The sequence below is a fragment of the Marinobacterium sp. MBR-109 genome, assembly GCF_040547565.1.
Taxonomy (GTDB): domain Bacteria; phylum Pseudomonadota; class Gammaproteobacteria; order Pseudomonadales; family Balneatricaceae; genus Marinobacterium.
The window spans coordinates 1-57,498 of the sequence record NZ_JBEPPZ010000009.1 but is presented as its reverse complement, the minus strand read 5'-3'; the positions used below and the strand labels follow the sequence as shown (position 1 = coordinate 57,498).

Below are 57,498 nucleotides of genomic sequence, written 5' to 3'. Positions count from 1 at the left end.
CTGGCTGCTGGGGATTCGCCGCGTTGCCATTATTCTGATTCTGATTCTGGGCTATCTCTACCATGCCCTGATTGGTGAGGCGTACAGCCTGGTCACCATCGGGCTGGTTTCGTTTGCCGCCGCTGCGCAGTTCGCCCCGGCGTTACTGCTGGGGCTTTACTGGCGCGGCGCCAGTCGCAACGGTGCCGCAATCGGCATGATCGCCGGTACGCTGGTGTGGGCCTGGACCCTGCTGATCCCCGGCTTTGCCCTGTCGGGCTGGCTTGATGTCAGCTTTATTGAACAGGGGCCACTGGGTATTGAACTGCTTCGCCCCTATGCCCTGTTCGGGCTTGAGGGCTGGGATATCTACACCCATTCGCTGTTCTGGAGCATGCTGGCGAATGTGGGACTGCTGGTAGGCATCTCGCTGTTCAGTCGTCAGAGTCATATGGAACAGACCCAGGCCGCCCTGTTTACCAACGCCCTGCGCCCAGAAGCGGAGCAGGCCCCGATCTGGCAGGGGCAGGCCAGCCGCTATGAGCTGTTCATGCTGCTCAGCCGCTATCTGGGCCAGCCCGCCACTAGACGTCTGCTGGGTGGGCAGCAGCCTGAACCGGGCGATGATACCGCTGCCACACCGGCCATGATCGCCGCTGCCGAACAGGGCCTGACCGGTGCGCTGGGCAGCGCCACCGCACGCATCCTGATCAACTCTGTGGTACGGGGCGAAGCGCTGGATATGCCCTCGATCCTCAGCATTCTGGACACCACGTCACAAACACTGGAGTACAACCGACGGCTGGAGCAGAAATCGTCTGAGCTGGCCCAGATCGGGGAAGAACTGCGCAGCGCCAACGAGCGCCTGCGCGAGCTGGATCGGCTCAAGGATGAGTTTGTGGCCATGGTGAGCCATGAACTGCGTACGCCACTGACCTCCATCCGCGCCTTTGCCGAGATACTGCGCGATGCCGAAGCGATGCCGATCGAGAAGCAGCAGCACTTTCTGGAAATTATCGTGCGCGAGAGCGAGCGCCTGTCACGCCTGATCGAAGAGATTCTTGATCTGGCGCGGCTGGAGTCCGGCCGTATGACACTCAACCCCAAACGCTGTGACCTGGTTGAACTGGTGCAACAGTCGGTGGATGCGGTCACCCGGCTGTATGAAGATCGCGGGGTGGAGCTGGCATTGAAACTGCCTGATACCCCCTGCACGGTTATTGCCGACCCTGACCGGCTGCAGCAGGTATTGATCAACCTGCTCGATAACGCCAGCAAGTTTGCCAGTGATGCAGACTCAAAAGTGTTGCTGATGCTGGCTCCGCACAAGCGGCACTACCGCATCCGAGTGGAAGACAACGGTCCCGGCATTGCCGAAGCGGAGCGAGAGAAAGTGTTCGAGAAGTTTCATCAGATCGAACAGGCACGCAAAGAAGAAGGCCAGCCAGCCGGCGCACGTCCGCGCGGCACCGGCCTTGGGTTGCCGATCAGCCGTGGCATCATCAGCCATCTGGGGGGCCGCCTGTGGGTTGATGACCCGCAGCAGCTGGGCGGTGCCTGCCTGATAATAGAACTGCCGCAGGCACCGGAAGAGGATCAGCCTTCTGAAGGCTCCATCTGAGACTGCTGGTAGTTCTGGATACCGACGCGACGGATAAGCTCCAACTCGGTTTCCAGATGGTCGATGTGCTCTTCTTCACTGTCGATAATTTTCAGAAGCAGATCGCGCGAAACGTAATCCTGCACATGCTCGCAATACTTTATCGCCACCTTAAGGTCGGCATGGGCCGCATGCTCCAGTGCCAGATCGCACTCCAGCATCTCCTGCACATCTTCACCGATGCGCAGCTTGCCCAGATCCTGAAGATTGGGCAGGCCCTCAAGAAACAGAATACGCTCAACCAGCCAATCGGCGTGTTTCATCTCATCGATTGATTCGTGATACTCCCAGTCGGCCAGTTTTTTCAGGCCCCAGTCCTTGAGCATGCGGGCGTGAAGGAAATACTGGTTGATTGCGACCAGTTCGTTTCCCAGCACTGTATTCAGGTGTTCAATGACCTTGGCATCGCCTTTCATATCCATTCCTCATGACTACGGCTAAACATGTAAATACCTTAGCCGCAGCACAGGCCGGGCGCAAACCGAGTCCACCCGTCAGGCGGTCGCGGATGAGGGCAGTTCGTAAGCAAGAGCGGCCAGTTCACGCAACGGATTCGGTGCATGGCCACACAGATCTCGCACCATCAGACGGGTTTCGCAGGCACATTTGCCACACTGGGTCCCCAGTCCGGTTGCATTGCGAATATCGCGCAGAGACGTTGCACCTTCGTCAACCAGCTGGCGGATCTCACGATCACTGACTCTTTTACATACACATACGATCATCAGCCATTCACCACTCAAGCATGAGAATAGATATCATTTATAGGCTCAATATAAATAACAAATATTCTCATTACAAGCCATGAATGCAAATTATTCCTATCTTTATCAGAGGCTGACAGCCTTTTGCTGAAGTGTGCGTATCTGCTTCAGATCCCACTGCAATTGGCGTTGAGCAAAATCATCGAGTTGTGACTGATCGATCCAGTTATCCGGCAGCCCCTCACCTTCCGCCCGCTCCATTTGTGTCAGCAGCAGGCTGTCCAGCAGACGCTCAAATACCTGGGTCAGTACCCTTGCCTGCCCCGCTTGCAGCACCCCGGCCTGATCGAGCCAGGCAAGACGTGCACGACAGGACACTTCGGGACAGCCCTTTTTCAGCGCCAGCAGACGCAGCGCTGCGGTCAGTGGCAACAGCCCCTGCCGCTTGAGGTTAAGTGCATTTGGGTGCGGGGCATCCTTGCCATCGCCCTGCAGGCGCTCGAAGCGATCCAGTGCCACCGGCGACTCATCAAACAGCTCGGCCATTTCGTGCAGAAACAACCCCGCCGTTGGTATCTGCGTCTGAATCGCATCGCGCAGCTGCTGTGCCAGGGTTGCATCACCGTACACCGGTGCGAAATCAAACAGAATGTTGCACAGCTGCACCAGCTTGACCCGCCGAGTCGCCATCCAGAGCCGCATCTGCTCCTTCCACTCGCTGATCGGCTTGCGCCAAAGCGGACGCGAGGCCATCACATCGCCCTTGCAGTAGGGAATACCGGCCTGATCCAGGCGGGCGGTAAAGCGCTCGGCCAATGTACAGAACCAGGTATCGATCTCGTTGTGACGTTCGAGGGGGTAATCTTCCAGAATAAGCGCGTTGTCCTGATCCGGGTGCAGCAGGCTTTCATGGCGCCCGCCTGACCCCATCACCAGTACACAAAAACGCACAGGCGGCGGCCCCCAGCCTTCGGCGTCCATCTCGCCCATGGCTTCGTCTATGGCAACCCGATACAGCAGGTCGTTGTGGTCACTCAACAGCTGCGCGATCAGCCAGCCGGGCAGTGCCAGTTGCTGTAGCGTGCGCACCAGCTGGGGTTGCCAGCTGCGGGCCTGTGCCCAGCCCGCTGGCGCCTGCTGCAACAGTTGCTGCAGCGGCTCAAGCAGTGCCGCCGGTAACTGTGGCTGTAAGCTGCTCTGTTGACGAAAAAGTTCACGCCAGACCAAATCCATGCCGCTTTCCTCCCGTGATTCCTTTCAGCATAGAGGTCAGGGTGGCAAAGTCCAGCCGATTCAGCCGCTTAGCGCCACACATCCCGGCCCGCTGATGCGGCTGCGACCACCACTGAGCGGCTGTACCTCGATGCGCGTGGCGATGCGGTCTTTCAGCGCCTGCACATGGGAAATGACGCTGATCAGCTTGCCTTCCTGCTGCAGGCCGGACAGGGTGTCCAGTGCCGTTTCCAGCGCCTCTTCGTCCAGGGTGCCAAAGCCCTCATCGAGAAACAGCGAATCGACCCGCACATTGCGGCTGGCCATGCCGGACAGCCCCAGCGCCAGTGCCAGGCTGATGAGGAAGCTTTCACCACCTGACAGGTTTTTGGTAGAGCGGATTTCGCCCGCCTGATAGTTGTCGATCACGTTCAGCTCCAGCGGCTGTTCGGCGTCACGTACCAGCAGATAGCGGTCGGACATTTTCTGCAGCTGGCGGTTGGCGTGACCGATCATCAGTTCAAAAGTCAGCCCCTGAGCGAAGTTGCGGAATTTTTTGCCATCCGCCGAGCCGATCAGGGCATGCAGGGTATCCCACTGCTCCAGTTCACGCTGCTGAGCATCGATCGCCTGTTGCTGGGCACCGAACTGCGCCTTGCGCTCGGCGTTACTGTTCAGCGTCTGCTGCAGGCTGCCGCGTTTCTCCAACAACAGCGCATGCTCTGACGTGAGCTGCTCAAGCGCCACTTTCAGCTCGGCGCTGCTCTGCTCAGTCAAGGCCTGCTGTTGCAGCAGCTGCAGTCTGTTGTGGCACTGCTCCTGCAATGCCTGCAGTCGTGCCGCGTCAGCCTTCAATTTTTCAGCGTCCTGCTGCAAGGTTTTGAGCTGTTCCTCCGGCAACAGTGCCGCCTGTAATGTCTGCTCATCGGCAAACTGGCTGTGCGCCAGTGCTGCATCGAAGGCTTGCTGCATCCGAGCCGTTTCGGTGTTCAAGTCCGCTATATGGCGCTTGAGGTCGCTGATCTGCTGCTGGCGGCGGTTGAGGCTGTTCTGCTGTTCAGTGGCAGCAGCCTGCGCCTGCTCCAGTGCGTGACGCGCCTGACGTATCGCCTGCTGCAGGCGCTGTTCAAACGCGGCGGTATCCGGCTCTGGCGAAAGTGCCTGTCGCTGCTGTTGCAGTTGAGTCAAATCAGCCCGTGCCGCATCCAGTGCCAGCCGCTGCTGCACGCGCTCCTGCTCGGCTCGCTGCTGCTTGAGGGCCTGCTCCAGCCGGTCAATGTCGGCCAACCGGTCGCGCAACTCCCCCCACTGCTGACGGGCGGCCTGATGTGCCTGCTCGATCTCATCCTGCGATGGACACCTGTCCAACGCCAGCAGTTGCAGACAGTGTTGAATGGGGGCCTGTAGCGCTTCCAGGCGCTGGCTGTTGTCAGCTTCCTGCTGGCGCAGCCCCTTCTCGTCCTGCTCCAGTCGCGCCTGCTGTACTGCCAGCGCCTGCAGTTCACTGCGCAAGGCGGTCAGTTGCTGTTCGAGCCGCTGCAACCGGGCTTTTTCTTCAGTCAGTTGCGGTGGCTGCTCGCTGCGCCAGGGATGCTGCTCCGAACCACACAACGGACAGGGTTTGCCCGGCTCCAGCTCATGGCGTTGCTGCTCCAGATCAGCAATCCGCTCGGCCAGCCGCTGCAGCTTCTGCAGGTCCAGTTGCTCCTGCTGCAGTCGGCTTTCTTCAGCACGCTGTTGTTCAAGTGAGTGTTGTATCCGATCCTGTTCCGGCTTAAGTGCCGCGCGCTTATGAGCGGCCTCCTGCTGTGCCTGTTTCAGTTCATCGGCCTGTTGCACTCGGGTACGCAGTTCGCCCAACTGCTCGCCACGGCTGCGAATCTGATCCTGTTGCTGCTGTATCTGTGCGCGGGTACTGCCGGCCAGAGACGCCTGCAGCGCCTGTTCGTCACGCTCGATGGCGGCCTCCAGCGCTGCCGGGTCAGGTGCGGGCCCTTCAAGCAGCTCGGTCGGCAGGCGGGCGCTGAACTCTGCCACCTGCGCCTGCTGCTCACGCAGTTTCCAGTCCTGTTCCTGCAATTGACGCAGCAGGGGTTGTTGGCGTTCCAGCTCAGCTTCCGCCTGCTGCAGATGCGCCTGTGCCTGTTTTTGCCTGGCCATCGCCGCATCGGCAGCGTCCTGCAGGGCCGGAAGTCCTGCCTGAAGCGGGTCAAGCTGCTTCTGCGCGCGCTGCAGGTCGCCCCGGCGCTGACGCAGCGGCTCATAGGCAGGCCTGAGCGCTTCCGCTCGCATCGCCTGCTCCAGTTGCTGCCGCTGCGGCGCAAACGCCTGCTGTGCCTGCTCCAGTTCATGCCACTGCTGTTTCAGCTGCTCGGCCTGCCGGGATTCGCGGTCCAGCTGCTGTCGCCAGTTGAGCAGGGTTTGCTGCTGCCCGATCACGTTTGACTGCTGCTGTACCTGCTCTGACAGTTCGGCCAATTGCCGTGACAGGGTGGTCTCTTCCTCTTCGTCCAGCAACTGCAGGCCGGACTGAGCGGCTTTCAAGTGATCGAGTCGCTGCCGCTCTTCGCCTCTGCGACGATGCACTGCAACGGAGATATCGGAATAGATCGAGGTACCGGTGATCTGTTCCAGTATGGGCGCGCGCTCGTCGGCATCGGCCTGTAAAAAGGCCGCAAAGCCGCCCTGAGCGAGCAGCATGGAGCGGGTGAAGCGGTCGAAATCCATCCCGGTGAGACGCTCAATGGTGTCGGCCACATCCTTGAGTTTGGTATGCAGCACCTTGTCGGCATCGGCGTCTACAATCTCGTGTTTGGGCTGTTGCAGCGCGCCATCGGCCTGTTTGCGACTGCGGTGCTGGCTCCAGTGACAGCGCCAGCGCCCCTGCGGGGTTTCAAACAGCACCTCGGCAAAGCACTCGCCGGTCTGGCGTGACATCACCTCATTCTGGCTGGCATTGACCCGGCTTTGGCGCGGTGTGCGCCCGTACAGCGCCAGACAGATCGCATCCAGCAGGGTCGATTTTCCCGCTCCCGTAGGGCCGGTAATCGCGAAGATGCCATCGCTGATATAGGCGGGATCGGTCAGGTCGATCTGCCATTCACCGGCCAGGGAGTTGAGGTTTTTGAAACGGATCTGAAGAATACGCATTGTGTGTCTCTCTGACGCAGGCGCCTATTCGGCACGATGGTCCTGCTCGGCCATGGATTGCAGCACGCTGCCAAACAGACGCTTCAGTTCATCCTGTTGCGTCTCGGGTACCTGATGCAGTTCAAGCGCACGCTCGAATACTTGCATCGGCTCCAGATCATCCAGCGTTTCCTCTTCACCGCTGCGCGCCAGAATGCGCTCCACCACTCGGTTGTTGCGCACCCTCAGCACGGTCAGTTGGGTACCGTCGGTATGCTGTTCCAGCCAGTCGCGCAGGTCGGCGGCCACCTGCTCGCCTTCGTACAGCACTTCCAGCCAGATCGAGGTTTGCTCCTGCGCCAGTTTGTACAGTGCGGCACTCAGTTGAGCCTGATCGCCCTTGATCCGCTCCAGCCTTTGAAAACGCGGAATATTGATCAACTCAAGCTGTGGGTGATGCCCTTCAAACTCAATCAGGCACAGGCTTTTCTGCTGTTTGGCTTCACCGAAGCCCATGGCCAGCGGCGAGCCGCTGTAACGGATCTGCTCGCAGCCCGACACCGCCTGAGGTACATGCAGGTGCCCCAGTGCCACATAGTCGAGACAGGCAGGGAAAGCATCGACACCCACCTGCGCCAACGAACCGACATAGAGATCACGCACCCCATCGCCATCCAGTGTTTTGCCACCGGCGGCGAACAGATGACCCATGCCGATCAACGGAACATCCACCTGCAGTGACTCACGCAACTGTTCGGCAGCGGCACAGACCTGCGCATAGTGCTCACGAATGCCCTGCACCAGTTTACGGTCCTTGTCTTCCAGACTTTCGCCCGCTTCGCTCTGGCGAATATCACGATCACGCAGATAGGGCACGGCACAGATAATCGCTTCGGGTTCGCCGTTTTCGGCTCTGAGCAACACCACCTCGTCCGCCGGGTTGTCACAGGCGGCGCCGACCACATGCACATCCAGCGCCTTGAGCAGGCCCGCCGGTGCGTTGAGAAAGCTGGGGGAGTCATGGTTGCCGCCAATGATCACCACATGGCGACAGCGCGAGCGCGCCACCTGATGCAGAAAGCGGTAATAGAGCGCCTGCGCTCTGTTGCTCGGGGTGGTTGTATCGAACAGGTCGCCGGCGATCAGCAGCACCTCGACGTTCAAATGCTCGATCTGTGCCAGCATCCAGTCGAGAAAAGCGGCAAACTCATCGTAACGCTTCTGACCGTACAGCAAACGGCCCAGATGCCAGTCGGAGCTGTGCAGGACTCTGAGCGTTTTACGTTGAGCGGTTGGATCTTTCGGCTTCAGCGCCGCTGCAGGCTTATCAGGCAACTGTTCCGGCTGCAGCGGATCATCAAACAGTGAGGGTTGTTGTGACAAGCCAATACTCCCTGCTGGCGGGCGGTGGGTTCAAAGAGGTCGAAAAGTATAACATCCGTGCGACAGCCTTCGGGCTATCCCGCTTGCCTGTAACGTCGGTGCAATATCCCAATCCGCCTGACATAGGCTTGGGTTTCGGCAAAAGGCGGAATACCGCTGTAGCGTTCAACAGCACCCGGGCCTGCATTATAAGCGGCTGTAGCCAGCGTAATATCTCCTTCATAGCGCTGCAGCAGCATGGCCAGATAGCGCACACCACCATCAATGTTCTGTTCCGGGTTGAACGGGCTGGCAACACCGAGTTCTTCTGCCGTGGCAGGCATCAGCTGCATCAGCCCTTGAGCACCCACACGGGAGCGCGCCTGAGGATTGAAGGCCGATTCGGCATGAATGACGGCTCTGACCAGCGCCGGGTCAACCGAATGGATCTCCGCTATGCGCTCAATTTCCTGCTGGTAGCGATCGGTAAACAACGGTGTGGTTTCCCAATTGATGCGTGAGCCGGGTTTGCAGGCGTAGCAGTCAAACCGCATCACTTCGTATGTGGCATTGAGCGGTTTTTCGTCGCTGAATGACAGTACGCCGTTGGCATTGCGGTATTTGTAGTAGGTCGTGGAAACTGCGGCCGGACTGCTTTGCTGGATGTTGGTATACTCCACCCGCCCATCCGGGTGCACAATGCGGCGTACCTCGGCGTGTGTGAGGTTACCCAGCAGACAGACTGCCACTATCAGACTGGTCAGCGAGAATTTCATCGGTTGTACACGCATAGCCGTAATCTTTGTCCCTTTTCTTGACCGCATCAGTTTAATCCCTGTTGGCCGCTTTTGCTGCCTTCCTGCTGCAGGATCATGCCCGGCGACTGAACTGGATCAAGGCTTCGGCCACCTGCAGCAATTGCTCCCGCTCATGCAACTGTTCAAGCCAGGGTTGCGGAATGCCGCTCAGCCCATAGTAGGCGCCTGCCAACTGGCCGTAAATGGCTCCAACCGTGTCCGCATCTTCGCCCAGATTAACCGCAAGCAACATCCCTTCTGCAAAGTCCCGGCCCTTGGCAAACGCCCAGAGTGCCGCTTCAAGTGAGTCGATCACATAGCCCGTTGCCCTGATACCCGGTGGTTGTTGGCGCAAAAAGCTGCCCAAACAGATCTCGATCACCTCCGAATCCAGTTCAGGCAACAGCTCAGTTACACTTGAGGATTGCCAGACCTGCTCCGGTGCATCAGCTGTAAGCGCCTCCTTCAACATCAGGGCAAACACCCGGTTGGCATCAAGACAACGCGGATCTGCATGGGTCAGACGAGCATGTTCAGCTGCCAGATCTGCCAGATTATCCCGCTCGAATGCATGCATCACGACCGGTGCAAGGCGCATCAGGGCACCATTGCCCGCCTGGTCCATCGATTCATCACCTGCAAAGGGTTCGCCGCTGTCTGCATAGCGCATCAACGCACTGCGAGTCCGGTTGCCGATATCAAAACAGCGTCCGGTCGATGAACAGTAACCATCATGGAACCAGCGCAGAAAGCGGTCCATCTGATCCCAGGCATCAAAACCACGTCTCTCAATCAGGCTGTAGGCACTGCACAACGCCATGGAGGTGTCATCGGTCCAGTACCCCGCCGGCAGCTGGTGCGGCCCACCACTGCGGTAGCCCGTTACCGGCGGGAAGCTGCCTGGCGACATGAATTCAACCGCTGCCCCCATGGCATCACCGACCGCAAGACCAACCAACATTCCCTTGAGTCTGTTTTCCATGCACTGACCTCCTGAGTGTGTCGTACCGGTTCATTGCACCGTTACAGTACCGCCATATACATACAGACAAAAATGTATGATGTTTTTTAAACCGGCAATACGGTAAAATAATCCACACTTTCCGTAGTTGTTACAAGCGAGACCAACCCGATGGCACGACGCACCAAAGCAGAAGCCGCCGCCACCCGTGAGACACTCATCGATGCAGCCGAAGAGATGTTCATGGAGTACGGCGTTGCGCGCACCTCTCTGGAGCAGGTAGCCCGTCATGCCGGCATGACACGCGGAGCTGTCTACTGGCATTTCAAGAACAAGGCTGACCTGTTCCGGGCCATGCTGGAACGGGTGCGGATGCCGTTTGACGACCTGGTACGCGAAATTGATGATCCGATTCTGACCGAATCTCCGCTCAACGCCATTCGCCTGGCCTGTCTCAAGGGACTGGCACGACTGGAGCAGCCCCGCTACACGCGGGTCCACTCCATTTTGCTGTACCGTTGCGAGTTTTTCAGCGATATAGACCCGATTGCAATGCAGGAAGAGATTGCCTGTGACATTCACGATGCCCTGCTGCGTTACTTTGCCCTCGCGGCTGAAAAGCGGGAGCTGTCGGTAGCGCCGGAAGTGGCCGCCGATTTGATGAACACATGCCTTTCAGGCCTGTTCCATGACTGGCTTCGCAAGCCGGACGCATATTCCATTCTTGACCGTGGCGAGACACTGATTTCCCACCTGATGGGGCTGATGACCCGCCACTGAAGCGCATGGTTTGCCCCCAGCCCCCCATAATCGGGCAAGAAAAAGGCGCTGTCCCGAGGGAGAGCGCCTTTTTCGTTTTGGCCAGAGGTTCAGTGGGCCGTATCAGACTGCGCCACACCCCGTTTGCGACTGATCCAGTCGGATACATGCGCAATCATGGCGTAGAAACTCGGCACGAAGCAGCTGGAGATGATCGCCACGGACGCCATACCGACTGAGACCGCTGTGCCGATATGATGGCTGCTCACATCACTGGCACCACTTGCCAGTGCCAGCGGCAGGGTGCCGAGAATAAAGGCAAAAGAGGTCATCACGATTGGGCGGAAACGCAATTCGGCTGCCGTGACAGCCGCTTCATGGATCGACTTGCCCAGCTCCCTGCGCTGCAGTTCGGCAAACTCCACGATCAGGATCGCGTTCTTGGCGGCAAGCCCCACCACCACCAACAGGCCGATCTCGACATAGACTGACACCTCCAGCCCGCGCAGCACAATCCCGCCGATGGCACCAAAGAAGGCGAACGGGGTAGCGGTCATGACCGCCAACGGCAGTGACCAGCTTTCGTACTGGGCAGCGAGTATCAGGAACATCATGATGATGCCGAAAATAATCGCCATGGACGCCGTGTTGCCCAGGGTTGTTTCCTGATAGGCCGTACCGGTCCAGCCCATGCCCCAGTTGTCACCCAGCTCCTGCTGTACAATCTCGTTCATGGCCGCAATGGCCTGAGCCGAGCTATACCCCGGTGCCGGTCCGCCCTGGAACTGGGCACCCAGATAGACGCCGAAACGGGATACCACCGCCGGACCAACCTGACGCTCCAGCGTCACAAACTCGGACAGCGGAATCCGTTCACCATTGCCGGCACGCACGAAGATGTTATTGATATCTTCGGGTTCGTCACGGTACTCGTCCTCATTCTGCAGATACACCTGGAAGTTGCGGTTTTGATAGCTGAAATAGTTGACGAAACCGTTACCCAGCGTATTCGACAGGGTTGAGTTCAGATCGGTCAACGGCACACCGTAGCTCAGGGCTTTCTGCTGATCGATGTTGGCGCGGAACGAGGGCACATTCACGTTGAAGGTGGTGAACACCCGCTGCAGTGCAGGGTTCTGAGCGGCCGCCTGCATCACTTTCACCGATGCCATGTACAGCTCTTCTGAGCTGGCACCGCCAAAGGACTGCAGATAGCCGGTAAAACCGCCCGTCGTTGAGAGCCCCATAATCGGCGGCATATTGAAGGCGATGGCACTGCCGCCATCAATCTGCGCACCCAGCTGCATCACCTGACCGACCAACTGGTCGACTGTCAACTCACGCTCTTCCCAGGGCACCAGGCTGATGAACATGATACCCCGCGCGGTATTAACCGCACTGGAGAGGATGTCATAGCCCGCAATCGACACGACATGATTAACGCCGGGGATCTGCTCGATCGCCTCACTCAGCTTGCCCATGTACTTGCTGGTTCGATCCAGTGAAGCGGCATCCGGCAGCTGAACACTGACCAGCGCAATCCCCTGATCTGTTTCCGGTACCAACGAAGTGGGCGTGGTGCTGAACATCCACCAGGAACCGGCACTGAACGCAGCGGTCAGCGCCAGTGCAAGCACCCAGCGCTGCACCAGCAGTTTAACGATCCAGACATAGACGGTTGTAACGACCGCAAACACGCGATCAAACAGGCGCAACGGCGCATGCAGTACGTGCAACACCCCCGAACCTTCAAAGCGCGGCTTGTGTTTGATGAAAATGGCCGACAGTGCCGGTGTAAAGGTCAGCGCCATCAGGGCCGAGAAGCCCACCGAGATCGCAACCGTCAGCGCAAACTGCTGGTAGATCTGGCCGGTAAAGCCGCCCAGGAACGCCACCGGCACAAACACCGCCGCCATGATAAGCGAGGTCGCAATAACCGGGCCGCCTACCTCTTTCATCGCTCGGATGGTGGCATCACGCACGCTGATGTCATCATCTTCACTCAGCACACGCTCAACGTTTTCAACCACCAGAATGGCGTCGTCCACGACGATACCGATTGACAGTACCAGCGCAAACAGCGTCAGCAGGTTGATCGAGAAACCGAACAGATAGAAACCGGCAAAGGTCGCGATAACCGATACCGGTACCACCGACATGGCGATCACGGTAAAGCGCCAGTTCTGCAGGAATACAAACAGAATCACGCCAACGATCAGGAACGCCTCGATAAAGGTCGTCACCACGGTTTCAACGGATGAGCTGATAAACAGCGTGGTGTCGTAGGGTACGACGTAATTCAGACCCGGCGGAAAGCGTGCGGCCAGCTCTTCCATCTTGGCCTTGACCGCCAGTGATGTCTCCAGCGCGTTGGCGCCCGGCTGCTGGTTGATGATAATGGGCGTCATGCCTGCGCCATCAAGGCGGGCATCAATACCGTAGAAGGACGCACCCAGCTCGATGCGTGCCACATCTTTCAACAATAGCGCCGAACCGTCAGCATTGGTGCGCAGGAAAATATTGCGGAAATCATCCGCACTGGACAGGCGTCCACCCGCCGTCACCGTATAGGTGTAGGCACGCGGATTCGCATTGGGTGTTGCCGCCAGACTGCCTGCCGGCACTTCGGTATTCTGCGACCGAATCGCGGCTGCCACCTCGGTGGGTGTCAGGTCATATTGCGCCAGCTTGTCCGGGTCCATCCAGATGCGCATGGCGAACTTGCCACCACCGAGCACATCCGCTTCACCCACCCCCGGTATCTGGCGAAGCTCATCCAGCACATTGAGGGTGGCGTAGTTCTGCATGTAGATGTTGTCGTAGTCACCCTGGGGCGAAATCATCGCCACCACCATCAGGATGGAGCTTGAGCGCAGTTTGACCGTTACCCCCTGCGCCTGCACCTGCTCGGGCAGTTGTGACAGTGCACCCTGCACACGGTTGTTGACGTTGATAGTGTTGGTATCGCCGTCGGTGCCGATATCAAACGCCACGTTCAGGCTCATGATGCCATTGTCGGCGCTGGTCGAGGTCATGTAGAGCATGTTCTCGACCCCGTTGATCGCCTCGGCCAGAGGGGCCGCCACAGTCTGGGCCACGGTCTCGGCATTGGCACCAGGGAAACGCGCCTGCACCGAAACGGTGGGCGGTACCACGCTGGGGTACTGCTCAATCGGCAGCACCCGCATGCTGACCACCCCGACCAGCGTCAGGATAATCGCCAGCACCGTGGCAAAAATCGGCCGACCGATAAAGAAGTTGGAGAAATTCATTCGGCACTCGCCTCCTCTGCCGCGTCATCGTCAGCGGCTGCAGGCTGAATCGGAGTACCCGGTTTGATGCCGGAAGGATCACCGGATACAACCTGCCCCCCCTCCTCAAGCCCTTCAAGAATGATCTGCCATTCACCGGCAATCTCACCCAGCTGAACCGCCTGAGCACGGGCCTTGCCCTCTTCATCAACCACAAATACCTGAGGCCCCATCAGCCCCTGAGTGACCGCAATTTCAGGCACGGCAATCACGTTAAAGCGCTTCAGTCCTTCAATGCTGACGCGTACAAACTGCCCTGGCAGCACCTGTGCTTCAGGGTTTTCAAAGCGGGCAGAGGCCTGCACCGTACTGGTTCGTTCATCTACTCGAGACCCCAGAAAGTCCATCTGCCCCTGCAGGGTCAGGGACTGGGCACCGTTGTTGCCGGCCAGCTGAAGCGAGGCACTAATCTTTCGAATGTCAGTCTCGCCGCCAGCCAGCTGCTTGCGCAGCTCAAAAGCATCCCGTTGAGGCAGCTGGAAGCGTACTTCAAGCGGGTCCAGCGGGGTGATGGTCACCAGCTCCGAACCGGCATTGACCAGATTGCCCAGATTGATCTGGCTGAGTCCAACCATGCCGGCAACCGGCGCCTTCACCTGCGTGTAATTCAGATCAATGCGTGCACTGGCCAGTGCCGCCTCTGCCTGTGCCACTCGGGCCTGAGCAACGCTCAATTCAGCCTGGGCCTGATCAACCTGCTGGCGGCTGACCGAGTTGCGGCTGAGCAACTGCTGATAACGCTCTGCATCACGGCGGGCGCGGTCCAGCTCTGCCTGGGCACTTTTCAGGTCGGCAGACCGTTCGTTGACGCGAGCCTGATACAGCTCCGGCTCGATGGTATAGAGCAGGTCACCCTGCTCAACCCAGTCGCCCTGCTCGAACTGACGTGTTTCCAGTACCCCGGTCACCCGCGCCACCAGCGTGACTTCGTCATCGCTGCGCAGCAGTGAAGAGTATGATTTTTGTAGCGGAATATCCTGTCGCTTGACGGTTAACACCTCGGTCGTCACCGGCGGCAGCGCCTGCCCACCGGGGGCTGCCGCACCCTGGGGCGAATCGTCGCTGCCACAGGCGACCAGCAGCGACGCTGCCAGTGCCAGCAGAACTGCACGGCCGGTATGAAAAGCTGTTTTCATGACGTTTATCCCGTTTCCAAAAGCAGAGTGAAGAGATCGGGCATTTTACATTCATCCATGTATGGATGTAAATCAGACTATGCTGACTGAACACTTTCACCACAGACCACGTACAGGCTTGGTTCAATCAAACCTTTTAGCCGAACAGTGATCTCTGTTGTCCGCTGCAGCATGAAACTCTTTTAACCAGTTGCAGGTCCTAAGCAGTAGAACATAACGGGAGATACTCATGATTATCCGAACCGGATACCTTGCTGGCGGCATGCTTGCGCTGGCGTTGTCTGTATTTGCATCGACACGGCTGACCGCAGCTGACGCCCCAGCCACACCCGACCTGTCGCAGTATCAAGTCGCTACCTTTGCCGGTGGCTGTTTCTGGTGCGTCGAGCAGGGCTTTGAAAAAATCCCCGGTGTTATTGAAGCCATCTCAGGCTACAGCGGCGGCACCGAGCCAAACCCAACCTACGAACAAGTGTCTTCCGGCAAAACCGGTCACACCGAAGCTGTACAGGTCTACTATGATCCGGCCATCATCACCTACAAGGGGCTGGTCGAAGGCTTCTGGCGCTTCATGGACCCCACCGACGCCAAGGGCCAGTTTGTCGACCGTGGACAACAATATCGTCCTGCCATTTTCTACCATGATGATCAACAGCGACAGGTTGCTGAATCCTCTCGTGATGCACTGATCGCATCCGGGCGATATGACAAGCCGGTGGTGATCGAGATCACCTCATTCGGTACGTTCTACGAAGCGGAAGGCTACCATCAGGACTATTACAAAAAGAACCCGGTGCGGTATCGTTTTTATACCCACAACTCGGGGCGTTACCAGTTTATCGAACAGGTCTGGGGGGATGATCAAACACTCGACTTCAGTCAGTTTCGTCCCGCTGAAACCCAGTCCGACAGTGAAGGCATGGGGCTACCCGGAAAGGGCTATCAGCGCCCGTCGGATGAGGTTCTGCGTCAGCGCCTGACACCGGAACAGTTCAAGGTAACACGCGAGGATGGCACTGAACGCGCCTTTGAAAATGAATACTGGGATGAAAAACGTCCCGGCATTTACGTCGATGTCATTTCCGGCGAGCCACTGTTTTCCTCCCGAGACAAGTACAAATCCGGCACTGGCTGGCCCAGCTTCACCCGTCCCATTGCAGAGGGTGTGGTAACCGAGCATGAGGACCGATCATGGTTCATGACCCGCACGGAGATTCGCAGCCAGCTGGCGGATTCACACCTGGGACATGTGTTCAATGATGGCCCAGAACCCACCGGACTGCGCTATTGCATGAATTCGGCAGCCATGCGCTTCATCCCGCTTGAGGAGATGGAAGCCCAGGGTTACGGCGACTGGATCGACGCGATTCGCTGAGGCCCGTGACAGGCGCTGCGGTCAGCCCGCCTCAGCGCCTGCGTTCGTACACGCTCAGACTGACAGCCGTTGCCAGATTGAGCGATTCGATCTGGCCAGCACCGGCTATGGTGAACGGGCGTGCCGACAGGCTATCGAGCTGTTCACGCGGCACACCGCGTGCCTCGTTGCCAAACAGATAACAGTCACAGTCACTGAATGCGGGCGCACTGAGCGGCTCACCCTGCATATCGAGACAACCGATCCGACTGTAACGACCCGCCAGGCTCTCCAGCGGCACATCCAGCTCCAGTGGCACATGGAAAATAGCTCCCATGCTGGCGCGAATCACCTTGGGGTTGAACGGGTCAACGCTGTTGGGACTGAGCAGGCAGCGAAAGCCACCAAACCAGGCCAGAGTACGCAGAATCGTGCCCAGATTACCCGGGTCCTGCACTTCGTGCAGATAGATGGCGATATCCGTTTGATCCGCTTCCGGCTGGATCGCCGCAATGGGCACCACCGCCAGAATTCCCTGTGGCGACTTGGTGGCGCTGAGGGCGCGCATCTGCCGACTGCTGATTTCATGCGTCACCAGCGTCGTTGGCCAATCTCGATACTCTTCGGTCAGATACAGTTCAGCCGTCTGTAACTCAGGACGCGTTTTCAGTGCCTGCTGCAGTTCCAGCACCAGATGCTCACCTTCGACCAGACAGGTACCCAGTTCGCTACGGTATTTTTTCTGCTGCAGCTTCTTGATATCGTCCAGTTTCATGCCGTTTCGGTTTCCCGCTGTTTCAGGATATCCAGCGCCACCGCTTCAGCCACCTTGATACCATCGATCCCGGCCGACAGAATGCCACCGGCATATCCGGCCCCTTCACCGGCAGGATACAGGCCACGCACATTCAGACTCTGCAGGGTTTCAGTGTCGCGGGTGATGCGAATCGGCGATGAGGTGCGCGACTCGATCCCGGTCAGCACCGCATCTTCACGGTCAAAGCCACGGATCTTGCGACCAAAGGCCGGCAACGCCTCACGGATCGCCTCAATCACATAGTCCGGCAGTGCCTCGGCCAGGTCACACAGCTTTACCCCCGGCTGGTAGGAAGGCTCAACCTCACCCAGTTTTTCGGATGGCTGCCCCCGCAGGAAGTCGCCCACCAGCTGTGCCGGGGCACGGTAGTCACAACCGCCAAGCTGATAGGCGATCGACTCCAGTTTTTCCTGCAGTTCGATCCCGGCCAGCGGGCCACCGGGGAAATCCTGCTCCGGGTTGATGCCCACCACAATGCCCGCATTGGCATTACGCTCCTTGCGCGAGTACTGACTCATGCCGTTGGTCACCACACGCCCCTCTTCCGAGGTTGCTGCCACTACCTGACCACCGGGGCACATGCAGAAACTGTAAACGGCACGGCCGTTTTTGGCATGGTGGATCAGCTTGTAATCAGCCGCACCCAGCTCCTCATGGCCGGCATACTTGCCCAAGCGCGCCCGGTCAATCATCGACTGCGGATGCTCAATACGGAAACCGACGGCAAAGGGCTTGGGCTCGATATGGACCTGACGCTGATGCAACATGCGGAAGGTATCACGGGCACTGTGACCCAGCGCCAGTACCACATGACGGCTGAACAATTGGGTGCCATCGGCCAGCGTAACACCTCTGACTTCACCGTTTTCCAGCAGCAGATCGGTGACTTTCGACTCGAACCGAATCTCCCCCCCCATCTCAATAATGCTCTGGCGCATCCTCGATACCACCGTTGTCAGACGGAAGGTGCCGATATGCGGCTTGTTCACATACAGGATATTGTCCGGCGCGCCGTGATCCACAAATTCCTGCATCACCTTGCGGCCATAGAATTTGGGGTCCTTGACCTGGGAATAAAGCTTGCCGTCGGAAAACAGCCCGGCCCCACCCTCACCAAACTGTACGTTGGATTCGGTGCTCAACCTGTTTTGACGCCAGAGCGCCCAGGTGTCCTGGGTGCGCTTGCGTACATCACGCCCCCGCTCAAGCACAATGGGCTTGAACCCCATCTGTGCCAAAAGCGTGGCTGCAAACAGGCCACAGGGGCCAAAACCGATCACCAGCGGCCGCTCATCCAGATCGTCAGGCGCCACGGCAACCGGGTGATAATCCGTATCAGGCGCGAGGGCCACATGCTGATCATCGGCAAAACGGGTCAGTACAGCGGCCTCATCTTTCACCTCCAGATGAATGATGTAGACGAAGGTGATCTCGGTGTTCTTCTTGCGTGCATCATAGCTGCGCTTGAAGACAGTGAAACCGAACAGTTCGTTATCCGACAGTTTCAGCCGTTTCAGAATGGCTTCACGCAGGGCGGTTTCGGGGTGGTCGAGTGGAAGAGAGAGTTCGCTGAGACGGATCATGGCAAGGGTTCCGGCCGGTATATCCGGCAAAGGGACAATAAACGGCAAATTATAGCGGCCAACCGGGTTAAAGTCAGTCTGATACGCCCGATAACATGGCACCAACAGGCTTCGGGACGTACAATCGGGTTTTAATTTTCAGATGGTTTGCAACCCGTATGGCCCGTTCCAAAAGCAGTGCACGCTGGCTCGATGAGCACGTCAACGACCCCTTCGTCAAACAGGCACAGAAAGACGGCTACCGCTCTCGTGCCAGTTACAAATTGCTGGCGATCAACGAAAAGGACAAGTTGATCCGCCCCGGCATGCTGGTGATCGATCTGGGCTCGGCGCCCGGTGGCTGGTCTCAGGTGGCATCCAAATTGGTGGGCGCCAGTGGCAAGGTGATCGCATCCGACATTTTGCCAATGGACAGCCTGCCCGATGTGGAGTTTATTCAGGGCGACTTCACCGAAGACAGCGTGTTCGAACAGATTCTGCAGGCAATCGGCGATGACCCGGTCGATGTGGTGATCTCGGACATGGCACCTAACCTGAGCGGCATTGCCACGGCAGACCAGGCGGCTTCCATCTACCTGATCGAGCTGGCGCTGGACATGGCACAGCAGGTACTCAAACCCAAGGGCTGCTTTATCGCCAAGGCGTTTCAGGGTGAGGGCTATGAAGCCTTCGTGAAGGAGGTCCGCAACCACTTTGACAATGTGGTCATCCGCAAACCGGAAGCGTCACGCTCACGTTCGCGCGAAGTTTATGTGGTGGGCAAAGGCTTCCGGGGCTGAAAACAGGCAAACATTACCAAAAGCATTGAAGTTACCGGTTTTGTCAGCTAAACCTGTATCCAAACAATAAAAAGCGTATCCATATGCATACACAAGACAGCGACTGTCTTCCAAAGCACCTCGGCCAGCGGCCGACAGCAGAATGATCCACCGACGGATCGGTCTTGGCCTCACCGCCAGGACGCTGGGCATGACCCTGCTGATCCTTGCCCTGATTATCGGCGTCACGGCCATCATGAGCCGGGCTTTCGAGCGCCTGCACGATCAGGTCGACACGCTCACCAGCACCGAAATGGAAAACCTGATGACATCGGTGCGCCTGGTACAGCAGGCGGAATCACTGATCAATCTCGGGCTTGGCCTGTCTGTCGCCAACAGTCACGCCGAGCGACGCCAGGCGCTGATAAACCTGACCGACCGAACGCTCTGGGTAAACCAGCTGACCGCCCGACTTGCCCAGCAGGGCGGCAATCCCGACCTGATCAATCAGGTGCGTGTGACACAGGCACAACTGCGAGACAACATTACCGAACTGAACGAACTGGTCAGCCTGCGCATCGATGCCGGGCAGCAGGCTGGACTTGAGCGTCAAATCAACTCCCTGTCACACAACAATCGCGAGCTGGCGGGACAGCTGGCTGTACTGATGGGTTACTTCTCAGCCACCATGCGTCAGCAAATGGTGGCTCAAAGCGAACAGCTCGCAACCGATATCCATGTACAGCAGCGCAACCTGATCGCACTTGCCCTGTTGCTGCTGGTATTTGCTCTGCTCGCCGGGGTCTATTTCGAGGTTGTGGTGGTAAGACGCATCCTGCAGATGCAGCGGAACGTGAGCGCACCGGTAGTTGATGTAAACGCCTTCGATACTCGCGGTGGTGATGAAATTTCCAGCCTGGCCAAAACCGTACGCAGTTACGTCCAGCGCATTCAGTATCAGGAAGCACGCATGCGCGAAGCCCACCAGGAATTGACCTTTCTGGCCGAACACGATGCCTTGACCGGGCTGGCCAACCGTCGTCACTTCCAGGCAGCCGCCCGACGTCTGTTACGCCAGAGCCGCCAGCCTTTGTGTGTTGCCATTGGTGATATCGACCACTTCAAACAGGTCAATGACCGTTTCGGCCATGCCGCCGGGGATCAGGTTCTGGTCGAAGTGTCCCGCCAGCTGTCCGAAGGGCTGAGGGAAAGCGACATCCTGGCCCGTTTCGGTGGCGAAGAGTTTGCCATCATTCTGCCGGCAGGTTCTCTGGAGGCCGGCCATCAGGTACTCGACAAGCTGCGCAGCCAGATTGCGACCAAGCCGTTCTCATCCAGTCATAAACACGAGATTCACCTGAGCATGAGTTTTGGCCTCGTACTGATTGATGCAACACCCCTGCTGAGCGAGACGGACGAGCAGCAGATCGAAAGTCTGCTGGATGCCGCACTGCGCGCGGCTGACAAGGCACTCTATGCTGCCAAGCGACAGGGCCGCAACCAGGTCGCAGTAGCTCCGGAGACCGTCTATGCACAGGCTGTTTGATCTGTTTCAGCGCACCGGCTCTGGAATCAATCGCTGGCTGATGCTGTCCCTGCTGCTGTTGTGCAGCCTGCCGCTGCAGGCCAGTGAGCACATTCGCCTCGGTATTCAACTGGAACCCCCCACGCTCGACCCTACCATTACAGCCGCCGCCTCGGCTGGCGAGATCACCTGGTGCAATGTCTTTGAAGGCCTGACACTGGTCGATGGCGATGGCATGCTCAAGCCGCGACTGGCGCGCGAATGGCACCTGTCAGAGGATGGTCTGACCTACACCTTCGCGCTGCACAAGGGCGTGACTTTCCATGACGGCAGCCGCTTCGATGCACATGCGGCCGCGTTCTCGCTCAATCGCCTGCTGGATGAAAACAGCGGCAATCCCCAGCGCATGTGGTTTGAGCAGGTCGACAGTGTCACCGCTCAGGGGGATGAACAACTGACCATCACCCTCAAACAGCCCGATGCCATGTTGCCCTTCGCGCTGTCACTGCCCGCGGCGGTCATGGTTCACCCGGATACCGCTGACAGCAACAGCCAGCACCCGATCGGCACCGGCCCCTACCGGTTCGACCGCTGGGAAAAAGGACACTCCGTCACCCTGAAGCGAAACATCGATTACTGGGGCAAGCCACCTTACCTGCATCAGGCACAGTTTCTGTTCATGCAGACCACGGTAGGTACCGAGAACATTCTGGCCGAAGGGCTGGTCGATGGACTGCTGAGTGTCACGCGTGTCGGCAACCGCTTCATGATTCGGCCCGATTACCGCATGAGCGCACGCAAGCTGCAAAGCAAGATGATTCTGGCAATCAACAATGCACGCCCGCCCTTCAATGATCTGCGTGTACGCCGCGCCCTGTCCCACGCCATTGATCGCAACCGCGTCAGCAAACTGTATGGCCCCCAGTTTGAGCCAGAGCTGATCGGCAGCCACTTCCCGCCTTCACACCCCGCCTATGTGGACCTGGTTGATCGCTATCCCTTCGACCCGATGCTGGCGCGCCAATTGCTGGACTCGGCCAATGTGACCGAAGGCAAAACAATTACGCTGACAATCCCCCCGACCGACTATGGTCGTTATGGTGGACTGATGGTGGCGGACGATCTTGAGGCGGTGGGTTTCAGAGTCGAGCTGGAGCAGGTGGACTGGACTACATGGATGGAGCGGGTATTCCGTCAGAAGGACTATGAACTGACGCTCATCATGCACGTGGAGCCGATGGACCTGAACATCTATGCCCGCGATGACTACTACTTCAATTATGAGAACACCGCGTTCAAAACGATCTGGAATCAGGTATTGAACGCTCGCACCGAGAAGGAGCTGAACCGACTGCTGGGCGAAGCCCAGCGTCGCATTACGGAAGATGCCGTTAATGTATTTCTGTTCATGCGCCCGGAGCAAAACCTGATGCACCGGGATCTGGAGGGGATGTGGGAACAAAGCCCCATCCCCTCCTTCGTGCTGGAAGATATCCGCTGGGTCAATCAGAAGCGGTAGGACCAGGCCAGCCCCAGAATATCCTGACCCATGCTCAGATCCGCTTCGCCGCCACCGAACGCAGCAAGAGAGCCGTTGCCTTTGACGGTCTCATCCAGTGCCCGTGTATAGGCCAGGGTCAGCTCCTGCTGCGGGTCTGGGCGCCAGCTTGCGCCCAGACTGATATGCTCCTGCACCACACCCGGCGCCAGAATATTGAAGAAGGTTTCACTGCCCGGTACCGGCTGATCCGCGTAGCTGTAACCGGCCCTCAACATCAGCCGGTTCGACCAGTCATAGCTGACGCCCAGCTTGTAGACGTTGATATCCTGCCAGCCAAAACCCGAGCCGTTATCCTGCCCCAGCTGAGTAATCGGAATCAGCGGGTTGCCCACCGAAGCCACATCACTGTAGTTGATGCGCTGCCAATCCCCGGCCAGAGTCCACTGCGGATTCAGCTGCCAGGCAAAACCGAGACCATAGGTTTCCGGCACATCAAAGCCGCCCTGTTCGGCAAACAGACCACGGTAATCATTGAAGCTGTCAGTCTTGATTTTGGATGACCAGCTGGCGGCCAGTGTCAGAGTGTCGGTCACCTGCCCCTGCCAGCCGAGCTTAACACCGAAACCATCTGAGCTGTCGTGGCCATTGTCGCTCAAGGCAGCAGGATTTGAAGACATGCTTTCGAAGGCTGGACCATTAACGCCTCGGGCTTCAAACATCTGATACACATAGGTCAGACCGACACCCACACTGTGCCGCTCAGTCAGTCGATAGCCCACGGATGAGGTGACAAACAGCTGGGACAGATCCACCCCTGCATCGCCTGTTGCACCGGCGCCTGCATAGGGGTTGTTGGCATAGGAGGTATTCATGCCACCATTGGCATACATGGCCACACCGTAGGCCAGGCGCTCCGAGTGCTGACGGCTGAAGCCCAGTTCCGGTATCCAGAAGCTTTTATCACCGTTGCCGTCATACTGACCATTGAATGCCGGGTTGCCACTGATACGAGCATCGCGTTCCGGCTTGAACCAGGTCACGCCCAGATCCAGCTGATCCCCCAGTGCCGTCAATGCTGCCGGGTTGCTGGCGGCCGAGATGCTGTCGTGTGCCATTGCATAGCTGACACCGGCCATCCCCTGGGCCTTGATGCTGTTACCGTGGGTGAAGTAACCATTGGTTGCTTCGGCAGCCAGCGGCAGGGTTGCCAGCGCAATGGCCGCGGCGAGGGGATGCAGTTTGTTCACGACGCTCTCCGTTAAAACAGTATCTAATTAAGAACGTCATCATATTATTAAAAGTTATATAAGAAAAATAACTTTGATGATTAAGATATATATAAAATGGTTATAAGCGAACGCCTGCCCGTTCAATAGAACCGAATCAGCACCACACCCACCAGCAAAAACACCACGCCCAGCATCCGTCCCAGCGTTATATCGAGTTGGGGGAAGGTCGCCCAGCCCAGATGATCGAGAATCACCGATGTGATCAGCTGACCGGCTACAAACAGCGCGATCATGGTGGCTGCACCGATACGCGGTGCCAGAAAGACACCGGTCGTGACAAACAGCGCGCCCATGAAGCCACCAGTCCAGGCCCACCAGGGCGCCTGTTTAAGATCAGACAGCAAGGGCCAGTCAAAGCGCATGCCCACGACGACCGCAAACAGCACCAGCGTGCCGATCAGAAACGAGATGAAAGACGCCCAGATCGCCCCCTGACTGTGCAGCGCCAGGGTGCTGTTCACACCCGCCTGCAGCGGCATCATCATGCCGGCCACAAAGGCCAGCGACAGCCAGAAAAACAGCATGGAGCCTCCTTTCATCATCAGGTTCTCGACATCAGGTCATCAGCGGCGGGTCAGGTAGACACCGCATTCCAGATGGTCGGTATAAGGGAACTGGTCGAAGATGGCGAACCGTTCCAGCTTGTGGGTCTGGCTGATCTGCTTCAGATTCTCGTGCAGCGTCTCTGGGTTGCAGGATATATACAGGATATGCGGATATTCGCAGATCTGCTCTACCGTATGTTCATCCAGACCGGCACGCGGCGGGTCCACCAGCACGGTGGTAAATTCGCACTCGTCCAGCGCCAGCCCCTGTACCCTGCGGCTGGTTTTTTCGCCCTTGAGGATCAGTGACAGGTCTTCAGACGGCATGCGCAGCACATCAATATTGTCGATGCCGTTTTCCTTGATGTTCCATTCGGCTGAACGTACCGACACCTTGGAAATTTCGGTGGCTACCACTCGGCGGAAGTTCTGCGCCAGCGGCAGGGTAAAGTTGCCGTTGCCGCAGTAGAATTCCACCAGATCACCGCCAGCGTGGGCACTGGCATCGATCGCCCATTCGATCATCTTCTCGCACACATGGCCGTTGGGCTGGGTAAAGCCGTTTTCGGTCTGCTGATAACGGTAGGCACGGCCGTTGATGTTCAGGGTTTCGACCACGAAGTCGTTGTCCAGCACGATCTTCTGCTTGCGTGAGCGTCCGATAATGCCGATGTTGAACTGTTCACGCAGCGGCTTGACCCGCTCGACCCACTCGTCATCCAGCTTGCGATGGTAGATCAGGCTCACCAGCAGTTCACCGGACAGGGTGCTGAGAAAATCCACCTGAAACATTTTGAAACGCAGTACCGGGTCGAGGCGAATCACCTCGATCAGCTCAAACATCATGTCATGGATGCGCTCAGCTACCATCGGGCAGCTGTCCAAACGCACCGGCGTACGCTTGTCGCCATCAAACATCACATAATAGAGGTCATCGCCCTCATGCCAGGTGCGAAACTCGGCGCGCAGGCGGTAGTGTTGCGGCTGCGACGTAAAGACTTCGATTGGCGGCAGATCAAAATCGGCAAACTGGGCTTCGATGCGGGCCTGCTTCTGTGCCAGCAGGGCGTCGTACTGTTCAGGCTCCACGCGGGGAAGGGCCATCGGCTAACCTCTGTGTTCTGTTGCTCGGGACGGGCGGCGGATTTTAGCACAGCCACCCCCAGCCTTCATTCAGAGATCAATCCAGCGTAGAATGCAGGGCTTCATTTGTCTTCAACCGACTCAGAGCCAACGATGTCCGACAGCAAGCGCAAGATTCTCGTCACCAGTGCCCTGCCCTACGCCAACGGTCCCATCCATCTGGGCCATCTGGTGGAGTATATCCAGACCGATATCTGGGTTCGTTTCCAGAAGCAGCGTGGCCATCAGTGTACCTACGTCTGTGCCGATGACGCCCACGGTACGCCAATCATGCTCAAGGCCGACCAGATGGGCAAAAGCCCGCAGGAGCTGATTGATCAGGTCAGTGCCGAGCATCAGCGCGACTTCGCCGGCTTTATGGTCAGCTTTGACAACTACTACTCCACCCATTCGGAAGAGAACCGCCACTTCTCGGCGCTGATCTACGAGCGTTTGCGCGATGCCGGTCATATCACCCGCCGCACCATCACCCAGGCCTATGACCCGGTGAAAAACATGTTCCTGCCGGACCGCTTCATCAAGGGCGACTGCCCGAAATGCGGCGCTCAGGATCAGTACGGCGACTCCTGCGAAGCCTGTGGTGCCACCTATCAGCCCACCGAGCTGAAAAACGCCTACTCCGCCATCTCCGGCGCGACACCGGTCGAGAAGGAGTCCGAGCACTTCTTCTTCAAGCTGGGAGACTTTGAAGACTTCCTGCGCACCTGGGTCAACGAACACGTACAGAGCCAGATGATCCACAAGCTCAACGAGTGGTTCGAGTCTGGCCTGCAGGAGTGGGACATCTCCCGCGATGCACCCTACTGGGGCTTCGAGATCCCCGACGCGCCGGGCAAGTACTTCTATGTCTGGATGGATGCGCCGATCGGTTACATGGCCAGCTTCAAGAACTGGTGCGACCGGAACGGGGCCGATTTTGACGAGTACTGGAAGGAAGACTCTGCTGCCGAGCTGTACCACTTCATCGGCAAGGATATCGCCTACTTCCACACCCTGTTCTGGCCAGCCGAACTCAAGGGCGCGGGCTTCCGCACCCCCACCGGCGTGTTCTGCCACGGCTTCCTGACCGTCAACGGCCAGAAGATGTCCAAGTCTCGCGGCACCTTCATCATGGCCGAGACCTATCTGAAGCACCTGCGCCCGGAATACCTGCGCTACTACTTCGCCGCCAAGCTGGGCTCAGGTATCGACGATATTGACCTGAGCCTTGAAGACTTCCGTTATCGCGTCAACGCCGACCTGGTCAACAAGGTGGTCAACATCGCCAGCCGCTGCGCCGGCTTCATCCAGAAGAAGTTTGACGGCATGCTCGACTCCGAGCTCACCTACGCGTCGCTTTACCATGAAGCCGTCGCTGCCGGTCACGGCATCGCTGAAGCCTACGAGAAGCGTGAATACGCCCGCGCCATGCGCGAAATCATGCACATCGCCGACAAGGCCAATCAGTACATCGACAACGCCGAACCCTGGGTTCTGGCAAAGCAGGAAGGCCGTGAAGCCGAGGTACAGGCCAGTTGCACTCTGGGCATCAACCTGTTCCGCGTGATTATCAGCTATCTGGCCCCGGTACTGCCGGAAGTGGCCAGAGAAGCCTGCGAGTTCCTCAATATCGACACCCTGGCCTGGGATGCGATCGAGCAGCCGCTGCTGAGTCACAAGATCAACAAGTTCAAGCCGCTGATGCAGCGCGTGGATGAAGCCACCATCGAGAAGCTGATCGAAGATTCCCGCCAAAGCCTGGAAGCTCAGCCACAAGTTCAGGCGGCACAGCCGAAGGCCGAAGTCATGCAGAACATGGAACCGATCGCCGACACCATCGAGTTTCCGGACTTCGCCAAGATCGACCTGCGCGTGGCCAGGATCGCCAAGGCCGAGCACGTCGAAGGCGCCGACAAACTGCTGCGTCTGACACTGGACTTGGGCGGCGAAACCCGCAACGTCTTCGCCGGCATCAAGTCCGCCTACAAACCGGGAGACCTGGAAGGCAAACTGACCGTGATGGTCGCCAACCTGGCACCGCGCAAGATGAAGTTCGGCATGTCGGAAGGCATGGTACTCGCGGCCGGACCGGGTGGTGAGGATTTGTGGATTCTGGAGCCGCACGAAGGGGCTCAGCCGGGGATGAGAATAAAATAAAACGGCCTTGCATAACTGACTTGCTACAGCGTGGCGCTTGAAAGCCCCCTTGTGAGCAGTCGAGCATCGCAGCGGCAACAGGGAAAAATGTTTGGATTGTCTGAGCCACGCAGTGGCGAGTTTTCCAAACATCCCTGTTGACGCGAGACGCGCAGAGTAGCCGAAGGCCTGCTCTTAGGGGTGCCCTTTCTTTTGGTTACTTCGGCGTGCCCCTTGGGTATTCTTTGGGCACGCAAAGAAAAGTAACAATCTCATGAGTAGTCATCATCCGGATTCGCCAGCTTCACCTGCAGCGGTTCAATCTTCCCTCCCGGCATGCCGATCATTTCGTTGTATGGGCTTTCATGCACCAGCACGGTGTCGGTAATACCCAGCCCCTTGAACTGAAACTTGGCGTCCAGCTGGCTGTTGAAGCGCAGTATGGTGCCCTTGTCATCACAGACGTTGAGCAGTTCTTCGCCCTGCTTCAGCTTGACCTGAACCAGGTACATGCTGCTTTCGAACGCCCTGAGCACCAACTGCTCAATCTGCCCAATCTGCTTTTTAACCTCTTCGAGTGAAATCTTCATCGGCGCCTCTCCTGTTGCATTTCTGCATTTACGTGCGCCCGCCGGATACGGTTTAACTGTGGCTGCATTTAGGGTAAAACAGGTGCCTGCTTGTGGGAGGAACAGGATGAAGTGTCTGATTATCGGGGCCGGCGGGATCGGCTGTTACTACGGGGCTCGGCTACTTGAGGCCGGGCATGCGGTCACCTTTGTGGCGCGGGGCGCACATCTGCAGGCGATGCAGCAACAGGGGTTGCGCGTTGAACATGAAGCGCTGCATTTTCAGGGCAGTGTGGATGCGTTGTCGATGGAGGCGCTGGTAACCGAACGTGCCTGCGCCGATTACGATCTGATCATACTGGCACTGAAGGCCGGGGCGACTTCCGACTGGCTGGCGCAAAGCGGTGACTGGCTGGCCGGTGCCGACACGCCGGTGCTGTCACTGCAGAACGGGGTCGATAATGAACCCCTGATCGCGGACCAGATCGGTGCCGAGCGCACTCTTGGCGGGCTTGCGGTGCGGATCGGCGGTCACATCATCGCGCCGGGACATGTTGAGGCCAAGGGACCGGCTCAAGTGGTGATGGGCTGCTGGCCTGCTACCACGGACGACGACACGCGACTGGATACTCTGGCCCAAAGCCTGAATGCCGCCGGTATTCCCACCCGTGTCACGGCCAATATCCGCTATGAATTATGGAAAAAACTGCTGATCAACAATGGCGTCAACCCACTCAGCGCGCTGACCGGACTGGATACGCGCAGCCTGACCGCCGATCCGGTACTCGGCAAGACGGTGTACCGCATGATGCAGGAAGTGGCCGTTGCGGCACGGGCGGATGAGGTTGAGCTGAGCGCCGCTGATGTGGATGAGATGTTTGAACTGATCAGCAACTTTGACGCCATCAAGACCTCCATGCTGGTTGATCGCGAGAAGGGACGCCCGCTGGAACTGGACGAAATCAGCGGTGCCGTGATTCGTCGCTGCAAGGCGCTGGGCGAAGATGCCCCCTGGACCGAGATGACCGAGCGTCTGCTGCGCCTTGAGATCCGCCCCTTGCAATGGCGCCCGCAGCCCGCATAATGCCGCCTTTTGAATCGTCAATCGAGGATACGCCGATGACACCTGAAGCCTTTGTCGCCCGATTGGGCACCGATGACAGCATCGATTTTGAAGATACCATGGCGGTGATCAGTGAACATTTTGATTATGCCCCCTGTGCCTTCAATAACGGCAGCGGTGATATGGCCGTGTTTAACGAGGCCGGCCAGAACGAAGGCTCCTGCAAGATTTTCGGCTTCGGCAAGCTGATGGGGCTTGATGAAGCACAGACACTGGCCTGTTTTGGCCGTTTCTACCGTGATGTGCTGAACACCCCCGATGGCACTGACCACGGTAACATTCGCAACTTCATGCGCAGCGGCTGGGCCGGTGTTCAGTTTGAAGGCGAGCCACTGCGCCGCAAAGGCTGATTACGCATCAGAGTCAAACAGCGGAAGCTGTACCGCTTCCGCACCCTCCTCCGCCGACTCCAGCCGATACCCCACCCCAACCAGCCGTACCGGCTTCTGGCCCCGCTGCCATGCCTCTTCAATCAGGGCCATGAACAGCGCCTTGTCGGGACGACTGCTGCGGGTTTCGGCCGTGGTCTGGCTGAAATCCCTGAACTTGAGCTTGGCAACCGCACCGATTATCCGTCTTTGCTCACGGTGCTTTTCATAGCGCTTCTCAAGGTCTGCCAGCAGTTCGTCCAGCTGGGCCTGACAGGCCGCCAGATCAGGCAGGTCACGGCTGAAGGTATGCTCGGTACTGACGGACTTGCGCTCACGACTGAGGCGCACTTCACGGCTGTCCTGCCCCCTTGCCAGTTGCCACAGACGCTCGCCAAAACGCCCAAACAGGTCGGTCAGCTGCTGCCGAGGCAACTGTTGCAGCTGGTCACAGGTCTCAACGCCCAGCCCCAGCAGCCTCTCCTGCGTACGCGGCCCCACACCCGGAATCTTTTTCACCGGCAACCGGGCGACAAATTCAGCCTGGCGTGCAGGATCCACCACACAGAGTCCATCAGGCTTATTCCAGTCACTGGCCACCTTGGCCAGAAACTTGTTTTGAGCCACCCCGGCTGAAACCGTGATACCGGTTTCCTCCCGCACCTGCTGACGGATCGCCTGCGCAATCCGTGTCGCACTGCCGTCAAACAGGGGATTACCCGTCACATCCAGGTAGGCCTCGTCGATTGAAACCGGCTCGATCATTTCGCTGTAGCGCCGATATATGGCAAAAATCCGCTCAGCCACATCGCGATAGCGTGCCATGTTGCCGGATACCAGCTTCAACTGGGGGCAGAGTTGCAGCGCACGGGCAGTCGACATGGCCGAATGCACACCAAAGCGACGCGCCGGGTAGTTGCAGGTGGCAATCACCCCACGTCTTTCGGCCGCGCCGCCCACCGCCAGCGGCACCTCGGACCATTCCGGGTGGTCCAGCATTTCGACCGCCGCAAAAAAACAGTCGCAGTCCAGATGGATAATCTTGCGTGTACTGTCTGACATTACGACTAAGAAGGCCCCGACCCCTGTTTGATATGCAAAAAAACGACTACGCTTTAATCTATTGAGGCAGCAAATTCGACCCGGAGCAAGCTCATGGCAGACACCCAGGAATGGCATGGTCGCAACCGCCGTACCCAACCGGACCGTCGCACCAACACCGATCGACGCGAAGATATCCGCTTTGAACCCGACAAGAAAGACCGGCGCAAGAATCGCGGCCGGCGCAAGGAAGACAAAGACCCCTGGCTGGAGTCAATCAACCAGGGCTGACCCGCTGTAACCCAGCATTCATCTGAGCGTCACCTCAGTGTCAAATCACCGCCATAGTGTACAGGCAGTGAACTGAGGTGACCCAACATGCAGATCGATGTCGAACAGGTACTGGTCAACAAGTACCCCGCTTTTGCACAAAAACCCGCTCCCGTCCGCCGCTCAACACTGTTCTGCCTGCGCCGCCTGGTGCGCGAGCAGGAGATCAACCACTTCCTCGAAACCCATCGCGGTGTACGCGGCTTCGAGTTCGTTGACCAGGTACTGGACTACTTCAATTTCAGTTATGCGATCAGCCACAAGGAACGGATGAACATCCCCTCATCGGGCCGTGTCGTCATTGTGGCCAACCACCCGCTGGGCGCACTGGACGGGCTGGCACTGCTGAAGCTGGTGGGGGAAGTGCGGCGCGATGTACGTATCATCGCCAACGATGTACTGATGCACTTCGATGCGCTGCAAAACCTGTTCCTCCCGGTCGACAACCTCGGCGGCAACACCCGCAAGGACAATATCAATCGCATTGTGGAAGCGTTGCAGAATGATGAAGCGATCATCGTCTTTCCAGCCGGCGAGGTATCCCGTGCAGGCCTGACCGGCATCAAGGACGGGCGCTGGAACAGCGGCTTCCTGCATTTTGCCCGCCGGGCCAACGCACCGATTCTGCCGGTGTATCTGGGTGGCAAGAACTCGACCCTTTTCTATAGCCTTTCGTACATTAACCGCTCCATGTCGACCCTGTTGCTGGCACGTGAAATGTTCAACAAGCATTCCGTGACACTGCCGGTACGGGTGGGCGAACCGATAGCCTTCAATCAGCTGGATGCACTGCCGGTATCAAACCGGGACAAGGCCAAGCTGCTGAAAAAACACCTGTATCGCATCGCCCGCAACAAGCCGCCACTGTTCCTGACCGAAAAGACCATCGCCCACCCACAGAATCGTCAGTCACTCAAGCAGGAGCTGAAACAGGCCGAGCTGCTGGGCGAAACTGCAGACGGTAAGAAGATCTACCTGTTCGACTACCATCCCGACTCGGTGGTCATGCAGGAGATCGGGCGTCTGCGTGAAATCGCTTTTCGTACCGTTGGTGAAGGGACTGGTGAAAAACGCGACCTTGACCGTTATGACCAGCATTATCGCCACCTTATACTCTGGGACGAGGACGATCTGGAAATTGCCGGTGCCTACCGTATCGGCGAAGGCTACCGTCGCAACAACGAGTCCGATTACCCGCTCTACAGCGAGTCCCTGTTCAACTACAGCGAGCAGATGGAACCCGTTTTTGCAGCCGGAGTCGAGCTGGGCCGCAGCTTTGTGCAACCACGCTACTGGGGCAAACGCTCACTGGATTACCTCTGGTACGGCATCGGTGCCTATCTGCGCCGCCACCCGGAAGTGCGTTACCTGTTTGGCCCGGTCAGCCTGAGCCACAGCTACCCGAAGCGCGCGCGGGACCTGCTGGTCTGGTTTTATCGGCACTACTTCCCGGATCATGCCTGGCTGGCACGCTCGCGCAGCCCGTACCTGATCGACTCCGATACCGAACGCGCCATAGCGGACATTTTCTGTGGCAACGACTACCGCGAAGATTTCAGCCGGTTGCGCCAACAACTGGAGTTTCTTGGCGTAACCGTGCCGACTCTCTACAAACAGTACTCGGAACTCTGTGAGCCCGGCGGGGTCAGTTTTCTCGACTTCGGCATAGACCCCGACTTCAACTACTGTATTGATGGGCTGGTACTGGTCGATACCGAACAGGTCAAGCCGCGCAAGCGCGAACGCTACATCGGCCTAACGGACGACACCAACCGCTGAGCGTATTTTTGGCAAGGTTTTGTTAGAGTATCAGTCCACACCCTTTTCGGGAGAACCGGATGCATCCACTGGGACTGGTACTCTTTGCCCTGATCGTACTGGGCAGCTGGTACTGGTGGCAGCGACAGCCAAGCGGCAAGCGCGGCAGTGCCACCCTCAAACTGATTCTGATTTTCGTGACCATCGGCCTGCTGGCGATGGCGATCACCGGACGCATGCACTGGCTCGGCGCTCTGATTGCGCTGGTGCTGCCATTTCTGCAAAAACTGCTGCCACTGCTGCTGCGCTTCCTGCCCTCACTGGCAGGCACTTTGAACCGCAAGCGACAGGAGAAAAAACAACAGCGCTCGAACCGCCCCAATCAGCAGATGAGCCGTGACGAGGCACTGGACATTCTCGGACTCAAACCGGATGCCAGCCGTGAAGATATCATTCAGGCCCACCGCCGTCTGATCCAGAAACTCCACCCGGACCGGGACGGCAGTGCCTATCTGGCCGCCCGCATCAACGAAGCCCGCGACCGCCTGCTGGACTGAGCTAGCGCCACCAGTCCAGCTCGGGATGCTGCATCATGGCCTCCCCTGCAGGCAGCAGCTCCAGCTCACGGCCATAGGCGGGATGGAAGTGGGTGAGTTTCAACCGCCCTTCCAGATCAAGCTGAAATGTCAGTATCGAATCACTGCCCGAAGCCCCTTCTGAATCAAGCCGCAGCTGCAGCCTGCCTGTATTGGTCTGCTGCCAGCGCCCACTGCGCTCAATCACCGGTTGCTCATTAAGATAGTCTTCCAGCAGATGCGCCTTGCCGTCCGGCTCCAGTTGCAGGCTCAATCGACGCGTGGTGAGCGCATCTGAAGTCCGGTAGTGAGTAAACAGCCGCCACTGCTCCAGGTCACCCAAACGCGCACAGCCATCGTAAAAACGACCATCCACCTCCGCCGACAGGGTCAAGGCGTACCACCCCCCGCGAGGCCCTTCGCAACCGCGCTTCTCAATTTCCATCAGCAGCTGATGTTTGCGCCGGCCTCCCCCGGTAGTCATCGTCTGCTGCCAGCGCCGCACAGCCCCCAGGCGCTCACCCTCTGGACGCTTGAATCCAAGCTGACGCAGGCTATCGCGATAGTGCACTCGAATCTGCTGTTCGCGCAGATCAAAAACGGCGTTGTCGCGTGTGGCAACGGCCCGCAGTTTGATTCCCGACAGATGAACATCACAGGCCTTGAGTGATCCGCCGACCAGCAACGGCTGGGTCAGCTCAACCCCCTCGCTTGATACTCGGCCGAATGCCTCGATATAGACAGGCCAGCCATCTCCCAGACTTTGACGCGCATACTCACGCGCGAGTGGTTCACCCAGCAGGGCAACCGGGTGGCGCGCTGTCAGGCCACAAGGCTCAAACCAGTACCCTTCGGCATTCTGCACCAGCGTTCCTCGCCAGAAGTTGCGAGGTTCGGCAGACTGATGGGCAATACCTGCACAGCCAGCCAGCAGCAGGCTGAACAGCAGTAACATGGGTCGTCTGAGTGTATCGCTCACGGCGTGCATCCTTGTTCTCAAAACGAAATCATCGGTTTAAGGATAATACCTTCTGGCCAAGGGCGATATGATCCGCCCCATAATCTGGCCCGTTATGGATTTTGACCTACACTGAGATCACGTTATTTCAGAAGGAGATTTTTCATGTCGGACCATGTCTACAAGATCATTGAGATTGCGGGCTCTTCCGCCGACAGTCACGATGATGCCATTCGTAATGCGGTTGCCAAAGCTGCCGAGACTGTTGATCACCTCAACTGGTATGAGGTCAAGGAGATGCGCGGACATATCGCAGACGGCAAGATTGCGCACTATCAGGTTGTCATTCGAGTAGGCTTCAGGCTTGAGTAGCCCTCTTCACTGACGCATTCGGCTACTGCCCACGCCCGCAGCATCCGGATGCGTCAGGCCCCGTTCACCCAAGGTTCATACCCGTCTGATTTATAATACATTCTCTTGAACCCTTACTTTGCCGCTCTGCAACAAGGCCCCTCCCGGAACGATGATCGCTCTGCCCTGGCATACCCACTCTCTCAAGCAGCTGGTTCTGCTCGCCTTCTTTCTGGCCGCAGTACCGCTGGCGGTGCTTGTATACCAGTCAGGCAACGCACTGGTCACCCAGTCCGCACAGGCACGCCTGCTGGCACGGGAAATGCTGGAAAGCAGCCAGCGTAATGAACAGCTGCGCATTTTGACGGAAGATATCATCCGTGCCGCCCGGCAGTACGATATCGTCAACCGGGTCGAGTTGCGTCAGCGGCTGGAACATAAGCTGAACGATTACGCCGCGTTACTGGATCTGGCTGACAGTGCTGCCGCATCCCCCCTGTCGCGATTGGACCTGCATCAACTGCTGGCCGATCTGCGGCAGCTGTCCACCCTGGAACAACCGCCCCGCTTTGCCAGCGGTCGCCTTGAGCAGCTGATGCATGAAACGCAACAGCTGATCAGAGCCAGTGATGCCAGCTTCAATGACCGGCTTGAGCTGCTGGAACAGCGCGTGCAGCAGGAGCAGCTTCGTACCGGCTGGCTTGCAGTGCTGCTGATCGCCACCTCCACGGCTCTGATCCTGTTTTTCAGCGGTCGAATCAACCGCCCGGTACAGCAGCTTATCCGCCATATTCGCAACATCGGCGAAGGGGAACGCAACCCACAGCCGGAACTGGGTGGCCCGGAAGAGCTGGCACAGGTGAACACCCAGCTGAACTGGCTGTCGCAGCACCTTGAGTCACTGGAGCAGGACAAGGTCCGGTTTCTGCGGCATGTATCCCACGAGCTGAAGACCCCCCTGACCACCCTGCGTGAAGGGGCTGACCTGCTGGCAGAGGAACTGGCCGGACCGCTCAATGCCAACCAGCGCGAAATCATTCAGCTGCTGCAACAGAACAGCCTGACGCTGCAGGAGTTGATTGAACAGCTGCTCGACTACAATCGCCTGCAGCAGCCGGGGCAGCTGCAGTTGGAGAATGTGGTGCTGCCACCGCTGGTGGAGCGTATAATCAGGCCCTTCAAGCTGCAGATCGAACAGAAGCAGCTGCATGTCAGTACCCGTTTCGAGTTCGAGAGCTGCCATACCGATGCTCAGATGTTGCAGCGGGTGCTGTCCAATCTGGTTTCAAATGCCGTGCATTATGCGGAACAACAGGGCACTTTATCGGTTTCAGCCTGTCGCAATGGCCACGCCCTGGAGTTGACCGTCGCCAATAGCGGTCCTCTGATACCGAACGAGGATATTCCCATGCTGTTCGAGCCCTTCTATCAGGGCAAAAATCGCCGCCGCGGGCCACTGAAGGGCTCCGGCATCGGCCTGAGCATCGCACAGCAGGCCAGCCGAGCGCTGGGCGCGACCCTGGCGTTGAGTGAAAATGAAAATGCACGGGTCGCCTTCACCCTGATACTGCCGCCTGAGGATGCCTGAGCCATGTTATCGCGAGCCTTAGCTGCATTGTCTGCGCTGTTGCTGCTGGCGGGTTGCCAGCCAATACTGCCATCCGGCTCAAATGCTGAGTCGGTCACAAGCATGACGCAGCAGTGCCATATTGATAATGATCAGCTGCTTGGCTGGTTAAAATATGAACATCGTTTTATTTCGTCTACACTTAACGACAAACAACAATTATTGATCGACGCAGAAGCAAGACAGCCAAAAACTCTCTATCCTCTGTTACTGAGTACACCCGGGCAGTCGCCACAACATGTGGCTCGTGCTCTGGAAATGCTCAGCGCACTGCAACTGCGACCCGTCGGGGTTAACTGCCGTGCCGATCAGTATCTGCAGCTGCGTTTGCGCCAACTGCAACAGCAGCTGAACACCCTGCAACAGCTTCAACAACTGGAGCTGGATAATCAGGAACTCAAGCGTCAGGTCGATGCCCTGACGGATTTGGAACGACAGATAACGCGACAGCGTGAGGAGCACTGACAGATGACGTCAACCCCCCGTATCCTGCTGGTCGATGACGATACCGCCCTGCTGCGCCTGCTTGAAATGCGCCTGCAGGCGTCCGGTTACGACATCAGCTGTGCCGAAAGTGGCGAAGAGGCTCTGGACCTGACTCGCCAGCACAGCTTTGACCTGGTTCTTACTGATCTGCGGATGGATGGCATGGATGGCCTGACGCTCTTCTCCTGCATCCAGCAGGAGCAGCCCGACTTGCCCGTGATCATTATCACCGCCCACGGATCAATACCCGAGGCAGTGGAAGCAACCCAGAAAGGCGTATTCGGCTTCCTGTCAAAACCCATCGACAAGGATCATTTGCTGGATACCGTGCGTGCGGCCCTCAACACGTCACAGCGCCACCGTGACCAAAGCTGGCGCGCCGGCATCATCAGCCACAGCGCACGCATGGAGCAGCTGCTGGACCAGGCTCAGCGTGTAGCCGCTTCCGATGTAAGCGTACTGATCACCGGCCCCAGCGGCAGTGGCAAGGAACTGGTTGCCCGTGCGATCCATCAGGCCAGTGCCCGTGCAGACCAACCGTTCATCGCCATCAACTGTGGCGCTCTGCCCGAGCAGCTGTTGGAGTCCGAGCTTTTCGGCCACACCAAAGGCGCGTTCACCGGTGCGGTTAACCAGCATGAAGGCCTGTTCCGTGCGGCACAGGGCGGCAGCCTGTTTCTGGATGAGATCGGTGATATGCCGGTCGCCCTGCAGGTAAAGCTGCTGCGTGTACTGCAGGATCGGACCATCCGCCCGGTTGGCTCGACCCAGAGCGTGCCGGTGGATGTGCGTATTATCTCGGCAACTCACCGCGATCTCGAAGCGGCCATGCTGAGCCAGGAGTTCCGTGAGGACCTGTATTACCGCCTCAATGTGGTAAATCTTGAACTGCCACCATTGCGCGAACGGCCAGAAGATATCCCGCTGCTGGCCCGCCATTTCCTTACTCAGGCTGCTCAGAAACACAACCGCAAGGTCCGTGGCATCTCTCCGGGCGCGCTTCATCTGCTGGCTCAGGCGGCCTGGCCAGGCAACGTCCGTCAGCTGGAAAACGTGATGGAACAGGTGGTGGCACTGAGCCCGTCACCGATCATTCCTGAAGGACTGGTTTCCAAGGCACTGACCAATCAGGAGCGTGTCATTCCCTCGTTCAATGAAGCACGCGCTGATTTTGAACGACGCTACCTGATCAAGGTACTGCAGATTACGGAAGGCAATGTGACCCACGCCGCCCGTATTGCCCAGCGCAACCGGACCGACTTCTACAAGCTGCTGAACAAGCACCAGCTGGAAGCGGCCCAGTTCAAGGCCGATGCCAAGGCCGCGCTGGCCGCTCAACAGGAAGTACTGAAGCAGGTGGCCGAACAGCGCAAGGTCAGCTGATCCCAGCTGAATTGGGCATAAAAAAACCGCGCCTGCCTTGTCAGCTGGCGCGGTTTTTTGTATTTGAGTACGCCGCTTATCGACCCAGCATTTCCAGTGCCTTGTCGGTCAAGTCGATAATATCCAGTACGGTTCCACGCCCTTGGGCAACACGTACCACGCTGTCACCCAACAGAATCAGCTCAGCCGCCTCAGAATCGTGGCCGAGACGTTCCAGGTAATGCCGGGGCAAGCGCTCGCCTCTGCGATAGAGATCCGAGTCCAGCACTTCACCGCGACGCACCTTGTCACGCCATCCCGGCGGCAGCTCACCACCGCGAGCAAGCTTTTTCTGCAGGCCCGGTGGCAAAGACTTCATCTTGCCCGGTTCAGAACGAACACCATAGCGCTCCTCCAGAACCTGGTCACGCAGCAGGCGTCGCTCCCGTTCGGTCATGGGCAAGAAACCGTCAACACGGTCATCCGAGCGGCGCTCATAACGCTCTTCACGCTGCTCTTGCCAGCGCTCAGCGCCACGTTCCTGAGCAGGCTGACGTACCCGCTCGGGCCACTCCTCCTGAGGTTTTCCATCAGGACCAGCCCATGAGGGCCTGTCCGCCATGACCGGCATCGACATCAGACACGCCGATAGTATCAAGGTCAGTTTTTTCATTGCCATCTCCGATCCTTAAGGGCCATTCAGGCCCGGTGTTGGATTGCACTGCAGACTTTTGCAGCTGCACTCCTGTTGGCATCATCTGACTACAGTATAGAAGTTGAATCTGAATGAGCCTTGAACCTTTGACTGTGCCAGCATAATGACAGCCCTCTGGATCAGGCCGAGGGCAACAGCGCCAGCAGTTGATTACACAGATTGCGCAGCTGCTGCAGCTGGGCGCGTTTGCCATCGGGCACGGCAACGGCGGCTGCCGGCTGCTGACGCAGAATGCGCTCGCACAGCAGGCGCTGATCATCACAGCCTATACCGGCCTGATTCCAGCAAGGCAGCGTCTGCTCCAGTAGCCAGCTCAGTGGCAACAGGCTGCTTTCCAGCGTCCTCTGAGCCTGGGCAAACCCTCTGAGGCGCTTCAGCGTATCCTCGTCAGCCACGGCCGGTTGCCAAAGACCGGCCAGCAGCAACGGCAAGCGCTCAGGCTCAAGATCCTGCAACGCCCCTGGCAGCCGTCGCAGCACACTCTGGCCATACCAGTGTTGCGCCCTGGGCAGCCATCGGCTCACTTGGTCACTGACCGGCCGGATCACCAACAGTGCATGAGTACCGGCAACCGGATCACGCTGCTCGCCCAGACGCACCGGGTGATAGCCACAGCGATGCCAAAAGGCCAGTAAAGACTCCGAAGCTGCAAAACTGGCGCCCAGATAATCAACCCCGGCCACCGCCGCCATCCGCTCCAGTTCAGCCAGCAGGCGGGCGCCCAGCCCCTGTTGCTGCAATGAGGGGTGTACGGCGATACGCATGATGCGCCAGGCTCGCCAGGGAGCCACCTCATCCCAGCCTTCCTGCGCGATCAGGGTTTGTGGCAACAGATGTCCCCGCGGCCGACGCCGTCCCTCCCACACCGCCTGTGCCAGCGCGCCCGGCAGCGCACCCTCTTCTGCCACCAGCACACAGGCCAACGGCTGCCCCTGTTGCATCAGGGCATGAATCTGAAGGTTGGGGCTGTCGAGCAGAATCCTCAGGTCTCCGGGTGTTGTGCGATAGTGGGCCAGCAACAGCAGGGCAAACAGGTCACGCAGCAGTGCCGGCTCATGACTCAAGCGTGTCTGATCAATGGTTTCCAGCAGCAGTGATTGATCCGGCTGCGGAGGCGGCTGTGTATCCACATCCAGCAACAGCATACGGTTGCTCAGCTGCTCCAGCGGGTCTGGCCCGGCCCACCGAATCGGTGTTTCGAGTCGATACTCTGGGGTATTGGGTCGACGCTGCTCAAGCTGATCCCGAAAGCGCAGCGCAAAACCCTGCCCGTTACCTTCATAGCCATGCAGCGTGGTCGAGAACACGACCCGCGGACAGCACTGCAGCAGTTCGACCAGTACAGGCGTTGGAATGGCGGCGGCTTCATCAACCAGCAGCAGGTCAGCCTTCACTGACTGATGCAGCAACTCGTCGGGGCTGGCAAACAGCAGCTGCGGCATACAATCCGGCGCGAGCGCCTGTACCCGCTCAAACACGGCACCCGTCGCGGCACGAGAGGGAGCTGTCAGCACGATTCGCTTTCCCTGCCGTAACAAACGAGCCGCCGCTATCCCCAGCGCCGCACTCTTGCCCCGCCCTCGGTCTGCGGTCAGTACCAGTGCAGCACGGCGCTGATTGGCAATCGCGAGCACACGCGCTACGGCCTCGGCCTGATCAGGGCTCAGGCAAGGCGGTTCCACAGTTTCAGGCTTGACGGTCTGAGGCAATCGCGGCCAATCAGCTCCGGTTTCACTCCAGCGCAGCAACTGATCACTGCACTCAAGAATGCTGCAGAGATGATGCAGAAAGTGACCTTCAAGATCGGTGGGCGCATGGGGCTCCACACAGAGGGATGCGTACTCGGGATCAGCATACCCGCGCCACTGGTCAGCAGCAGGCGTAAGCAGCAACAGCACTCCACCACCCCGAACCGTGCCACACAGCTGACCAAAGGCGTTGGGGTTGAAACCGGCATACGCATCAACAACGGCAAAGTCGAGTGTTGTACCCAGAACACGGGGCAGTTCGGCGGCCTTAAGGCATGGAATATCGTGCGCGGCAGCTGTCAGCGGCTGTCCCAGCAGCACACCCTCGCCGGTGCACAATGGTGCCAATGCCGTTTCAAGCTGGCGGTGGCACCATTCCTGTTCGCCCTGCACCCAGATCAGCAATCGTTGACGCGACTGTTTCAGCTGACGCTGCAGCTGCTCCAGCAACGGCTGTGGGCTCATCCGTCAGTGTAGGTCATGCTGGGCGTTGCAGGGTCGGTTGCCGCTTCGGCGGAATAGAAAACACCCGGCGCTTCCTGCCTCGCCTCAAGCATTTTCTGCTCCAGTTGCTGACTGACCTTGCTAAGATTGAGATCTCCACGCGGCTGATAGGTCTGTGCCACCAGCCAGACCGACAGGTCAGGGTTGGACGAGTGTTCACGGATATGCCGGTAGCAACGCTCGGTAAGCTGCTCGGCATGTTCATTGGTACAGGGCAGCACTGCCCCCAGATCCAAGTCGGTTTCCCAACCGATGAGATCGCCCGGGCGGGACAGCTCTTCGCTCAATACCCGGATCACCTCCAGCAGGTGCTCACGTTTGGTATGTTCGCCCAGGCTGATACGCATCACGGTCAGAGGAGCAAACTCCCTCACTGCACGCCGACACTCCAGCGCCAGCATATGCCGGAACCAGTTTTCAGTTGCGATGCCGGTGTTGGGGTCAAGTGCCAGTACCGGTTCCTGCGCGTGAGTCACAGCGGCCGTCATACTGCGATTACGCAACATGAACAACAGCGCAGACGTACCCATCAGCAGCACCAGTTGCAGGGCCACAACCCCTGCCCCGTATTCACCACCGGCCAGCAGTGCCAGTGTCAGCATGTTGAGCAACAGCAACAACACAACCAGATGGCGGCTGCGTCTGAGCTGCTGAACGAACATCGAGTCCATGTTCAGAGTTCCTTGATCGTCTCGATTTGTCACTCAGTAAAGCGACTTTTGACTCTCGATGCAATCGACTGCATCCGATCAACGTCGCTTCTGGTGTTTTTCCCGGTTTTCCTGCCGTGCCTGTTCACTCTTGCGTAACATCAGATACACCGCTCCGGTTCCGCCATGATGCGACGGTGCCGAATGAAATGCCATGACCTGATCCAGCTCGGGCAGCCAATGATTGAGGTAGGTCTTGAGCTGATTGGCATGCTCATCCGGACGCCGGGCACGCCCTTGCTGAATCAGTACACACCGAATATTCAGCTCGGCACTCTGGCGTACAAAGCCTGCCACTTCATCACGGGCCTGAGCCAGGCTGCAGTGCTGCAGGTTCAAACAGGCATCCGTGCTGTAACGGCCAAGGCGCAAATTTCGAAACACGCCCTCCTGCACCCCGTCACGCTTCCAGCTGATCGGGTCAGCAGGATGCAACCACTCCAGTGGAGCCAGCGTCAGCCCTTCGGGGGCACCTTCAGCCAGCTGACGCCGAATGCTCTTGTTCGGGTCAACACGCAAAGGTCGCACGGAAGCATGGTCGCGCGCCGTATCGGCATAATGATGGCGACTGACGCCCTCTGCCAGCATCTGCTGCATGAAGTCATCGTGATTATCGGATCGCATGACGAACCCTCCTCTCGACAGCCGGACACCCCAGCCTTGCAACTGTGGATTGTGACAGCAGCCGCAACAAAATTGAACGCTTTTACCGAATCGACTTCTCATCTATGGTTGGAGTAAACATCAGCAGGAGTATGACCGATGCAGCGATTCATTATCGCCCTGATCATTGTGATATTAAGTGCGGCTATATACATGTTTCTTCAGCCCGACACATCAACACCTGCACCGCGTCCTGACCAGCCACCTGAAGTGTCGGAACAGACGCGCTCCGAAGCACAGGCCCATATTGAGAGCCTGACCCGCCAGGCGTCCTCGGATGTGATCGAGATGGACAATGCGCGCCATTTTGTTACCGGCGAGCAGCTTCTGAGCCTGCCTGCCAGAGAGGCGATCAAGGCCGAGCAGGAAGCGCTTGATGAGGACGGCAACGCCAGCAGCTTCGCCGTCGACATGCCTGCCCGATCCACAGACAACGCCGGTCAGCCGGCCCCGGAGCTGGCCCTGGATCGGCTAAGACTGCAGGAACTGCTGCAGGACCCTGACCGTTCCGCCAATGAGGTGTTCTATATCCACTCCGTCCAGCCCGTAGACCGTCATGGCCTGTGGGGAATCTTGCGCCAAGGGCTGATCGAAACCTTTGCCCGAGGCATCCGTGTCAATGAGCGCTCTCGGGTCCTGAGCGTAGCCATTCCTGAAGATGCGGATACGCTGCTGGAAGACCGTCGCAGTTCATGGCTGGGCCGACTGTTGCATGACAAGGTTGAGCAGACCTGGGTCTATAACCACCAACAGGGGCTGCTGGGACAAAACCCTGATGTGATTCACCCCGGCCAACAGCTGGTGATCGTGCGTTTCAGCGAAGACGAACTGATCAGCATCTATAACCATTTCAGTGAGTCCACACGCTGAGGCGGTGGACTCCTGCCGCCGAAGTGCGTACAATTATCACCTTATTTCAGGAAGGCGGCACCTGAGCAACACACTCCCGCGGCTTTCCTCCTCTTCTATGACCCAGGTAATACTCACAGCATGTCCAACACTGAAACCAGCCCCGCCAGCTTTGGCGATTTGGGACTGTCCGCTCCTATTCTCAACGCTCTGGCCGACGTTGGCTACGAAACCCCTTCGCCGATTCAGGCCAGGAGTATCCCGCCACTGCTGGAGGGGCGGGACCTGCTTGGCATGGCTCAGACCGGTACCGGCAAGACTGCAGCATTCGCATTGCCGCTGCTGCAGCGTATTGACACCGCCGCCACTCACCCTCAGGTTCTGATTCTGGCACCGACCCGTGAACTGGCTCTGCAGGTTGCGACTGCCTGTGAGAAATACGCCCACCATCTGCCAGGGCTGCGTACCCTGTCGATCTACGGTGGCCAGGGTTATGACACCCAGATCCGCGGCCTGCGCCGTGGCGCCCAGATCATCATCGGCACCCCGGGACGCGTGATGGACCATATCCGTCGCGGCACGCTGCAGCTGGACAAACTGCAGGCACTGGTACTCGACGAAGCCGACGAAATGCTGCGCATGGGCTTTATCGACGATGTGGAATGGGTACTTCAGCACACGCCCGCACAGCGTCAGATCGCGCTGTTTTCGGCCACCATGCCGCAGGCGATCCGCAACATCGCGGAAAACTACCTGAACAACCCGGCCGTGATCAAAATCCAGTCACAGACCGCAACGGCCAGCACCATTCGCCAGCGCGTGTGGACGGTTCGCGGCATGAGCAAGACTCAGGCCCTGACGCGTGTTCTTGAGATGCATGAGCATGAAGCCGCACTGGTCTTCGTCCGCACCAAAACCGCGACCGAAAGCCTGGCTGAAGAACTCACCCGCGCCGGCTTCCCGGCTGCAGCCCTGCATGGCGATATCGCCCAGGTTCAGCGTGAGCGCATCGTCAGCAAGCTGAAAAAAGGCGAGCTGGATGTTGTAATCGCCACTGACGTGGTTGCCCGCGGCCTTGACGTTGAGCGCATCAGCCACGTCATCAACTACGACATCCCGTACGATAACGAATCCTATATCCACCGCATCGGCCGTACCGGTCGTGCCGGACGCAGCGGCGATGCCATCCTGTTCGTGGCACCGCGTGAACAGCGCCTGCTCAAACAGCTTGAGCGCACCACTCGCCAGCCGCTGGAAACCCTGCAGATGCCGAGCGCCAAGGAGATCAATGCCCTGCGCGCCGAACGTCTGCAGAAGAAAATTCTGGCCGCCGCTGAATCGGCTGATCTGAGCCAGTACCAGCCGGTGATCGATTCCCTGCAGCAGAATTCCGAGCTGACCCATGAGCAGATGCTGGCCGCGACACTGGCCCTGATGCACAGTGACAAGCCGTTGTGGATGAACGAAAACGAACCCGATCCCAACCGTGTGGTACGTGAACGCCCGGAACGTGGCGAGCGCCCGGAACGCAGCCGTGGCAAACCGGGTCGTAACGATCCCGTTGCTGACGGCATGGAGCGCTACTGGATCGGCGTTGGTCACCTGCACGGCGTCAAGCCGGGCAATATTGTGGGTGCCGTTGCCAATGAAGCCAACCTGGAAAGCCGTCTGATCGGTCGCATCAACATCGCTGACGAGTTCAGCTGCATCGACCTGCCATCCAACCTGAGCAGCGAGCAGATTCAGAAGCTCAAGCGGGCTCGTGTGTGTGGCCAGAAACTGGACCTGCGCCCCTGGACCGACGCATCTGCGCCGCGCCGCTCGCGCAGCAGTAACAGCAGCACCAGCAACAGCAACAAGCCGTCACGCCGCGCCGCTCGCGCCAACTGATAGCCTGTAGAAAAAGAAAGGCTGCCTCCGCAACGGAGGCAGCCTGACAGGGCCGGAAAAGATTCCGGCTGATGGCCATGCCCGGTGGGCATGGTGATAACGAGACACAGCAACCAACTTCCCTCCCAGTATAGTCAATCCGGTGGCCTAACAAGTCTGCCCGGCTCTATAATGCGTGAAACTTTTTCATTCAGGAGCATGCCATGACCACTCTGGGGACCCCTCTTTCCGCCACGGCCACCCGCGTACTGATGTGCGGCGGCGGCGAACTGGGCAAGGAAGTCGTAATCGAACTTCAGCGTCTGGGGGTCGAGGTGATCGTGGTAGACCGTTACGCCAACTCACCCGCCATGCAGGTTGCCCACCGTTCACACGTGATCTCCATGCTGGATGGTGCCGCCCTGCGTGCCGTCATCGAGCAGGAAAAACCCCACTTGATCGTGCCCGAAATCGAGGCCATCGCCACCGATACGCTGGCCGAACTGGAACAGGAAGGCTTCACGGTCATTCCGACCGCCCGCGCCACCCAGCTCACCATGAACCGCGAAGGCATTCGCCGCCTTGCCGCAGAAGAACTTGGCCTGACCACCTCCCCCTATCGCTTTGCCGGCACTCTGGATGAATTTCGTCAGGCGGTGACCGAAATCGGCCTGCCCTGTGTGGTCAAGCCGATTATGAGCTCATCCGGCAAGGGGCAGAGCACCCTGCGTGAGGCGGATCAGATCGACACCGCCTGGCACTACGCCCAGGAAGGCGGTCGCGCGGGGGGTGGCCGTGTCATTGTGGAAGGTTTTGTTGAGTTCGATTATGAGATCACCCTGCTGACCGTGCGTCACATTGGCGGCACCAGCTTCTGCGAACCGATTGGCCATATTCAGGTGGATGGCGACTACCGCGAATCCTGGCAGCCGCAGGCGATGACCGATGCAGCCCTGCAAGCCGCACAGACGGTTGCCGAGAAGATCACAGACGCATTGGGCGGGCATGGCCTGTTCGGGGTGGAGCTGTTCATCCGGGGTGACGAAGTGCTGTTCAGTGAAGTCTCGCCCCGCCCGCATGATACCGGCATGGTGACGCTGGTTTCACAGGACCTGTCCGAGTTTGCGCTGCATGCCCGCGCCATACTTGGCTTGCCGATTCCGGTGATCCGTCAGCATGGTCCATCGGCTTCAGCTGTCATACTGCCACAGGGCGAGTCCACCCAGACCAGCTTCGGCCACCTGCAGGCTGCACTGGCTACGCCGGATACCGATTTGCGCCTGTTCGGCAAGCCTGAGATCCATGGCCGCCGCCGCATGGGGGTTGCGCTGGCCCGCGGTGAAAGCGTTGAAGAAGCACGCGAAAAGGCTCGCAACTGCGCCCAGAGCGTGCGTGTAGAGTTCTGATCAGGTATCCACCAACGCCAGCTTTCGGTTACGGGGCAGGCGTTTGAGTGCCGCCTCACGCTTGTGGGCACTGCTGCGGTCGTGCCCCGACTCCTGCCAGACCAGCGCCACAGGGCGCCGACAACGGGTATAGCGGGCACCGCCCGCCCGCTCGCCGTTATGTTGTGCCAGCCGCCGCTGCGGGTCGGTCGTCACGCCCGTGTAGAGGCTGCCGTCGGCACACCGCAGCATATACACCCACCAGCCATCCTGTTCCTGATTCTCTTGCACCTGTACTTCCGAACCAAATTCGCCTGCTGCGGCTTCTTGCCCCTGTTGCCGCAACGGACAGAGGCGTAGAATTTCGCTTTCTCACAATTCTGGGGGCTCGGTCAGGCCGATGCAAACACTATTAATCACGCTGGCAGGTCTCGCCTTTCTGCTGATCGTGCTGGAAGATGTGGTACACATCAACAAGGCGAAAACCACGCTTTTTCTCGGCACACTTGCCTGGATACTGCTGTTTCTGTTTCCTCAGCACGGTGCCGATGCGGCCATAGTGCAGGAACAGCTGAATGAAAACATCCTTGAGATCGCCAGTCTCTGGCTGTTCCTGATGGCCGCCATGACCTTTGTGGCCTTTCTCAACCATCAGGGGCTGATCGAAACCTTGATCTACAAGGTGTTACCGCGCCGACTCAGCGAACGCAAACTGATGTTTCTGGTGGCCGGTTTTGCCTTCTTCTTCTCGTCCCTGTCGGACAACATCACCGCAACATTGATCTCGATTGCACTGGTACTGTCGCTGCGGATGGAGGTCAAGAAAACGGTGCGTTTCGCCGTACTGGTGGTATTTGCAGTCAACTCGGGCGGTGTTGCACTGATCACCGGCGATGTCACCACGCTGATGATCTTCATGCAGCACAAGGTGGAAATCGACGACCTGCTCTGGCTCAGCCTGCCGGCGCTGATCAGCGTATTGCTGCTCGCCACACTGCTGTCTCTCAAGCTCAAGGGGGAGGTCGAGATCATTCCAACACCGCGGCGTGATGACCGGGTGGGCAAGATGATCGCCGTGATCTTTCTGCTCACCATTTTTTCCACCATCATCCTCAACGTGATCGCGGGGGTACCGCCTCTGCTGACCTTCCTGTTCGGCCTGTCGATCATGTTTCTGGTGGGTCGCCTCTGCTACGAGGAAGACGAGCGTGAAAGCCTGCTCGACTACATCCGCGTCATCGAGTTCGATACCCTGCTGTTCTTCCTCGGCATTCTGCTGCTGGTCGGCATGATGAAGGAGATCGGCGTGCTGGATTCGCTGGTGCGGGTGTACGAGCTGATGCCGACCACAGCGGCCAACTACGTAATGGGACTGCTGTCCTCACTGGTGGACAACGTGCCGCTGACCGCTGCACTGCTCAAGTCTGAAATCGCCATGAGTACCGCCAGCTGGCTGACGCTGACCTACGCTGTGGGTGTAGGCGGTTCACTGCTGGTGATCGGCTCGGCCGCCGGGATTGTTGCCATGAGCAAGGTGGAGGCGATCACCTTTATCAGCTTCATGCGGTATTCGGGGTTGATTCTGGTCGCATACAGTGTGGGATTTGCCGGCAGCTATCTGGTCGGTCAGATGCTGCACGGCTGATTTCAGACTGACGGGAACCGCTCAGGTGCGGTTCTCGGCTTCTCCAAACCAGGACAGCTGCGACTGCAACGCCACCACTTCGCCTACAATCACCAGCGAGGGTGCCGGCAGCTGCGCCTCGGCCTGCTGCGCCACAATGGTGCTCAGCGTTCCGGTAAGAACACGCTGGTCCTGCGCCGTTCCTCTGGACACGATTGCAACCGGTGTATCAACAGGCTTGCCATGGCAGACCAGGCCGTCACACAGCTTCTCAAGCGTATGCAGACCCATATAGAACACGATGGTCTGATTGGGATGCACCAGCTCAGCGAAATCCAGCTCTGAGGTGCGATTTTTCAGCTGCCCGGTGACGAACTTGACCGACTGGGCATAATCACGATGGGTCAGCGGAATACCGGCATAGGTTGAACAGGCGCTGGCAGCGGTAATGCCGGGCACTACCTGAAAGGGAATCCCTTCCTGCTTCAACCGCTCCAGCTCTTCGCCGCCGCGACCGAAAATGAACGGATCGCCACCTTTCAGACGCACCACCCGCTTGCCTGCACGGGCGTGATCGATCAACAGTTGATTGATCCCCTCCTGTGGCACGGCATGGTTGTCCCGCTGCTTGCCAACAAATACCAGATCGGCATCACGGCGACACAAGTCCAGCACGTCAGGCGAGACCAGACGATCATAAAGCACCACATCCGCCTGCTGCATCAGCCGCAGCGCCTTGAAGGTCAGCAGCTCGGGATCGCCGGGGCCCGCCCCCACCAGATACACCTCTCCTACCTGGTGCTGCGCATTGCCCTGCTCGATCTGCTGTTCCAGCAACGCCTCGGCCGCGTCATCCTGACCGGCAAATACCCGCTCGGCCACCTGCCCCTGCAGCACCGACTCCCAAAATACTCGGCGCTCGTTAACACTGCCAAAGCGCGCTTTGACTTTATCGCGAAAACGTCCAACCAGTTGGCCAAGGCGGCTGTAGCCGGTGGGTATCCAGGTTTCGAGCTTGGCCCGCAGCAGCCGCGCCAGCACAGGCGACTGCCCCCCTGAGCTGATGCCGATCACGATGGGGGAGCGGTCAACAATGGCAGGAAACACGAAGGTGCAGAGCGCAGGGCTGTCGACGACATTAACCGGCACGTTTTGAGCAACGGCATCGTAATGCACACGCTCATTGAGCTGATCATCATCGGTAGCCGCCAGTACCAGCACCTTGCCATCCAGCAGCTCAGGATGATACTCGCCGATAATCACCAGCCCCTGATTGAGTTCCAGCAGCGACTCCAGCTCTGGCAGGACACGGTGCGACACCAGCGTAATGCGGGCTCCGGCGCGTACCAGAAGGCGCGCCTTGCGCAAGGCCACATCACCACCGCCAATCAGCAGCACGTCACGCTCGCGCAGGTCAAAAAACAGCGGCAGGTAATCCATCGCGGGGCTCCTCAATCAGGCCAATCTCTGCCCACAACTATAGCCAGAATCGATGGAATAAAAAATATGTTTTTTATAACTTTAGTGAAAAGCCCTGAGAATTCAGGGCTCCAGCGGAAAACGACGCTGCAGGTAGGTGACAATTTCGTCAGACTCGTACATCCACTCACTGTGGCCATCTTCATGGTCAATGCGCAGACAAGGCACTTTCATTTTACCGCCGCCATTGATCAGATCCTGACGGTGACGACCATCGGCGCGCACATCACGCAGCTCGATCGGCAGGTTCAGGCGACGCATGGCACGGCGCACCTTGACGCAAAACGGACAGGTTGGCAGCTGATACAGGGAATGACTGCCCAGCGCTTCTTCAACCTGCTGCTGATGCTGCGGGGTGCGCTTGCCACGCCGTGGCAAAGTCAGAAAATGCAGAGCCATAACAATCAGGCCCAGAATCCAGCGGACGGCTTTCATCGTGACATCGATTCCTGTTTAGAAGTGATGGCGCATATTACACCATTGACCGAGATCAAAAAACCGCCGTCGCCATTTGCCCCCTGTCAGCCACCCCGCGCTCCATGGTATTGTTAGCGCCTTTGACACCACATTGACACCCCAGCGCAACCAGCGAAGTGAAGCGTTACAGACTATGGCCCAGGCTGAATCCAAATCCACCGCCGGCACCGGCTTTCAATTCAAGAGCACCCGTGCGGCCCTGAACGAGCTGATCCTGCTTGAATCAGACCCGGCTCTGCTGGCACCCCAGCTGGCGGCCCACGCTGCACGCGTCCCGATGCTGTTCAACGGTATGCCGGTGGTGCTGAATCTTCAGCAGCTGCCACAACTGCCCGGTGCCGCTGAAGTACAGGCATTGATTGAGCTGTGCCGCGAGCAGACACTCATGCCGGTAGGGCTCAAGGCCGAGCCGGGCAGCGCCACCGAACTCTGTGCGCAGCTGCAACTGGCTGACTTCAGCCAGCAGCGCCGGGTGGCCGAGCCGGCACCGGAGCCAGCCACTGAACCATCACCCAGACAGCCCGCTGCAGAAGCTGAAACGGCACCGGAACCTGCTCCGGCCCGCGCCGCCAAAATCGTGACCACGCCGGTACGTTCCGGCCAGCAGATCTATGCCCGTGGCAGTGATCTGGTGATTCTGTCATCGGTTGGGGCCGGTGCCGAAGTGATGGCCGACGGTCATATCCATGTGTACGGGCCGCTGCGTGGTCGTGCCATGGCGGGGGTCAGTGGCGACGAAGACGCGCGCATTTTCTGCCAGAGCCTTGAGGCCGAACTGATCTCCATCGCCGGCTATTTCAAGACCAGCGAAGATCTGCAAACCGAGCACTGGCAGAAACCTGCTCAGGCATTGCTCAGCGGTTCACGACTGGATACAGTCGCACTTTAATTAACATCGATCCATTTACACGGACACACACGCATGGCTGAAATCATCGTAGTCACCTCAGGCAAGGGAGGCGTTGGCAAGACCACCAGCAGTGCCGCTATCGGTACCGGCCTTGCCCTGCGCGGATTCAAAACCGTTCTGATCGACTTTGACGTGGGTCTTCGCAACCTCGACCTGATCATGGGATGCGAGCGCCGCGTGGTCTACGACTTCGTCAATGTGATCAATCAGGAAGCTACTCTGAATCAGGCCCTGATCAAGGACAAGCGCACCGACAATCTGTTCATCCTGCCCGCCTCACAAACCCGTGACAAAGACGCGCTCAGCGTTGAAGGCGTTGAAACGGTATTGAACGAACTGGCCAAAACTTTTGACTACATTGTCTGCGACTCGCCTGCGGGTATCGAAAAAGGCGCCCAACTGGCACTCTATTTCGCCGATACCGCTGTTGTCGTCACCAACCCCGAGGTCAGCTCGGTACGCGACTCCGACCGTATTCTGGGTGTACTGCAAAGCAAGTCGCGCAAGGCCGAACAGGGCGGCAGCGTAAAAGAACACCTGCTGTTGACCCGCTACAACCCGGGACGGGTTCTGGCTGGCGAAATGCTCAGCGTTGAAGACGTGAAAGACATTCTGGCGATCCCGCTGCTGGGTGTTATTCCGGAATCAGAAGCCGTACTCAAGGCATCCAACCAGGGCGTTCCGGTGATCATGGACGACGACAGCGATGCCGGACAGGCCTATGACGATGCAATTGCACGTTTCCTCGGCGAGGACCGGGCGCACCGCTTCCTCGATGTGCAGCGTAAAGGCTTCCTGAGCCGGGTATTTGGACGGAAGGGCTGATGGGTATTCTGAGTTATTTTCGACAAAAAAAGCAGTCCTCGGCCAGCGTTGCCAAGGAGCGATTGCAGGTACTGGTCGCATACGAACGCTCACAGCGCAGCCAGCCTGACTATTTGCCGCAGATGCAGCAGGAAATTCTGGCCGTGATTGCCAAGTATGTGGATGTATCGCCGCAGGACGTGCAGGTCAATCTGGATGAAGACTGCTCCATTCTGGAGCTGAATGTCACCCTGCCGGAAAAGCACTGACGCCTGCGCCTGTCCCGATTTAAACAAGCCCGCTTTCGCGGGCTTTTTGTTCAGGGCTGTGAGCCACCATAGACCACAAACCAGGGGTTCAGGGTCCTGCCCGGATCGGCATAGCTGACCACTTCACCCTCTGGGGTCTTGATGCTGCCACCGGCTGCATTCACGATTGCGTGAGCCGCCGCTGTATCCCAGAGCGATGTTGGCCCCAGCCGCGGGTACAGGTCAGCTGATCCCTCGGCCACCATGCACAGCTTGATCGAACACCCCATGCGGGTCAGCGTAAAGTCACCCAGCGCTTCCATCCATGCCAGCGTTTTCGGCCCCAGATGAGAGCGGCTTCCCAGCACTCGCCAGGGCGTTCCGGGCTGATGTTCGGCCACCTGTATCGGCTGCCGTACCCCCACCGCATCCAGCTTGAAGGCACCTACGCCCTCTGCACCCAGCCAGGTCAGACCCAACGCAGGCGCATGTACCACACCCAGAACAGGCCGCCCCTGTTCGATCAGCGCTATATTGACGCTGAACTCGTCATTGCGCTTGATGAACTCCTTGGTCCCATCCAGCGGATCTACCAGCCAGTAGCGCCCGGCATGATCCGGGCCGGCAAAGGCGTCCACCGACTCCTCGCTCAACACCGGCATGGCCGGCTTCAACTGCGCCAGGCAGTGCAGAATCACATCATTGGCCGCCATATCAGCCGCCGTCACCGGCGACTCATCCTGCTTTTGGGTCACATCAAACTCACCGGCGTAGACCTGCATGATCGCCTCACCGGCTTCAAAGGCGATCTGTTCGATCTGATCCAGCAATCTTGCAAGCGGGAGTGGTTGCATCCAATTACCCTGTAGTCACGTTTATAATGCCTGGGCTGTATTTTAGAGCAACTTCGCCTCAGCCCGCGTACCGTCCGTGTACAGCGCCACCAGTGAGTAGTTCATGAACTCGGTATTGGTCGACAGATAATCCTTGGCCCAGAACTTGACCTTGTCAGAGAGCGCCTGAGCTTCGGCTTGCAGATCACCGCCCTGGTGCAGTTGCTGGTTCAGCTCGGAAAAACGACAGCTAACAACCTCGGAAGAATCCTGACACTTGCGTTCGTCCGTCACGGCCAGCCTAAGGGTTGAGCTGGGCAACGCCCACTCCACCATAAAGTAGAGCGATTCGTTTTTGACGTTGGCGTCGAGATATCCAATCGCCCGCTCAAGTGCTGCTTCAATGGCATCTTTCACCGCCACATCATCAACCACTGACGACTGTGCAGCGTGGAAACACAGGCCTTCACCCTTCTCTTCTGGTACGAAGGGGTTCAGATTTTCACTCAAGCTCCAGCTCAAACTCATGGTGTCTCCGTTCAAGAAAATTCACTACAGAAAAGATACGGTCGGCGCGTCAACCATGCGCCAGCTTCAAGCCCACAATACCGGCGCAGATCAGCCCCAGGCTGACAAGCCTGAGCGGTTCGGTTGAATCACCAAACAGCCACATGCCCAGCACGGCGGTGCCAACAGCACCGATGCCGACCCATACGGCGTAGGCGGTACCCACAGGAAGCGAGCGCATGGCGATGCCCAACAGCGCAAAACTCACCAGCAACGACAGCACCGTGGCCACGGTCGGCCAGAGCCGGGTAAAGCCCTCGGTATACTTCAGACCGATCGCCCAGCCTATTTCCAACAAGCCTGCCACACACAGAATCAACCAGCTCATAGAGCACCCCTTACACGCTGGGGCCGTCCCCGTTTGGAAATAGAGAGGTGGGGTCGTCCCCACGTCTGTCCGATATGTGCTGGCCATTATAAAGCGGACGGTATCGCTTGCGAATCGCCCTGGCCCATTTACCGTTTGGGCCCGGGGTTGATGACAGGCCGGCGCTGCCGCTGTGAGTACAGACTCAATGCCGTCACGGTCACCAGTATCAGCACCATGCCCAGAACCTGCGGCCCTGCCAGCTGCTCGTTCAAAACCACAACACCAAACAATGCTGCCGTGACCGGTTCAACCATTGCCACAATTGAGGCCAGAGTCGATGCCGTACGGTTTAACCCGATAATATAAAGAACGAACGACAGCCCCGCCCCAAGCACACCCAACCCCACAAACAGCGGCCAATCCGATGAACTCAGGGCTGCCGCGATCTGAGTCTGCTCGCCTGTCCATAGCAGGAGTATGGCAACTACCGCAAATGCGATAACAAGTATCCCCTGCGGGCTGGCGTGAGGTGCAGCGTACTTGAACCCGAAAATGAATAAGGCGTAAGACAGGCCCGCCAGCAGACCCGCCCACACACCTACAAACGTGACAGCGCTCGTACCGATATCGTAAACCCGAGTCAGCAGCAGGATACCCAGCATCACCACCGCGATCGCGGCCCACTTCCGCGCAGATGGCCGTTCCAGCCTGAGGGTGAATGACACGAGGTAGACGAATATGGGTGCGCTGTACATCAAGGTGGCCGCAACCGCGACACTGCCCTGTGCGATGCTCAGGAAATAAAACGAGAAGTTACCGGCAACGCCAATACCGGCAATGACTGACCAGAACCACACACGAGGATTTGAAAACCCGCTGCCACGCGGCTGCAAAGCAAGCCACACCAGCACAATCAACAGCCCGATGGCACCGCGATAGAATGAAACCACGAGCGCACCCCAGCCCCCGGTTATGAGAATACCGGCGATACCGCCTGACACTCCCCAGCAAAAAGCCGCCAGGGCAACGCACACTGTGCCCCTGCTCATCACCCGGCCTGAGTGCTAAAACCAGCCGTGGGCGAACCACATCCACAGCGCCATGCCGACCATCATCAGGTTTTCCGTCAGCGACACAAAGCCCAGGGGGACACTGTTCGCGCCACCGACACAGGCACATTTGAGCTCACGCTTATCAATGTAAACGGCCTTGAACACCGACATTGCGCCCACGCTACCGATGAAGAGTGCAATCGGGATCGACACCCAGTTCAGCAGACCACCCACCATCAGCACACCGGCCAGGCCCTCGGCGTAAGAATAAATATACCCATAGGGTACCCAGCGCCGCGCGAGCAGATCGTAGTTGAGAAAGATGGTGGAAAAGCTCTCGACATCCTGCAGCTTCAGCAACGCCAGAGCCACCATCGAAAGCGCAATAAACCACTCTACCGTTTGTACTGATATCAGGCTGCCATTCACCCCGACATTCAGGGCCAGCGCGGTCAGGGCCGTCATCGCAAACAGTGCGGCAACCGGGCGATAGCTGGTGGCATCAGGGTCGGGCAGTGGCTTGCCCACGTACTCTCGCACCTCCTCATAGCCACCAATACGCTCACCGTTGATAAACGCCTGCGGCGTTGTATCCACGTCATGCTCAGCTTTAAAAGCATCAGCCTCTTCACGTGAACTCAGGTGGTGGTCTTGAACATCGAATCCGGCCTGCCGCAGGGTGTGCAGCGTCTTCCGCCCAAAGGGGCACTGATGCTCGGGCGTCATCATGCGGTATAAAACGGCGTGCTTCGCGTCCGTAGTCATCCTGCTCTCCTGTTGTTGCCAGTTCAGAAAGGCGCTCAGGCTCGGTATTGCGGTACCGAGCCGAAAGGTTCAGCGCCTTTCACATGGCAAGCTAGCAGAAAATTCGGAAACGGGGGGAACTGGGGTTAATGTGGGAGCCATCCACAGATGCCTGGCACAGCGTTACTGATCTGATGATTCGGCCGCTTCGCGCAGTCGCTCTTTACGTTGCTGATCTTCCTGCAGCACCGCTTTTATCTCTTCAAGCACGGCATCTACGTCAGAATCGTCACTGTCATCCTCAAACTCACCGCTCAGTTCAGAGTCCGGGGTCAACTCACCCTCTTCGAACATCGCCCACATTTCCTTCGCGTAGCGGGTATTCAACAACTCCGGTGCGTACTGGCCATAATAGCGGCGCATATTATTCACGTCGCGGTCGAACATGGCCTGCGCACTGTTATTGGAGGCGGCATTCACCGCCTGCGGCAGGTCGATGATCACCGGGCCGTAATCATCCACCAGCACGTTAAACTCGGACAGGTCACCGTGCACAATGCCCTCGCACAGCATGAGCATCACGTAATGCATCATCAGGGCATGATCTTCAATGGCCTGCTCTTCCGACATCGACACATCCGCCAGCCGCGGTGCGACATCACCGGCATCATCCGTGACCAGCTCCATCAACAGCACACCATCAAAGCAGCCATAGGTTTCAGGTACCCGTACACCGGCTCTTGCCAGTGTCGACAGTGCGTTGATTTCAGCGTCCTGCCAGACCTCTTCCTGCTGCTTGCGGCCATAGTTTGAACGCTTTTCCATGGCACGCGCCTGGCGCCCGCTGCGCACCTTGCGCCCCTCCTGATACTGCGCCGCCTTTTTGAAGCTGCGCTTGACCGCATCCTTGTAAACCTTGGCACAGCGAATGGTATCGCCGCACCGAACAATATAGATATCGGCCTCTTTACCACTCATGAGGCGGCTGATGACTTCATCGATTACGCCGTCATCGGCGAGGGGCTGTAGGCGTGCGGGGATTTTCAAATAGGTCCTGCCAAGATTGGTCGGTGAAAACCACCATTGTACCGTTAAAGGGCCAACGGCCACCATGGTACTGAACTGCTAAGCTTGTGACAGATGCCGAAACCTTTGACTGGGAGAAAAATGATGAGCTACCAACATGTTCTGGTCACAGTGGACTTGTCTGAAACAAGCAAGACACTGATCGACAAGGCCTTCGAGCAAGCCAAACCGGCCAACAGCAAGCTGTCGATTGTGTATGTCGAAACGGACCACCTGAGGGCATATCCAGCAGATGAAGCAGATTTGCAGGCGCAACTACAAACGCTTGCTGACGCGTGTGGCTACCCGGTGACTGAGACCATGACGGTCATTGGTGATTTACATATGAAGGTGGAAGGTCTGGTCGAGGCCAGTGATATCGACCTGGTTGTCTGCGGCCACCACCACAGCCTGATCAGCCGCTTTTTCAGCTCAGTCCCCAAGCTGGTTAACACCGTTAAGGCTGACCTGCTGGTCGTCAATCTGGGTTGATGACAGGATCGGAGCGCCAGGTGCCTGGTTAGCTGTTTCCAAGCATGTATGCACGAAGCTGCCGCTCTTCTCGCATGACATAGAGGACGAAGACCCGCTGCTCATCCTCACGATAAAAAATACGGCACGGTGGAACCACGACTTCCCTGTAGACCGAATCAGGTAGCTCTAGCAGTCTGTCGGATTAACGTGGCTCGTCGGAGTGACAGAGCCCTTTATCGCTTTCAATGATCGCCAGACAGCCATCATGACCTGTGCATTC

General features: G+C 58.3%; 54 protein-coding genes (1 of these 54 only partly in view). 24 read left to right on the top strand and 30 right to left on the bottom strand.

Features of this window, described 5'->3' with window-relative positions; all coding sequences use genetic code 11:
- On the top strand, positions 1-1,600 hold the 3' portion of the coding sequence (locus tag ABIE60_RS12360; protein ID WP_354469742.1) for a sodium:solute symporter family transporter. 1,166 nt of this gene lie to the left of the window's left edge; only the last 1,600 of its 2,766 coding nucleotides appear in the window; its start codon lies beyond the left edge, outside the window; it ends in the stop codon at positions 1,598-1,600.
- Here the strand turns inward: ABIE60_RS12360 and bfr are convergent.
- The 7 genes from bfr to ABIE60_RS12325 form a co-directional block, all read right to left on the bottom strand.
- Positions 1,576-2,055, bottom strand: a complete 480-nt coding sequence (bfr, locus tag ABIE60_RS12355) for a bacterioferritin (protein ID WP_354469740.1) — start codon at positions 2,053-2,055, stop codon at positions 1,576-1,578. The genes ABIE60_RS12360 and bfr overlap by 25 nt on opposite strands.
- Positions 2,056-2,133: 78 nt before the next feature.
- Positions 2,134-2,364, bottom strand: coding sequence for a (2Fe-2S)-binding protein (locus ABIE60_RS12350; RefSeq protein ID WP_354469738.1), 231 nt, complete (start codon positions 2,362-2,364; stop codon positions 2,134-2,136).
- Positions 2,365-2,469: 105 nt separating this feature from the next.
- The gene (locus tag ABIE60_RS12345) at positions 2,470-3,576 is read right to left on the bottom strand and encodes a DUF294 nucleotidyltransferase-like domain-containing protein (RefSeq protein WP_354469736.1); all 1,107 of its coding nucleotides are present in this window, start codon (positions 3,574-3,576) and stop codon (positions 2,470-2,472) included.
- Between the two features lie 60 nt (positions 3,577-3,636).
- Positions 3,637-6,705: an AAA family ATPase gene (locus tag ABIE60_RS12340; protein ID WP_354469734.1), complete on the bottom strand. Its 3,069-nt coding sequence runs from the start codon at positions 6,703-6,705 to the stop codon at positions 3,637-3,639.
- A gap of 24 nt (positions 6,706-6,729) precedes the next feature.
- Positions 6,730-8,067: an exonuclease SbcCD subunit D C-terminal domain-containing protein gene (locus ABIE60_RS12335; RefSeq protein ID WP_354469732.1), complete on the bottom strand. Its 1,338-nt coding sequence runs from the start codon at positions 8,065-8,067 to the stop codon at positions 6,730-6,732.
- Positions 8,068-8,141: 74 nt separating this feature from the next.
- Positions 8,142-8,837, bottom strand: a complete 696-nt coding sequence (locus ABIE60_RS12330; protein ID WP_354469730.1) for a lytic transglycosylase domain-containing protein — start codon at positions 8,835-8,837, stop codon at positions 8,142-8,144.
- A 79-nt stretch (positions 8,838-8,916) separates the two neighbouring features.
- Positions 8,917-9,825, bottom strand: a complete 909-nt coding sequence (locus ABIE60_RS12325; RefSeq protein WP_354469728.1) for an ADP-ribosylglycohydrolase family protein — start codon at positions 9,823-9,825, stop codon at positions 8,917-8,919.
- A gap of 150 nt (positions 9,826-9,975) precedes the next feature.
- On the opposite strand from ABIE60_RS12325, the gene ABIE60_RS12320 reads away from it, so the two are divergent.
- Entirely contained in the window at positions 9,976-10,584 is a 609-nt protein-coding gene (locus tag ABIE60_RS12320) for a TetR family transcriptional regulator (protein WP_354469727.1), read from the top strand.
- A gap of 89 nt (positions 10,585-10,673) precedes the next feature.
- On the opposite strand, the gene ABIE60_RS12315 is transcribed toward ABIE60_RS12320, so the two are convergent.
- Together ABIE60_RS12315 and ABIE60_RS12310 are read right to left on the bottom strand one after the other, a co-directional pair.
- Positions 10,674-13,835 (bottom strand): efflux RND transporter permease subunit, encoded by a 3,162-nt coding sequence (locus ABIE60_RS12315; protein ID WP_354469725.1) that lies wholly within the window; start codon positions 13,833-13,835, stop codon positions 10,674-10,676.
- Positions 13,832-15,010 carry an efflux RND transporter periplasmic adaptor subunit gene (locus ABIE60_RS12310; protein WP_354469723.1) on the bottom strand — a complete coding sequence of 393 codons (1,179 nt, stop codon included), beginning with the start codon at positions 15,008-15,010 and terminating at the stop codon, positions 13,832-13,834. The genes ABIE60_RS12315 and ABIE60_RS12310 overlap by 4 nt, the downstream gene beginning before the upstream one ends.
- 229 nt (positions 15,011-15,239) lie before the next feature.
- Here ABIE60_RS12310 and msrB point away from each other — a divergent pair, with 229 nt between their 5' ends.
- Entirely contained in the window at positions 15,240-16,385 is a 1,146-nt protein-coding gene (gene msrB / locus ABIE60_RS12305) for a peptide-methionine (R)-S-oxide reductase MsrB (protein ID WP_354469721.1), read from the top strand.
- A 31-nt stretch (positions 16,386-16,416) separates the two neighbouring features.
- Here msrB and ABIE60_RS12300 read toward each other — a convergent pair whose 3' ends face one another.
- Positions 16,417-17,139: a TrmH family RNA methyltransferase gene (locus tag ABIE60_RS12300; protein ID WP_354469719.1), complete on the bottom strand. Its 723-nt coding sequence runs from the start codon at positions 17,137-17,139 to the stop codon at positions 16,417-16,419.
- A complete protein-coding gene (locus ABIE60_RS12295; protein ID WP_354469717.1) occupies positions 17,136-18,764 on the bottom strand; it encodes an NAD(P)/FAD-dependent oxidoreductase in 1,629 nt (542 codons plus the stop codon). The genes ABIE60_RS12300 and ABIE60_RS12295 overlap by 4 nt, the downstream gene beginning before the upstream one ends.
- Before the next feature lie 158 nt (positions 18,765-18,922).
- Here ABIE60_RS12295 and rlmE point away from each other — a divergent pair, with 158 nt between their 5' ends.
- The 3 genes from rlmE to ABIE60_RS12280 all read left to right on the top strand — a co-directional run bounded on the left by rlmE (position 18,923) and on the right by ABIE60_RS12280 (position 22,566).
- A complete protein-coding gene (rlmE, locus tag ABIE60_RS12290) occupies positions 18,923-19,543 on the top strand; it encodes a 23S rRNA (uridine(2552)-2'-O)-methyltransferase RlmE (protein WP_354469715.1) in 621 nt (206 codons plus the stop codon).
- 190 nt (positions 19,544-19,733) lie between these two features.
- Positions 19,734-21,068: a GGDEF domain-containing protein gene (locus tag ABIE60_RS12285; protein WP_354469713.1), complete on the top strand. Its 1,335-nt coding sequence runs from the start codon at positions 19,734-19,736 to the stop codon at positions 21,066-21,068.
- Positions 21,052-22,566, top strand: a complete 1,515-nt coding sequence (locus tag ABIE60_RS12280; RefSeq protein ID WP_354469711.1) for an ABC transporter substrate-binding protein — start codon at positions 21,052-21,054, stop codon at positions 22,564-22,566. The genes ABIE60_RS12285 and ABIE60_RS12280 overlap by 17 nt, the downstream gene beginning before the upstream one ends.
- Here the strand turns inward: ABIE60_RS12280 and ABIE60_RS12275 are convergent.
- The 3 genes from ABIE60_RS12275 to trmA all read right to left on the bottom strand — a co-directional run bounded on the left by ABIE60_RS12275 (position 22,554) and on the right by trmA (position 25,486).
- On the bottom strand, positions 22,554-23,795 hold the full coding sequence (locus ABIE60_RS12275) for an OmpP1/FadL family transporter (RefSeq protein WP_354469709.1): 1,242 nt from the start codon (positions 23,793-23,795) through the stop codon (positions 22,554-22,556). The two genes, ABIE60_RS12280 and ABIE60_RS12275, sit on opposite strands and share 13 nt — an antisense overlap.
- A gap of 122 nt (positions 23,796-23,917) precedes the next feature.
- A complete protein-coding gene (locus ABIE60_RS12270; RefSeq protein ID WP_354469707.1) occupies positions 23,918-24,361 on the bottom strand; it encodes a DMT family transporter in 444 nt (147 codons plus the stop codon).
- 39 nt (positions 24,362-24,400) lie between these two features.
- Positions 24,401-25,486 (bottom strand): tRNA (uridine(54)-C5)-methyltransferase TrmA, encoded by a 1,086-nt coding sequence (trmA, locus tag ABIE60_RS12265; RefSeq protein WP_354469705.1) that lies wholly within the window; start codon positions 25,484-25,486, stop codon positions 24,401-24,403.
- A gap of 132 nt (positions 25,487-25,618) precedes the next feature.
- On the opposite strand from trmA, the gene metG reads away from it, so the two are divergent.
- On the top strand, positions 25,619-27,661 hold the full coding sequence (gene metG / locus ABIE60_RS12260) for a methionine--tRNA ligase (RefSeq protein ID WP_354469703.1): 2,043 nt from the start codon (positions 25,619-25,621) through the stop codon (positions 27,659-27,661).
- A gap of 251 nt (positions 27,662-27,912) precedes the next feature.
- Here the strand turns inward: metG and ABIE60_RS12255 are convergent, their stop codons facing one another.
- The gene (locus ABIE60_RS12255) at positions 27,913-28,230 is read right to left on the bottom strand and encodes a DUF6482 family protein (RefSeq protein ID WP_354469701.1); all 318 of its coding nucleotides are present in this window, start codon (positions 28,228-28,230) and stop codon (positions 27,913-27,915) included.
- Between the two features lie 106 nt (positions 28,231-28,336).
- On the opposite strand from ABIE60_RS12255, the gene ABIE60_RS12250 reads away from it, so the two are divergent.
- Together ABIE60_RS12250 and ABIE60_RS12245 are read left to right on the top strand one after the other, a co-directional pair.
- Positions 28,337-29,293, top strand: coding sequence for a ketopantoate reductase family protein (locus tag ABIE60_RS12250; protein WP_354469699.1), 957 nt, complete (start codon positions 28,337-28,339; stop codon positions 29,291-29,293).
- A gap of 35 nt (positions 29,294-29,328) precedes the next feature.
- Positions 29,329-29,682: a HopJ type III effector protein gene (locus ABIE60_RS12245; RefSeq protein ID WP_354469697.1), complete on the top strand. Its 354-nt coding sequence runs from the start codon at positions 29,329-29,331 to the stop codon at positions 29,680-29,682.
- Here ABIE60_RS12245 and dinB read toward each other — a convergent pair whose 3' ends face one another.
- On the bottom strand, positions 29,683-30,762 hold the full coding sequence (gene dinB / locus ABIE60_RS12240; RefSeq protein ID WP_354469696.1) for a DNA polymerase IV: 1,080 nt from the start codon (positions 30,760-30,762) through the stop codon (positions 29,683-29,685).
- A 93-nt stretch (positions 30,763-30,855) separates the two neighbouring features.
- On the opposite strand from dinB, the gene ABIE60_RS12235 reads away from it, so the two are divergent.
- The 3 genes from ABIE60_RS12235 (at position 30,856) to ABIE60_RS12225 (ending at position 33,386) form a co-directional block, all read left to right on the top strand.
- Entirely contained in the window at positions 30,856-31,032 is a 177-nt protein-coding gene (locus ABIE60_RS12235; RefSeq protein WP_354469694.1) for a hypothetical protein, read from the top strand.
- 87 nt (positions 31,033-31,119) lie between these two features.
- A complete protein-coding gene (gene olsF, locus ABIE60_RS12230) occupies positions 31,120-32,850 on the top strand; it encodes a bifunctional ornithine lipid synthase OlsF (protein WP_354469692.1) in 1,731 nt (576 codons plus the stop codon).
- Between the two features lie 59 nt (positions 32,851-32,909).
- Positions 32,910-33,386, top strand: a complete 477-nt coding sequence (locus ABIE60_RS12225; RefSeq protein WP_354469691.1) for a DnaJ domain-containing protein — start codon at positions 32,910-32,912, stop codon at positions 33,384-33,386.
- A gap of 1 nt (position 33,387) precedes the next feature.
- Here ABIE60_RS12225 and ABIE60_RS12220 read toward each other — a convergent pair whose 3' ends face one another.
- Positions 33,388-34,383, bottom strand: coding sequence for a hypothetical protein (locus tag ABIE60_RS12220; protein WP_354469690.1), 996 nt, complete (start codon positions 34,381-34,383; stop codon positions 33,388-33,390).
- A 144-nt stretch (positions 34,384-34,527) separates the two neighbouring features.
- Here ABIE60_RS12220 and ABIE60_RS12215 point away from each other — a divergent pair, with 144 nt between their 5' ends.
- The 4 genes from ABIE60_RS12215 (at position 34,528) to ABIE60_RS12200 (ending at position 38,209) form a co-directional block, all read left to right on the top strand.
- Positions 34,528-34,734 carry a dodecin gene (locus tag ABIE60_RS12215; RefSeq protein WP_354469688.1) on the top strand — a complete coding sequence of 69 codons (207 nt, stop codon included), beginning with the start codon at positions 34,528-34,530 and terminating at the stop codon, positions 34,732-34,734.
- Between the two features lie 151 nt (positions 34,735-34,885).
- Positions 34,886-36,301: a HAMP domain-containing sensor histidine kinase gene (locus ABIE60_RS12210; RefSeq protein ID WP_354469686.1), complete on the top strand. Its 1,416-nt coding sequence runs from the start codon at positions 34,886-34,888 to the stop codon at positions 36,299-36,301.
- 3 nt (positions 36,302-36,304) lie between these two features.
- Positions 36,305-36,805, top strand: coding sequence for a hypothetical protein (locus tag ABIE60_RS12205; protein WP_354469684.1), 501 nt, complete (start codon positions 36,305-36,307; stop codon positions 36,803-36,805).
- Positions 36,806-36,808: 3 nt separating this feature from the next.
- Positions 36,809-38,209: a sigma 54-interacting transcriptional regulator gene (locus ABIE60_RS12200; protein WP_354469682.1), complete on the top strand. Its 1,401-nt coding sequence runs from the start codon at positions 36,809-36,811 to the stop codon at positions 38,207-38,209.
- Between the two features lie 76 nt (positions 38,210-38,285).
- Here ABIE60_RS12200 and ABIE60_RS12195 read toward each other — a convergent pair whose 3' ends face one another.
- From ABIE60_RS12195 to smrA, 4 genes are all read right to left on the bottom strand, one after another.
- On the bottom strand, positions 38,286-38,867 hold the full coding sequence (locus tag ABIE60_RS12195; protein WP_354469681.1) for a hypothetical protein: 582 nt from the start codon (positions 38,865-38,867) through the stop codon (positions 38,286-38,288).
- Between the two features lie 155 nt (positions 38,868-39,022).
- A complete protein-coding gene (locus tag ABIE60_RS12190; protein WP_354469679.1) occupies positions 39,023-41,116 on the bottom strand; it encodes a tRNA(Met) cytidine acetyltransferase TmcA in 2,094 nt (697 codons plus the stop codon).
- Positions 41,113-41,826 carry a nucleotidyl cyclase domain-containing protein gene (locus ABIE60_RS12185; RefSeq protein ID WP_354469677.1) on the bottom strand — a complete coding sequence of 238 codons (714 nt, stop codon included), beginning with the start codon at positions 41,824-41,826 and terminating at the stop codon, positions 41,113-41,115. The genes ABIE60_RS12190 and ABIE60_RS12185 overlap by 4 nt, the downstream gene beginning before the upstream one ends.
- A 78-nt stretch (positions 41,827-41,904) precedes the next feature.
- Positions 41,905-42,489, bottom strand: coding sequence for a DNA endonuclease SmrA (smrA, locus tag ABIE60_RS12180; RefSeq protein WP_354469675.1), 585 nt, complete (start codon positions 42,487-42,489; stop codon positions 41,905-41,907).
- A 138-nt stretch (positions 42,490-42,627) separates the two neighbouring features.
- On the opposite strand from smrA, the gene ABIE60_RS12175 reads away from it, so the two are divergent.
- From ABIE60_RS12175 to purT, 3 genes are all read left to right on the top strand, one after another.
- Positions 42,628-43,398, top strand: a complete 771-nt coding sequence (locus ABIE60_RS12175) for a hypothetical protein (RefSeq protein ID WP_354469674.1) — start codon at positions 42,628-42,630, stop codon at positions 43,396-43,398.
- Positions 43,399-43,518: 120 nt separating this feature from the next.
- Entirely contained in the window at positions 43,519-45,267 is a 1,749-nt protein-coding gene (locus ABIE60_RS12170; RefSeq protein ID WP_354469672.1) for a DEAD/DEAH box helicase, read from the top strand.
- Between the two features lie 203 nt (positions 45,268-45,470).
- Positions 45,471-46,652, top strand: a complete 1,182-nt coding sequence (gene purT, locus ABIE60_RS12165; RefSeq protein ID WP_354469671.1) for a formate-dependent phosphoribosylglycinamide formyltransferase — start codon at positions 45,471-45,473, stop codon at positions 46,650-46,652.
- Here the strand turns inward: purT and ABIE60_RS12160 are convergent, their stop codons facing one another.
- Complete coding sequence (locus ABIE60_RS12160) at positions 46,653-46,922, bottom strand: GIY-YIG nuclease family protein (protein WP_354469669.1); 270 nt, start codon at positions 46,920-46,922, stop codon at positions 46,653-46,655.
- 109 nt (positions 46,923-47,031) lie between these two features.
- Between ABIE60_RS12160 and nhaD the strand changes: the two genes are divergently transcribed.
- Positions 47,032-48,276, top strand: coding sequence for a sodium:proton antiporter NhaD (gene nhaD, locus ABIE60_RS12155; RefSeq protein ID WP_354469667.1), 1,245 nt, complete (start codon positions 47,032-47,034; stop codon positions 48,274-48,276).
- A 21-nt stretch (positions 48,277-48,297) separates the two neighbouring features.
- Here nhaD and cysG read toward each other — a convergent pair whose 3' ends face one another.
- Positions 48,298-49,695, bottom strand: a complete 1,398-nt coding sequence (cysG, locus tag ABIE60_RS12150; protein ID WP_354469665.1) for a siroheme synthase CysG — start codon at positions 49,693-49,695, stop codon at positions 48,298-48,300.
- Between the two features lie 102 nt (positions 49,696-49,797).
- Positions 49,798-50,169 carry a glutaredoxin family protein gene (locus tag ABIE60_RS12145; RefSeq protein WP_354469664.1) on the bottom strand — a complete coding sequence of 124 codons (372 nt, stop codon included), beginning with the start codon at positions 50,167-50,169 and terminating at the stop codon, positions 49,798-49,800.
- Between the two features lie 175 nt (positions 50,170-50,344).
- Here ABIE60_RS12145 and minC point away from each other — a divergent pair, with 175 nt between their 5' ends.
- The 3 genes from minC to minE are packed head-to-tail and all read left to right on the top strand — an operon-like array spanning position 50,345 to position 52,194.
- The gene (minC, locus tag ABIE60_RS12140) at positions 50,345-51,100 is read left to right on the top strand and encodes a septum site-determining protein MinC (RefSeq protein ID WP_354469662.1); all 756 of its coding nucleotides are present in this window, start codon (positions 50,345-50,347) and stop codon (positions 51,098-51,100) included.
- Between the two features lie 33 nt (positions 51,101-51,133).
- Positions 51,134-51,946 carry a septum site-determining protein MinD gene (gene minD / locus ABIE60_RS12135; protein WP_354469660.1) on the top strand — a complete coding sequence of 271 codons (813 nt, stop codon included), beginning with the start codon at positions 51,134-51,136 and terminating at the stop codon, positions 51,944-51,946.
- Positions 51,946-52,194, top strand: coding sequence for a cell division topological specificity factor MinE (gene minE, locus ABIE60_RS12130; RefSeq protein ID WP_354469659.1), 249 nt, complete (start codon positions 51,946-51,948; stop codon positions 52,192-52,194). Before minD ends, minE begins: the two co-directional genes overlap by 1 nt.
- Positions 52,195-52,244: 50 nt before the next feature.
- Here minE and cysQ read toward each other — a convergent pair whose 3' ends face one another.
- From cysQ to ABIE60_RS12100, 6 genes are all read right to left on the bottom strand, one after another.
- A complete protein-coding gene (gene cysQ / locus ABIE60_RS12125) occupies positions 52,245-53,027 on the bottom strand; it encodes a 3'(2'),5'-bisphosphate nucleotidase CysQ (RefSeq protein ID WP_354469657.1) in 783 nt (260 codons plus the stop codon).
- A 42-nt stretch (positions 53,028-53,069) separates the two neighbouring features.
- The gene (locus ABIE60_RS12120) at positions 53,070-53,534 is read right to left on the bottom strand and encodes a hypothetical protein (protein ID WP_354469656.1); all 465 of its coding nucleotides are present in this window, start codon (positions 53,532-53,534) and stop codon (positions 53,070-53,072) included.
- Positions 53,535-53,583: 49 nt separating this feature from the next.
- Complete coding sequence (sugE, locus tag ABIE60_RS12115) at positions 53,584-53,901, bottom strand: quaternary ammonium compound efflux SMR transporter SugE (RefSeq protein WP_354469654.1); 318 nt, start codon at positions 53,899-53,901, stop codon at positions 53,584-53,586.
- Between the two features lie 128 nt (positions 53,902-54,029).
- On the bottom strand, positions 54,030-54,932 hold the full coding sequence (locus tag ABIE60_RS12110) for a DMT family transporter (protein ID WP_354469652.1): 903 nt from the start codon (positions 54,930-54,932) through the stop codon (positions 54,030-54,032).
- A 15-nt stretch (positions 54,933-54,947) separates the two neighbouring features.
- Positions 54,948-55,700: a MauE/DoxX family redox-associated membrane protein gene (locus ABIE60_RS12105; protein ID WP_354469651.1), complete on the bottom strand. Its 753-nt coding sequence runs from the start codon at positions 55,698-55,700 to the stop codon at positions 54,948-54,950.
- A 162-nt stretch (positions 55,701-55,862) separates the two neighbouring features.
- Positions 55,863-56,726 (bottom strand): PA4780 family RIO1-like protein kinase, encoded by an 864-nt coding sequence (locus ABIE60_RS12100; protein ID WP_354469650.1) that lies wholly within the window; start codon positions 56,724-56,726, stop codon positions 55,863-55,865.
- A gap of 123 nt (positions 56,727-56,849) precedes the next feature.
- Between ABIE60_RS12100 and ABIE60_RS12095 the strand changes: the two genes are divergently transcribed.
- Positions 56,850-57,236, top strand: a complete 387-nt coding sequence (locus ABIE60_RS12095; RefSeq protein WP_354469649.1) for a universal stress protein — start codon at positions 56,850-56,852, stop codon at positions 57,234-57,236.
- Positions 57,237-57,498 lie beyond the last annotated feature (262 nt).

Coding starts and splice junctions, on each gene's coding strand:
- ABIE60_RS12340 (WP_354469734.1), bottom strand. CDS start 6,705: ATGCGTATTCTTCAGATCCGTTTCAAAAACCTCAACTCCCTGGCCGGT.
- ABIE60_RS12255 (WP_354469701.1), bottom strand. CDS start 28,230: ATGAAGATTTCACTCGAAGAGGTTAAAAAGCAGATTGGGCAGATTGAG.
- ABIE60_RS12120 (WP_354469656.1), bottom strand. CDS start 53,534: ATGAGTTTGAGCTGGAGCTTGAGTGAAAATCTGAACCCCTTCGTACCA.
- ABIE60_RS12280 (WP_354469711.1), top strand. CDS start 21,052: ATGCACAGGCTGTTTGATCTGTTTCAGCGCACCGGCTCTGGAATCAAT.
- ABIE60_RS12145 (WP_354469664.1), bottom strand. CDS start 50,169: ATGAAAGCCGTCCGCTGGATTCTGGGCCTGATTGTTATGGCTCTGCAT.
- ABIE60_RS12110 (WP_354469652.1), bottom strand. CDS start 54,932: ATGAGCAGGGGCACAGTGTGCGTTGCCCTGGCGGCTTTTTGCTGGGGA.
- ABIE60_RS12175 (WP_354469674.1), top strand. CDS start 42,628: ATGCAGCGATTCATTATCGCCCTGATCATTGTGATATTAAGTGCGGCT.
- ABIE60_RS12315 (WP_354469725.1), bottom strand. CDS start 13,835: ATGAATTTCTCCAACTTCTTTATCGGTCGGCCGATTTTTGCCACGGTG.
- minE (WP_354469659.1), top strand. CDS start 51,946: ATGGGTATTCTGAGTTATTTTCGACAAAAAAAGCAGTCCTCGGCCAGC.
- olsF (WP_354469692.1), top strand. CDS start 31,120: ATGCAGATCGATGTCGAACAGGTACTGGTCAACAAGTACCCCGCTTTT.
- ABIE60_RS12200 (WP_354469682.1), top strand. CDS start 36,809: ATGACGTCAACCCCCCGTATCCTGCTGGTCGATGACGATACCGCCCTG.
- smrA (WP_354469675.1), bottom strand. CDS start 42,489: ATGCGATCCGATAATCACGATGACTTCATGCAGCAGATGCTGGCAGAG.
- nhaD (WP_354469667.1), top strand. CDS start 47,032: ATGCAAACACTATTAATCACGCTGGCAGGTCTCGCCTTTCTGCTGATC.
- ABIE60_RS12195 (WP_354469681.1), bottom strand. CDS start 38,867: ATGGCAATGAAAAAACTGACCTTGATACTATCGGCGTGTCTGATGTCG.
- ABIE60_RS12330 (WP_354469730.1), bottom strand. CDS start 8,837: ATGCGTGTACAACCGATGAAATTCTCGCTGACCAGTCTGATAGTGGCA.
- ABIE60_RS12215 (WP_354469688.1), top strand. CDS start 34,528: ATGTCGGACCATGTCTACAAGATCATTGAGATTGCGGGCTCTTCCGCC.
- ABIE60_RS12295 (WP_354469717.1), bottom strand. CDS start 18,764: ATGATCCGTCTCAGCGAACTCTCTCTTCCACTCGACCACCCCGAAACC.
- ABIE60_RS12350 (WP_354469738.1), bottom strand. CDS start 2,364: ATGATCGTATGTGTATGTAAAAGAGTCAGTGATCGTGAGATCCGCCAG.
- ABIE60_RS12210 (WP_354469686.1), top strand. CDS start 34,886: ATGATCGCTCTGCCCTGGCATACCCACTCTCTCAAGCAGCTGGTTCTG.
- minC (WP_354469662.1), top strand. CDS start 50,345: ATGGCCCAGGCTGAATCCAAATCCACCGCCGGCACCGGCTTTCAATTC.
- bfr (WP_354469740.1), bottom strand. CDS start 2,055: ATGAAAGGCGATGCCAAGGTCATTGAACACCTGAATACAGTGCTGGGA.
- sugE (WP_354469654.1), bottom strand. CDS start 53,901: ATGAGCTGGTTGATTCTGTGTGTGGCAGGCTTGTTGGAAATAGGCTGG.
- ABIE60_RS12245 (WP_354469697.1), top strand. CDS start 29,329: ATGACACCTGAAGCCTTTGTCGCCCGATTGGGCACCGATGACAGCATC.
- purT (WP_354469671.1), top strand. CDS start 45,471: ATGACCACTCTGGGGACCCCTCTTTCCGCCACGGCCACCCGCGTACTG.
- ABIE60_RS12205 (WP_354469684.1), top strand. CDS start 36,305: ATGTTATCGCGAGCCTTAGCTGCATTGTCTGCGCTGTTGCTGCTGGCG.
- ABIE60_RS12225 (WP_354469691.1), top strand. CDS start 32,910: ATGCATCCACTGGGACTGGTACTCTTTGCCCTGATCGTACTGGGCAGC.
- ABIE60_RS12250 (WP_354469699.1), top strand. CDS start 28,337: ATGAAGTGTCTGATTATCGGGGCCGGCGGGATCGGCTGTTACTACGGG.
- ABIE60_RS12170 (WP_354469672.1), top strand. CDS start 43,519: ATGTCCAACACTGAAACCAGCCCCGCCAGCTTTGGCGATTTGGGACTG.
- dinB (WP_354469696.1), bottom strand. CDS start 30,762: ATGTCAGACAGTACACGCAAGATTATCCATCTGGACTGCGACTGTTTT.
- ABIE60_RS12300 (WP_354469719.1), bottom strand. CDS start 17,139: ATGAAACTGGACGATATCAAGAAGCTGCAGCAGAAAAAATACCGTAGC.
- ABIE60_RS12345 (WP_354469736.1), bottom strand. CDS start 3,576: ATGGATTTGGTCTGGCGTGAACTTTTTCGTCAACAGAGCAGCTTACAG.
- ABIE60_RS12270 (WP_354469707.1), bottom strand. CDS start 24,361: ATGCTGTTTTTCTGGCTGTCGCTGGCCTTTGTGGCCGGCATGATGATG.
- metG (WP_354469703.1), top strand. CDS start 25,619: ATGTCCGACAGCAAGCGCAAGATTCTCGTCACCAGTGCCCTGCCCTAC.
- ABIE60_RS12320 (WP_354469727.1), top strand. CDS start 9,976: ATGGCACGACGCACCAAAGCAGAAGCCGCCGCCACCCGTGAGACACTC.
- ABIE60_RS12310 (WP_354469723.1), bottom strand. CDS start 15,010: ATGAAAACAGCTTTTCATACCGGCCGTGCAGTTCTGCTGGCACTGGCA.
- ABIE60_RS12105 (WP_354469651.1), bottom strand. CDS start 55,700: ATGACTACGGACGCGAAGCACGCCGTTTTATACCGCATGATGACGCCC.
- trmA (WP_354469705.1), bottom strand. CDS start 25,486: ATGGCCCTTCCCCGCGTGGAGCCTGAACAGTACGACGCCCTGCTGGCA.
- ABIE60_RS12235 (WP_354469694.1), top strand. CDS start 30,856: ATGGCAGACACCCAGGAATGGCATGGTCGCAACCGCCGTACCCAACCG.
- msrB (WP_354469721.1), top strand. CDS start 15,240: ATGATTATCCGAACCGGATACCTTGCTGGCGGCATGCTTGCGCTGGCG.
- ABIE60_RS12190 (WP_354469679.1), bottom strand. CDS start 41,116: ATGAGCCCACAGCCGTTGCTGGAGCAGCTGCAGCGTCAGCTGAAACAG.
- ABIE60_RS12285 (WP_354469713.1), top strand. CDS start 19,734: ATGACCCTGCTGATCCTTGCCCTGATTATCGGCGTCACGGCCATCATG.
- cysQ (WP_354469657.1), bottom strand. CDS start 53,027: ATGCAACCACTCCCGCTTGCAAGATTGCTGGATCAGATCGAACAGATC.
- ABIE60_RS12095 (WP_354469649.1), top strand. CDS start 56,850: ATGAGCTACCAACATGTTCTGGTCACAGTGGACTTGTCTGAAACAAGC.
- cysG (WP_354469665.1), bottom strand. CDS start 49,695: ATGGATTACCTGCCGCTGTTTTTTGACCTGCGCGAGCGTGACGTGCTG.
- minD (WP_354469660.1), top strand. CDS start 51,134: ATGGCTGAAATCATCGTAGTCACCTCAGGCAAGGGAGGCGTTGGCAAG.
- rlmE (WP_354469715.1), top strand. CDS start 18,923: ATGGCCCGTTCCAAAAGCAGTGCACGCTGGCTCGATGAGCACGTCAAC.
- ABIE60_RS12325 (WP_354469728.1), bottom strand. CDS start 9,825: ATGGAAAACAGACTCAAGGGAATGTTGGTTGGTCTTGCGGTCGGTGAT.
- ABIE60_RS12185 (WP_354469677.1), bottom strand. CDS start 41,826: ATGGACTCGATGTTCGTTCAGCAGCTCAGACGCAGCCGCCATCTGGTT.